Annotated in this window: 47 protein-coding genes, 1 tRNA gene and 1 pseudogene (2 of these 49 running past the window's edge); 26 read left to right on the forward strand and 23 right to left on the reverse strand. The window is 64.1% G+C overall.

The genetic code is table 11. The features are described 5' to 3' along the window. Both LB572_RS11315 and moaA read right to left on the reverse strand, forming a co-directional pair. Window positions 1–383: the 5' portion of a hypothetical protein gene (locus tag LB572_RS11315; protein ID WP_140805828.1), read on the reverse strand. Its footprint begins 112 nt before the window's first position; 383 of the gene's 495 nt are visible here — the first part of the coding sequence; its start codon is at window positions 381–383; the stop codon falls past the left edge of the window. Between the two features lie 55 nt (window positions 384–438). Continuing rightward, window positions 439–1,434 (reverse strand): GTP 3',8-cyclase MoaA, encoded by a 996-nt coding sequence (gene moaA, locus LB572_RS11320; protein WP_140805830.1) that lies wholly within the window; start codon window positions 1,432–1,434, stop codon window positions 439–441. Between the two features lie 197 nt (window positions 1,435–1,631). Between moaA and LB572_RS11325 the strand changes: the two genes are divergently transcribed. Both LB572_RS11325 and LB572_RS11330 read left to right on the forward strand, forming a co-directional pair. After that, window positions 1,632–1,985: a gamma-butyrobetaine hydroxylase-like domain-containing protein gene (locus LB572_RS11325; protein WP_224667779.1), complete on the forward strand. Its 354-nt coding sequence runs from the start codon at window positions 1,632–1,634 to the stop codon at window positions 1,983–1,985. A gap of 93 nt (window positions 1,986–2,078) precedes the next feature. Next, on the forward strand, window positions 2,079–2,690 hold the full coding sequence (locus tag LB572_RS11330; protein ID WP_224667780.1) for a pyridoxamine 5'-phosphate oxidase family protein: 612 nt from the start codon (window positions 2,079–2,081) through the stop codon (window positions 2,688–2,690). Between the two features lie 9 nt (window positions 2,691–2,699). Here LB572_RS11330 and LB572_RS11335 read toward each other — a convergent pair whose 3' ends face one another. Further along, on the reverse strand, window positions 2,700–3,152 hold the full coding sequence (locus LB572_RS11335) for a MarR family winged helix-turn-helix transcriptional regulator (protein ID WP_140805836.1): 453 nt from the start codon (window positions 3,150–3,152) through the stop codon (window positions 2,700–2,702). Between the two features lie 47 nt (window positions 3,153–3,199). On the opposite strand from LB572_RS11335, the gene LB572_RS11340 reads away from it, so the two are divergent. Next, the gene (locus LB572_RS11340) at window positions 3,200–4,108 is read left to right on the forward strand and encodes an alpha/beta hydrolase (RefSeq protein ID WP_140805838.1); all 909 of its coding nucleotides are present in this window, start codon (window positions 3,200–3,202) and stop codon (window positions 4,106–4,108) included. Here the strand turns inward: LB572_RS11340 and plsY are convergent. From plsY to LB572_RS11355, 3 genes are read right to left on the reverse strand one after another with little or no spacing between them, the layout of a single operon-like run. Continuing rightward, window positions 4,105–4,794, reverse strand: coding sequence for a glycerol-3-phosphate 1-O-acyltransferase PlsY (plsY, locus tag LB572_RS11345; RefSeq protein WP_224667781.1), 690 nt, complete (start codon window positions 4,792–4,794; stop codon window positions 4,105–4,107). The two genes, LB572_RS11340 and plsY, sit on opposite strands and share 4 nt — an antisense overlap. A gap of 37 nt (window positions 4,795–4,831) precedes the next feature. Continuing rightward, window positions 4,832–5,233, reverse strand: a complete 402-nt coding sequence (locus LB572_RS11350; RefSeq protein WP_140805842.1) for a rhodanese-like domain-containing protein — start codon at window positions 5,231–5,233, stop codon at window positions 4,832–4,834. A 45-nt stretch (window positions 5,234–5,278) separates the two neighbouring features. Beyond that, window positions 5,279–5,911, reverse strand: coding sequence for a TetR/AcrR family transcriptional regulator (locus LB572_RS11355; protein WP_224667782.1), 633 nt, complete (start codon window positions 5,909–5,911; stop codon window positions 5,279–5,281). Window positions 5,912–6,015: 104 nt separating this feature from the next. Here LB572_RS11355 and LB572_RS11360 point away from each other — a divergent pair. Together LB572_RS11360 and LB572_RS11365 are read left to right on the forward strand one after the other, a co-directional pair. Continuing rightward, window positions 6,016–6,761 (forward strand): annotated as a pseudogene (locus LB572_RS11360) (3-oxoacyl-ACP reductase family protein). Between the two features lie 221 nt (window positions 6,762–6,982). Then, the gene (locus tag LB572_RS11365) at window positions 6,983–8,869 is read left to right on the forward strand and encodes a L,D-transpeptidase family protein (protein WP_140805848.1); all 1,887 of its coding nucleotides are present in this window, start codon (window positions 6,983–6,985) and stop codon (window positions 8,867–8,869) included. Between the two features lie 64 nt (window positions 8,870–8,933). Here the strand turns inward: LB572_RS11365 and LB572_RS11370 are convergent, their stop codons facing one another. The 3 genes from LB572_RS11370 to LB572_RS11380 all read right to left on the reverse strand — a co-directional run bounded on the left by LB572_RS11370 (window position 8,934) and on the right by LB572_RS11380 (window position 10,592). Further along, window positions 8,934–9,413 (reverse strand): hypothetical protein, encoded by a 480-nt coding sequence (locus LB572_RS11370; RefSeq protein ID WP_412033555.1) that lies wholly within the window; start codon window positions 9,411–9,413, stop codon window positions 8,934–8,936. A 105-nt stretch (window positions 9,414–9,518) separates the two neighbouring features. Further along, window positions 9,519–10,247, reverse strand: coding sequence for a lysozyme inhibitor LprI family protein (locus LB572_RS11375; protein ID WP_224667783.1), 729 nt, complete (start codon window positions 10,245–10,247; stop codon window positions 9,519–9,521). Between the two features lie 87 nt (window positions 10,248–10,334). Beyond that, on the reverse strand, window positions 10,335–10,592 hold the full coding sequence (locus LB572_RS11380; RefSeq protein ID WP_140805853.1) for a PepSY domain-containing protein: 258 nt from the start codon (window positions 10,590–10,592) through the stop codon (window positions 10,335–10,337). A 420-nt stretch (window positions 10,593–11,012) separates the two neighbouring features. Between LB572_RS11380 and LB572_RS11385 the strand changes: the two genes are divergently transcribed. Together LB572_RS11385 and LB572_RS11390 are read left to right on the forward strand one after the other, a co-directional pair. Further along, complete coding sequence (locus LB572_RS11385) at window positions 11,013–12,794, forward strand: adenylate/guanylate cyclase domain-containing protein (protein WP_224667784.1); 1,782 nt, start codon at window positions 11,013–11,015, stop codon at window positions 12,792–12,794. Between the two features lie 118 nt (window positions 12,795–12,912). Next, a complete protein-coding gene (locus LB572_RS11390; RefSeq protein ID WP_224667785.1) occupies window positions 12,913–17,139 on the forward strand; it encodes a cytochrome P450 in 4,227 nt (1,408 codons plus the stop codon). Between the two features lie 81 nt (window positions 17,140–17,220). Here the strand turns inward: LB572_RS11390 and LB572_RS11395 are convergent, their stop codons facing one another. Next, window positions 17,221–17,904, reverse strand: a complete 684-nt coding sequence (locus LB572_RS11395; protein WP_140805869.1) for a Crp/Fnr family transcriptional regulator — start codon at window positions 17,902–17,904, stop codon at window positions 17,221–17,223. Window positions 17,905–18,498: 594 nt separating this feature from the next. On the opposite strand from LB572_RS11395, the gene LB572_RS11400 reads away from it, so the two are divergent. The 3 genes from LB572_RS11400 (at window position 18,499) to LB572_RS11410 (ending at window position 23,965) form a co-directional block, all read left to right on the forward strand. Beyond that, window positions 18,499–22,179, forward strand: coding sequence for a S8 family serine peptidase (locus LB572_RS11400; protein WP_224667786.1), 3,681 nt, complete (start codon window positions 18,499–18,501; stop codon window positions 22,177–22,179). After that, window positions 22,172–23,695, forward strand: coding sequence for an MBL fold metallo-hydrolase (locus tag LB572_RS11405; RefSeq protein WP_224667787.1), 1,524 nt, complete (start codon window positions 22,172–22,174; stop codon window positions 23,693–23,695). The genes LB572_RS11400 and LB572_RS11405 overlap by 8 nt, the downstream gene beginning before the upstream one ends. 99 nt (window positions 23,696–23,794) lie before the next feature. After that, window positions 23,795–23,965 (forward strand): hypothetical protein, encoded by a 171-nt coding sequence (locus LB572_RS11410; RefSeq protein WP_181179958.1) that lies wholly within the window; start codon window positions 23,795–23,797, stop codon window positions 23,963–23,965. A 35-nt stretch (window positions 23,966–24,000) separates the two neighbouring features. Here the strand turns inward: LB572_RS11410 and LB572_RS11415 are convergent, their stop codons facing one another. The 3 genes from LB572_RS11415 to LB572_RS11425 form a co-directional block, all read right to left on the reverse strand. Further along, window positions 24,001–24,321: a VOC family protein gene (locus LB572_RS11415; RefSeq protein WP_224667788.1), complete on the reverse strand. Its 321-nt coding sequence runs from the start codon at window positions 24,319–24,321 to the stop codon at window positions 24,001–24,003. A gap of 266 nt (window positions 24,322–24,587) precedes the next feature. After that, window positions 24,588–24,662, reverse strand: a tRNA-Val gene (locus tag LB572_RS11420). 110 nt (window positions 24,663–24,772) lie between these two features. After that, a complete protein-coding gene (locus LB572_RS11425; protein WP_224667789.1) occupies window positions 24,773–25,453 on the reverse strand; it encodes a phosphoglycolate phosphatase in 681 nt (226 codons plus the stop codon). Between the two features lie 160 nt (window positions 25,454–25,613). Here LB572_RS11425 and rpiA point away from each other — a divergent pair, with 160 nt between their 5' ends. The 4 genes from rpiA to LB572_RS11445 all read left to right on the forward strand — a co-directional run bounded on the left by rpiA (window position 25,614) and on the right by LB572_RS11445 (window position 29,642). Further along, the gene (gene rpiA, locus LB572_RS11430; RefSeq protein ID WP_224667790.1) at window positions 25,614–26,309 is read left to right on the forward strand and encodes a ribose-5-phosphate isomerase RpiA; all 696 of its coding nucleotides are present in this window, start codon (window positions 25,614–25,616) and stop codon (window positions 26,307–26,309) included. 21 nt (window positions 26,310–26,330) lie between these two features. After that, the gene (locus LB572_RS11435; protein WP_224667791.1) at window positions 26,331–26,948 is read left to right on the forward strand and encodes a DUF2059 domain-containing protein; all 618 of its coding nucleotides are present in this window, start codon (window positions 26,331–26,333) and stop codon (window positions 26,946–26,948) included. Between the two features lie 118 nt (window positions 26,949–27,066). Next, on the forward strand, window positions 27,067–28,455 hold the full coding sequence (gene gor / locus LB572_RS11440; protein ID WP_224667792.1) for a glutathione-disulfide reductase: 1,389 nt from the start codon (window positions 27,067–27,069) through the stop codon (window positions 28,453–28,455). A gap of 26 nt (window positions 28,456–28,481) precedes the next feature. Further along, the gene (locus tag LB572_RS11445) at window positions 28,482–29,642 is read left to right on the forward strand and encodes a serine hydrolase domain-containing protein (protein WP_224667793.1); all 1,161 of its coding nucleotides are present in this window, start codon (window positions 28,482–28,484) and stop codon (window positions 29,640–29,642) included. A 48-nt stretch (window positions 29,643–29,690) separates the two neighbouring features. On the opposite strand, the gene mgtE is transcribed toward LB572_RS11445, so the two are convergent. The 3 genes from mgtE to LB572_RS11460 all read right to left on the reverse strand — a co-directional run bounded on the left by mgtE (window position 29,691) and on the right by LB572_RS11460 (window position 33,985). Further along, on the reverse strand, window positions 29,691–31,055 hold the full coding sequence (gene mgtE, locus LB572_RS11450) for a magnesium transporter (RefSeq protein WP_140809882.1): 1,365 nt from the start codon (window positions 31,053–31,055) through the stop codon (window positions 29,691–29,693). Window positions 31,056–31,334: 279 nt separating this feature from the next. Continuing rightward, the gene (locus LB572_RS11455) at window positions 31,335–33,227 is read right to left on the reverse strand and encodes an ABC transporter ATP-binding protein/permease (RefSeq protein ID WP_224667794.1); all 1,893 of its coding nucleotides are present in this window, start codon (window positions 33,225–33,227) and stop codon (window positions 31,335–31,337) included. A 356-nt stretch (window positions 33,228–33,583) separates the two neighbouring features. Continuing rightward, window positions 33,584–33,985, reverse strand: a complete 402-nt coding sequence (locus LB572_RS11460) for a DUF6252 family protein (protein WP_263497944.1) — start codon at window positions 33,983–33,985, stop codon at window positions 33,584–33,586. Window positions 33,986–34,237: 252 nt separating this feature from the next. On the opposite strand from LB572_RS11460, the gene LB572_RS11465 reads away from it, so the two are divergent. Beyond that, a complete protein-coding gene (locus LB572_RS11465) occupies window positions 34,238–34,672 on the forward strand; it encodes a hypothetical protein (RefSeq protein WP_224667796.1) in 435 nt (144 codons plus the stop codon). Between the two features lie 68 nt (window positions 34,673–34,740). On the opposite strand, the gene LB572_RS11470 is transcribed toward LB572_RS11465, so the two are convergent. Together LB572_RS11470 and LB572_RS11475 are read right to left on the reverse strand one after the other, a co-directional pair. After that, entirely contained in the window at window positions 34,741–35,421 is a 681-nt protein-coding gene (locus tag LB572_RS11470; protein ID WP_224667797.1) for a DsbA family oxidoreductase, read from the reverse strand. Window positions 35,422–35,456: 35 nt separating this feature from the next. Then, window positions 35,457–37,277, reverse strand: coding sequence for an extracellular solute-binding protein (locus LB572_RS11475; protein WP_224667798.1), 1,821 nt, complete (start codon window positions 37,275–37,277; stop codon window positions 35,457–35,459). 295 nt (window positions 37,278–37,572) lie between these two features. Here LB572_RS11475 and LB572_RS11480 point away from each other — a divergent pair, with 295 nt between their 5' ends. After that, window positions 37,573–38,193, forward strand: a complete 621-nt coding sequence (locus LB572_RS11480) for an invasion associated locus B family protein (RefSeq protein WP_095765425.1) — start codon at window positions 37,573–37,575, stop codon at window positions 38,191–38,193. 94 nt (window positions 38,194–38,287) lie between these two features. On the opposite strand, the gene hspQ is transcribed toward LB572_RS11480, so the two are convergent. Next, complete coding sequence (gene hspQ / locus LB572_RS11485) at window positions 38,288–38,611, reverse strand: heat shock protein HspQ (protein ID WP_181179818.1); 324 nt, start codon at window positions 38,609–38,611, stop codon at window positions 38,288–38,290. Window positions 38,612–38,823: 212 nt separating this feature from the next. Between hspQ and LB572_RS11490 the strand changes: the two genes are divergently transcribed. Beyond that, complete coding sequence (locus LB572_RS11490) at window positions 38,824–39,786, forward strand: AEC family transporter (protein ID WP_224667799.1); 963 nt, start codon at window positions 38,824–38,826, stop codon at window positions 39,784–39,786. Here the strand turns inward: LB572_RS11490 and LB572_RS11495 are convergent. Beyond that, the gene (locus tag LB572_RS11495) at window positions 39,763–40,974 is read right to left on the reverse strand and encodes a UbiH/UbiF family hydroxylase (RefSeq protein ID WP_224667800.1); all 1,212 of its coding nucleotides are present in this window, start codon (window positions 40,972–40,974) and stop codon (window positions 39,763–39,765) included. The two genes, LB572_RS11490 and LB572_RS11495, sit on opposite strands and share 24 nt — an antisense overlap. A gap of 102 nt (window positions 40,975–41,076) precedes the next feature. Here LB572_RS11495 and LB572_RS11500 point away from each other — a divergent pair, with 102 nt between their 5' ends. The 8 genes from LB572_RS11500 to LB572_RS11535 all read left to right on the forward strand — a co-directional run bounded on the left by LB572_RS11500 (window position 41,077) and on the right by LB572_RS11535 (window position 49,508). After that, complete coding sequence (locus tag LB572_RS11500; protein ID WP_224667801.1) at window positions 41,077–41,958, forward strand: DUF2182 domain-containing protein; 882 nt, start codon at window positions 41,077–41,079, stop codon at window positions 41,956–41,958. A gap of 12 nt (window positions 41,959–41,970) precedes the next feature. Then, window positions 41,971–42,585 (forward strand): DUF1326 domain-containing protein, encoded by a 615-nt coding sequence (locus LB572_RS11505; protein WP_140808633.1) that lies wholly within the window; start codon window positions 41,971–41,973, stop codon window positions 42,583–42,585. Beyond that, a complete protein-coding gene (pcsA, locus tag LB572_RS11510) occupies window positions 42,582–43,400 on the forward strand; it encodes a phosphatidylcholine synthase (protein WP_318014033.1) in 819 nt (272 codons plus the stop codon). The genes LB572_RS11505 and pcsA overlap by 4 nt, the downstream gene beginning before the upstream one ends. A 135-nt stretch (window positions 43,401–43,535) precedes the next feature. Continuing rightward, complete coding sequence (locus LB572_RS11515) at window positions 43,536–44,513, forward strand: quinone oxidoreductase family protein (protein ID WP_224667802.1); 978 nt, start codon at window positions 43,536–43,538, stop codon at window positions 44,511–44,513. Between the two features lie 251 nt (window positions 44,514–44,764). Further along, complete coding sequence (locus tag LB572_RS11520; protein ID WP_224667803.1) at window positions 44,765–46,342, forward strand: ABC transporter ATP-binding protein; 1,578 nt, start codon at window positions 44,765–44,767, stop codon at window positions 46,340–46,342. Then, entirely contained in the window at window positions 46,339–47,469 is a 1,131-nt protein-coding gene (locus LB572_RS11525) for an ABC transporter permease (protein ID WP_224667804.1), read from the forward strand. The genes LB572_RS11520 and LB572_RS11525 overlap by 4 nt, the downstream gene beginning before the upstream one ends. Continuing rightward, a complete protein-coding gene (locus LB572_RS11530; RefSeq protein WP_140808641.1) occupies window positions 47,469–48,389 on the forward strand; it encodes an ABC transporter permease in 921 nt (306 codons plus the stop codon). Before LB572_RS11525 ends, LB572_RS11530 begins: the two co-directional genes overlap by 1 nt. A 51-nt stretch (window positions 48,390–48,440) precedes the next feature. Beyond that, the gene (locus LB572_RS11535) at window positions 48,441–49,508 is read left to right on the forward strand and encodes a BMP family ABC transporter substrate-binding protein (protein WP_224667805.1); all 1,068 of its coding nucleotides are present in this window, start codon (window positions 48,441–48,443) and stop codon (window positions 49,506–49,508) included. An 83-nt stretch (window positions 49,509–49,591) separates the two neighbouring features. On the opposite strand, the gene rimO is transcribed toward LB572_RS11535, so the two are convergent. From rimO to LB572_RS11550, 3 genes are all read right to left on the reverse strand, one after another. Continuing rightward, window positions 49,592–50,905, reverse strand: a complete 1,314-nt coding sequence (gene rimO, locus LB572_RS11540) for a 30S ribosomal protein S12 methylthiotransferase RimO (RefSeq protein WP_224667806.1) — start codon at window positions 50,903–50,905, stop codon at window positions 49,592–49,594. Window positions 50,906–51,163: 258 nt separating this feature from the next. Further along, window positions 51,164–51,850 (reverse strand): TerC family protein, encoded by a 687-nt coding sequence (locus LB572_RS11545; protein WP_140808647.1) that lies wholly within the window; start codon window positions 51,848–51,850, stop codon window positions 51,164–51,166. A 169-nt stretch (window positions 51,851–52,019) separates the two neighbouring features. Continuing rightward, complete coding sequence (locus LB572_RS11550) at window positions 52,020–52,427, reverse strand: DUF930 domain-containing protein (protein WP_181179824.1); 408 nt, start codon at window positions 52,425–52,427, stop codon at window positions 52,020–52,022. 749 nt (window positions 52,428–53,176) lie between these two features. On the opposite strand from LB572_RS11550, the gene LB572_RS34390 reads away from it, so the two are divergent. After that, window positions 53,177–57,314: the 5' portion of a hypothetical protein gene (locus tag LB572_RS34390; protein WP_263497946.1), read on the forward strand. The gene runs 2,693 nt beyond the window's last position; 4,138 of the gene's 6,831 nt are visible here — the first part of the coding sequence; the start codon lies at window positions 53,177–53,179; the stop codon falls past the right edge of the window.

The raw sequence follows: 57,314 nt of genomic DNA on the forward strand, positions 1-57,314 counted from the left end.
AGGCGACGCTCATAAAAAATCTTGCCATCCTTGGTGCCTGACAGCACGGCCCAGTTCTTGCCACTCTTGGAGTAGGTGACCTTGTAGCCGGACTCGGTGCTGGCTTTTTCATCATCGACGAAACTGCGCGGCGTTTCATTGTCCACGTTGTTGATGCCGGAGCAGGTCAGCTCGGCGCCGTCGGCGCTAAGCCATTGTTGTCCATCGCCATTTTCTGGCTCTGGCAGAGGGTTGTTGAAGATTTCGTCGGGAAACGTGCATGACTGGCCGAACCGGGCATTCACGTAAGTGAACGGCTTGGCGGTCGCCGTCGTCGTCATGATTGTCGACAGGGACAAGATGACCGCCACTGACGGCCAGCCGATGCGCTGCGGGCGTTGCATGATCCCCCCTTCGGTCGATGACCAGAAGCGATCATGCACCAATCGGCGGGAAAAATCAGCCGCCGGTGACGCTCATATGCCGCGAAACCGATGGACGGCTGGTGCGGCGGTCGATGATGAAATCATGACCCTTGGGCTTGCGGCCGATGGCTTCGTCGATCGCAGCGTCGAGCAGCTCGTTGCCTTCGGAGGCGCGCAGCGGTGCTCGCAGATCGGCGGCATCCTCCTGGCCAAGGCACATATAGAGCGTGCCGGTGCAGGTCAGCCGCACGCGGTTGCAGCTCTCGCAGAAATTATGCGTCATCGGCGTGATGAAGCCTAGCCGGCCGCCGGTCTCGGTGACATGGACATAGCGGGCAGGGCCGCCGGTCTTGTAAGGAATGTCGGCGAGCGTGAACTGGCGCTCCAGTGAGGCGCGCAGCATCGACAGCGGTAAATACTGGTCGGTGCGGTCGGCCTCGATCTCGCCCATCGGCATCGTCTCGATGAGGGTTAGGTCCATGCCGCGGCCATGCGCCCAGCGCATCAGCTCGGGGATCTCGGCATCGTTGAAGTCGCGCAGCGCAACCGCGTTGAGCTTGATCTTCAACCCGGCCTTCTGCGCGGCATCGATACCTTCCATGACCTTGCCGAGATTGCCCCAGCGCGTGATCTGGTGGAATTTTTCGGCATCGAGCGTGTCGAGCGAGACGTTGATGCGCTTGACGCCGCAATCGGCGAGCTCGGCGGCAAAGCGCGAAAGCTGCGAGCCATTGGTGGTCAGCGTCAGCTCTTCCAGGGCGCCACTCGCGAGATGTCGCGACAGCTGGCGCACCAGATGCATGATGTTCTTGCGCACCAGCGGCTCGCCGCCGGTCAGCCGCAACTTCTTCACGCCCTTCTCGATGAAAACGGTGCAGAGCCGGTCAAGCTCTTCCAACGACAGCAGATCCTTCTTCGGCAGGAAGGTCATGTCCTCGGCCATGCAATAGGTGCAGCGGAAATCGCAACGGTCGGTGACCGACACGCGCAGGTAGCTGATCGTGCGACCGAAGGGGTCGATCATGTCCATCTTGAAGCGTTTCCGTGGCCGTTGGCGGCGTCGTTATATACAGCTATGTGATACGATCCAATGCCGCATTCAAGATAGAACGTCTTGATCTTTGGTAACATTCCCCGACCGACATCGCATGTCGGCTGCTTCCTAATGATGCTTTCCGGATCGAGCGAAGCGGCGTAGGGAAGGGCGCAACCCAGACAGGACCAGTCATGACCGCGCCAAAGGAACTCAGGGTCTCGAAGGACCGCCAGCTCTTGACCGTGACCTTTCCGGGTCATCAGCCGTTCGAGCTGCCGGCGGAACTCCTGCGCGTGGCCTCGCCATCGGCGGAAGTTCAGGGCCATTCGCCGGAGCAGCGGGTGACGGTCCCCGGCAAGCGCAATGTCGCGATCCTCAAGATCGAGCCGGTCGGCAATTATGCGGTGCGCATCACCTTCGACGATTTCCACGACACCGGCATCTTCACCTGGAACTATCTGCATACGCTCGGCCACGAAAAGGACGAGCGGTGGAACGCCTATCTTGCCGAGTTGGCTGAGAAGGGGCTGAGCCGGGACCGTTAGCGCGGCGCGTGGCAGTCCCATGTCGGCAGCCGACTGTCGTCAAGGCGTCATGGACATGGCGTAGCGCCGGCAAAAGATCAGGAGGCGAAGAAGATGTCGCGCATCACATCCGTCGAACAGCTCGAGGCGCTTTACGGCCTGCCGGGCGAGGCCTCGATAGTCAAGGAACTCGACCATGTGATTCCCGAATATGCCGCGTTCATCGAGGCCTCGCCCTTCGTGGCGCTGGCGACCAGCGGGCCGGAGGGGCTCGACTGCTCGCCGCGTGGCGATCTCGCCGGCTTCGTGCGTATCGTCGATGACAGGACGCTGATGATGCCGGACAGGCGCGGCAACAACCGCGCCGATTCGCTGAGGAACATCATTCGCGATCCCCGCGTCGGGCTGCTGTTTCTCGTGCCGGGCTCGGGCACGACACTGCGCATCAACGGCCGCGCGCATATCACCACCGATACCGAGCCTTGCGCGTCCTTCATGGTCGACGGCAAGCCGGCCCGCTCGGTTACCGTCATCGAGGTCGACACGGTCTATTTCCAGTGCGCCCGCGCCATCGTGCGCTCGGAACTCTGGAACCCGGCCAGGCATGTCGATCCGAGGTCGCTGCCGACGCCTGGCCAGATTCTCGAGGTCACCAGCCGCAAGAACATCGACGGCGAGACCTACGACAAGGAATGGCCTGAGCGGGCGAAAAAGACGATGTGGTAAGCCTAAAAGTCAGGCTTCCTTCAACACGTCATAGATTTTGCGCATCTGCTCGCCGATCATGTCGCACTGCTCCGGCGTCGATTGGCTCATGGCTTTTTCGATCAGCGCCATATGCACCTTCAGCGCCTGCATCAGCAGGGCCTCGCCGGCCTCGGTGAGGTTGAGCCGCAGCACCCGCTTGTCCTTCTCGTCGCTTTCGCGACGCAGCAGGCCACGGGTTTCCAACTGCGGCAACAGCATGGTGATGTTGGAGCGACCGACCAGGAGCTTGCGGGCAAGGTCGTGCTGCGACATGCCGGGGTGGCGGTAAAGGTTCATCAGCACGTCGAGCTGCGCCGGCTTGAGGTCGAGCGGGGCGAGCTTCACCGCCAGCGTGCGCTCCAGCACATGGCAGGCGCGCGCCACCGCAACCCAGTTGCGAAAGCGAGGATTGTCCCAGGGCAGCTCTTGTTTAATGTTCATGTTTGAACTATTATGTTCATGCTTGAACGAATGGATGGATCGCCAATATGGCATCATTTGGATTGAAGGTCATCCGCGGCGTCTTTGGCGCGGCCGAGCATGTCATGCCGCGTCTCAGCGGCCGCGCCGCGTTCGAATTGTTTTGCCGTACACCGAGTGTCAAGGCCTTGAGCGACGGCGAACGCCGGGCCGTCGAACGCGCCTCAGCCTTCATGGCCGAAGCGCGGCATCATCGGCTGAAGAGCAGGAGGGACTGCGTCGCGGTGCATGAGTTCCGGCCGGAGTCGGGCACGGAGCCCCGTGGGACGGTGCTCGTCATTCATGGCTGGCGCTCGCGCACCGAATACATGCGCGCCCTGATCGAAGGGTTTCGCGGGGCGGGCTACAAGGTCGTATCGCTCGACCTGCCCGGGCACGGCCATTCGCTCGGCCGTCATCTCAACATGGTGAATGCCGTGGACGCGGCGCGGGTTGCGGGCGAATGGTTCGGTCCCTTTGCCGCCGTCGTCGGCCACTCCTTCGGCGGCGCGATTGCCGCCAATGCCGTCGCGGCATCGGTCAAGGGCATGCCGCCGCTGAAGGCGCAGAAGCTGGTGCTGATTGCCGCGCCGAGCTCCCTGCCTGCGATCTTCGACGATTTCAGCGACATGATGAATGTCGGTCCGCGCTCCCGCGTCGCCATGGCGGACAGGGTGAAACACCTTTCCGGGCGGCCGCTCAGCGAATTCACCGGCGATCGCCAGCTTGCGGAGGCGCCGGTGCCGACGCTGATCATCCACGCGCCGGACGATCGCGAAGTCCATTCCGACCATGCAAAGCGCTATGCGGGCGCCGGCGAGCATGTCCATCTGCACTGGGCCGACGGGCTCGGCCATCGGCGTATCCTCGCCGACAAGGATGTCGTCGCGCGCGCGGTCGGTTTCGTGACCGGGCAGCGCGAAACGACCCTGCACTAGGAAATTCGCGGGCCTGCGTTCGGCCCCGGGCCGCTGTCGCCAAGGCGCGGCTCCGTTCCGGCCAGCAACCGCTGGATGTTGGCGCGGTGGCACAGGATCACATAGAGGCTGCCCGCGATCACCAGCAAGCGATAGGCCAAGGGCTGCTCCAAGCCGCAGACAAGCGCGACCGCGGTCAGGGCCGCCAGCATCGAGCTTAAGGAAACGATCCGGAAAAGAGCGAGCGTGACGGCAAATGCCGTCGCGGCTCCCAAGCCTACAGGCCATGACATCGGCAACAACACGCCAAGTCCCGTCGCGGCGGATTTTCCACCTGTGAAATTCAGCCAGACAGACCGGCCGTGCCCCAGCAGCACTGCAAGTCCGGCCAGACAAACGACCCAAGGCAACAAGCCCTGCAATTCAAGCGCCGTCGGCGGCGTGGCGGACGATATCGCGTAGAACCACGGATAAAACCAGCGAACAAAGACGATCGCCGCCACGCCTTTCAGGATATCGACCACCAGCACCGCCAGCGCGGGCCATTTGCCCAAGGTCCTGAGCACGTTCGTCGCGCCGGTGGATTTGGAGCCGTGCTCGCGTATGTCGATGCTCTTCAGCAGCCTGCCGGCCAGATAGCCGGTGGGCGTGGAACCGAGCAGATAGGCGACCGCCAATCCAACCGCGCTCGCCATCCAGAAAACCATTGGGCCGATCGACTCCAGGCGTTGCGGAAAACTGCGATCAGTCGGCCTTTTTCTTCTGGCCGGGCTCGACCGGCAGGCCGGCCGCCTTCCAGGCGGTGTAGCCGCCGAGGATGTGCTTGACCGGCGTCAGGCCCATGTCCTGCGCCGTCTTGGTGGCTAAAGCTGAGCGCCAGCCGCCGGCGCAGAAAAAGACGAAGGTCTTGCCGCTGGCGAAGAAGGGCTTGTGATACGGGCTTTCGGGATCGATCCAGAATTCCAGCATGCCGCGCGTCACATGCCTGGCGCCGGGGATCTTGCCGTCGCGCTCCACCTCGCGAGGGTCGCGCAGGTCGACGAATATCGTGTCGTCATCCTCCAGCAGCCCCGCTGCCTCCTCCGGCGACACAACCTCGATCTCGGCATTCGCCTCGTCGAGAAGCTGGCGATAACCTTTCTTCACGGCAAACCCTCCCGGTCACGCTTGTCGCGGCCGCCGGAATTTCGATCACAAAGCCTTGCGTTTGTCACGGGGTCGGACGCCGGCCATCGTCGTCCACGCCGCCATGGCGCCGGAGGCGGTTGCCATCAGGGCGGCATGGGTTGCGCCGTCGCGCGCCTGGATCGACATGCCATGCTGTACGGTGGCGAAGAAGGTGGCCGCGGCCTGGCAATCGAAGTCGGCAGGCAACTCGCCTTCAGCCACGGCCCGCCCCAGGCGTCTTTCAAGAGCCGTCTGATTTTCGGCGCGGCGGCGGCGCAGATCCTGGCAGATCAGCCCTTGCGTCGAATCCTGATGCAAGGCTCCGAGCGCGATGAGGCAACCTTGCGGCCGGTCGATCTGTGAATAGGCCTTGGCGGTCTCAGTCAAAAATCCCTCGATCGCCAGCCGCGCGGTCGAGGCTTGCTCCAGCGTCGACCAGATATCGGTGCCTTCGCTGCGCGTGTAGAGGTCGGTCGCCTCGAGGAAGAGCGCCTCCTTGCTGCCGAAGGCCGCGTAGAGGCTGGGCGAATTGATGCCCATGGCCGTGGTCAGCTCGCTCAGCGTCGCGCCCTCATAGCCCTTGGCCCAGAAAACCTCCATCGCCCGGCGCAAGGCGGCGGCTCGATCAAAGCTGCGTGGGCGGCCTCTCTCCGACATGGCGTCCTTCTGCTTTCTGTGTTGATCGATACATAATTCACTTGACGGTGTCGGGCAAGCTTGGCAGGTATTTATGTATCGATCGTTATATAAAGGAGAATTCGATGTCTTCCAACCAACTGCACGGCAAGGCCGCGTTCGTCACCGGCGGCAGCCGCGGCATCGGCGCGGCAATCGCGAAGAGACTGGCGCGCGAGGGCGCGAGCGTCGCGCTGACCTATGTGAATGGCGAGGCGCAGGCGCAGGCTGTCGCCGACGAGATCAAGGCGGCCGGCGGGCAGGTGATCGCCATCAAGGCCGACGGGCGCGATGCCCAGGCGATCGAGAGCGCCGTCGACCAGGCGGTGGACGCGTTTGGGCGGCTCGACATCCTGGTCAACAGTGCCGGCATATGGCGCGCCGCGCCGATCGACGCCCTGTCGCTCGCCGATTTCGACGAGAGCATGGAGGTCAATCTCAGAGCGCCTTTCGTCGCTTCCAAGGCCGCCGCCCGGCATATGGCGGATGGCGGCAGGATCATCTCGATCGGCAGCAATCTGGCCGAGCGCGTGACGGATACCGGGCTCAGCGCCTATTCGACCAGCAAGGCGGCGCTGATCGGGCTGACGAAGGCGCTTGCGCGCGACCTCGGCCCGCGTGGCATCACCGCCAACATCGTCCATCCGGGCTCGACCGACACCGACATGAACCCAGCCGATGGACCGCATGCGGAGCACCAGCGCCGGAAGATGGCGACGCCGCGCTTCGGCGAGGCCGAGGAGATCGCTGGAATGGTCGCCTGGCTGGCGAGCCCCGAAGGCCGCTTCGTCACGGAGCCTCGTTGACCATCGACGGCGGCGCCAACGCCTGATTGTTTTTCGGCGCCTTGGCGAGCACGTGAGGCCCGGGGCAAATCGCTGCCTCGGGTCTCACAATGATGTGAAACTGTTCTGCAACACGGCCGCGAAAATTTATGGAAGCTTAACGAAATCGGTATGAATCGGTATAGTCACGTCATACATCCGCCATGCGGAGGGCGGGACCGTCCAGCGGCGCGGAACGGGAACCGGCTACAACCGGTGCGGGTGAAGCATGAAAATCCTCGGGAACAAGAAAACCGTCCTGCCGATCGCCATCGCGGCGACACTGGCCTTCGGACAGCAGCCGGCAAGCGCGCAAGGCCTGTTCGACATGCTGTTCGGCGGCGGCATCCGGCATAACCCGCAAGGTGAATTTCCGCCGCCCCCGAAGCCGCGCAAGGTGCGGCCGGCAGCGCCCGCCGGAGAGGGCGGTGGCAGCGTCAGGATCAGCAGCCCGACCTACAACACGTACAGGGCCGACAAGCTCGTGCGGGTCGATTTCAAGTCGCTGCTGCCGGCGCCGCAGCCGGCGACCGCGCAGGATGCCGCCTTTGTCCCGTCGGTGACGGGCAACAGCTTCCGCGATGCCGTCGCAGGCTTGAGCGATTACGAGCTGTTCGCCGAGCCCGACATCGCCAAGGCGCTCGTTGCTTATTATTCGGCCAATCCGGATTTCATCTGGGTGAGCGACAACGCCCCCAACAGCCGGGCGCAGGATGCGGTGCGCGTCCTGGGCGAGGCTGCGAGCTACGGCCTGGCGCCGGCGGATTATTCCGTCGATGTTCCGGCAACCGCGACGTCCGCTACGCCGGAAGAGCGGACCAAGGAGATGGTCCGCTTCGAGATGGCGCTGTCGGCGCGCGTGCTGCGCTATGCGCAAGACGCCCAGAGCGGCCGCGTCGACCCCAACCGGATGACCGGCTACTACGATTTCCCGGCCAAGCCGTTCGACCTGGAAGGCGCGCTGAAGACGCTGGCGCATACCCAGGAGGTCCGCACCTATCTCGAATCGCGCCACCCGCAGAATCCAGAATACCAGGCGCTGCGCGTCGAGCTGGAAGCGCTCGAGGCCAGCGAGGAAAACGAAATCGTCGTCGATCCCAAGCTCTTGCTCAAGCCCGGCGAGAGCAGCCCGGAACTGCCGAAGTTGCTGACGCTTATTTCCCGCAATCTCGACGATGAGATGGGCGGCAACTATGGCGAGGTGCTTGCCCGGCTGGGCAAGAGCGAGCTCTACGATCCCGAATTGGTGCCGGTGATCAAGGCCGTGCAGCAGCGTGCCGGCATGAAGGGCGACGGCGTCATCGGTCCGCGCACCGTGGCTTCGCTGGCCGGCGCCTCGAAGGCGGACAAGATCGAGAAGGTCAAGGTGGCGCTTGAGGAACTGCGGTGGATGCCGTCCGATCTCGGCAGCCCGCGCGTCTTCATCAACCAGCCGGCCTTCACCGCCAGCTATATCGACAATGGCGAGGAGAAGCTGAAGACCCGCGCGGTCATCGGTCGGGTCACCAACCAGACCGCCTTCTTCTACAACCAGATCAAGCAGGTCGACTTCCACCCCTATTGGGGCGTGCCGCAGTCGATCATCGTCAACGAGATGCTGCCGAGGCTGCGCAGCGATCCGGGCTATCTCGACCGCGCCGGCTATGAGGTGACGGATTCGCGCGGCAAGCGCATTCCGTCGGCGGCGGTCAATTGGGGTGCCTATGGCGCCAACATCCCCTTCAGCGTGCGGCAACAGCCGAGCGAGGCAAATGCCTTGGGCGAATTGAAGATCCTCTTCCCCAACAAGCACGCCATCTACATGCACGACACGCCGCAGAAGTCATTCTTCGCGCGCGACATGCGCGCGCTCAGCCATGGCTGCGTGCGGTTGCAAGACCCGCGCGGCATGGCCGCCGCGGTGCTCGGCACTACCGTCGACGATATCGCCGAGAAGCTGAAGCACGGGCATTCGACCGAGAATGTCACGCGCGTCATCCCGGTCTACGTCGCCTATTTCACCGCATGGCCGGATATGTCCGGCAAGGTTGAGTATTTCGACGACGTCTATGACCGCGATTCCAAGCTGATGCAGGCGCTCGACGCGACCGAAGCGGTGCGCACGCCCTCAAGCTGAGCGCCGTCTGGTTTCAAGCGATTCCTGACGGAAAGTCACGGCGAAGCCGCCGAAGTTGACCGCTTCATGCGTTTCTTGGAAGTGCCTTGATGAGCGGCCGGCGGAAGCCGGCGTCGCGCCCGGCGATCAGCCAATAGATCAGGCCGGCCACCAGGCCGGCGCCGGCGATGATGCCGATGTCGGCCCAGCGTTCCGGATCATCGGCGGCGTCGGGCCAAATCAGCATGAAGCCGGCAGCGGCCGCAGCGGCGCCGAACAGCATGTGCAGCCAAAAGCTTCGCAACGAAAAGAACTCGGCGATCAGGGCGAAGACCAGCGTCTGCATTCCCGTCAGGATGATCGTCAGGAAGTAGACGAACATGCCGAGCGGCGGCACCACGAGCACGGCGACCGGCGTGAACTCCATAAGGCCGAAATAACTTGGCGCGTTGGGCAGCGAGCTCAATACCGCATAGATCACCACCACGGCGATCAACCCGACAAGCACCGCGACCAGATAGCCGACAAGCACCATCAAGATGCGCTTCAGGACGTAGCCGATCATTGCCATGCACCCCCGTGCCCGCAATCATGGCGGGCAGTCAGCCACCAAAGTTGCGACGATGCAAGGGCGGCCCGTCGCGCCAGGCTCCGCGCGGCGCCAGGACTCTTAGGCGCCACCACACAGATGCTGGGAGTCGGGCAAGGCCCATGTGCCTTTGGCGGCGAGGTCGACGGCGTAGTAAACCCTGCCGCGCAGATCGTCTTTCGGACAGTCGCGCGGGATAGCGATCAGGCACATGACGACCGGGTCGCCGACCTTGGAGCTCGCCAGTCCCGGTTCACGGTCATAGGAGACCGCCGTACCGCCATTGGTAAGTCGCGCCGCGCTGCCGGCTTCCGGGCTGGCGGTTGCCAGCGGGTCGTCGCCCAGCCTTGTCGTCAGCGCCTCGATATGGGTAAAGCCGCATTGTCCGACCGATGCGGGCAGGGGCTGATCGGCCGGCTTCGGCGTCCTCGCCGCAAGGTCGAGCGCCTTCTTGCCGATGAGCGCGATGTTGTAGTCCTGCACCCATAGCGGCGCATTGCCGTAGGTCTGCAGCGCATTGTTCTGCGCGCTGACGATGCAGGCGGCGTCCGTCTTGCAGGCATTCCGATCGGCGACCAGCCCCCTGGCGATCCTGCGCTTGTCGCCGCCGAAGGCTGGTTCAAAACCGGCAAAGGCCTTGGTGACCAAAGCATCGATGGTCGACATTTGCGGGTCGGCGCAGATCGCCTTCTCCGCGGGCAACCGCGCCTTTCGGCAATCGAAGGACGGGCCGTCTGCGCGCGCCGGGCCCGATATCCCAAGCGTCGACGCGACCACAAGCAAGGCGGTCGCGCAGATGTGAAGCTGCATGTCTGTCCTCCGTTCGGACTGCTCGACGATCAAGTCTATGCCGAACGCAAGCGCTGCGGAATGGGAGACAGGCGACCGAACAGGGCCCTATTTGGGTTCGCCGGTCACGGGATCGTAGGTGATTTGGACCTTGGCCTTGTCCGTGGTGTAGTAGGTGATGGTGTAGCCGTCGCTATCCCAATCGACCTCCTTCACATAGCGGAAGTCGGTGCGGTGCTCGACCTTGGCGACGATCTCCGAGAGTTTCTTGGCATTTTGCGGCGGCAGCGCCTGGTCGTCCGCCGCGAAGGCTGGTCCGCCGACAAGGAAGGCCGCGATACCGGCTGCCAAAACAACAATGCGCATGAGAGCCCTCAAATCTTGCGTTGGCGTGGGTGCGGTCAGAAACTCGCACGTGGGCGGGTTGGTTCCGCGGCGTAAAAATAACGCCTCCCGAAGCGTCTCCCTCGGTGCGGCCAATCCAAGTCCGCCGGTCATCAATTCTCCACTGGCTCTCTGGAAAGATCGTTTGATTTCAAAGAGCAGGAGCGTAATCCGAATGTGGCGTCCGACGTAACGAACGACTAACCATGCGCCGGATGGAGAGTTCGTCATATTAGCTGTTCGTGGTAGAGCTTTCGGCAAGACCCTGATAGAATTCTGGTCATAACAGGGTGGCAACGGCGCGCCGTACCTGCCGGGGATACCCATCGGCAGACGGCGACGCGTTTCTTTTGAGCGCAGGTCGCCTGTTCTGGACTGGAAGCGGGGACTGGGGGCTCGATGATGGCTGAACGGAATTATACCCGTCAGCTCGCGACTATCATTTCGATCGACGCCGTAGGGTTCTCGAGGCTTATGGGCATCGACGACGAGTTGGCTGTCTCCGCCTTCGAGGAAAGGCGCGACATCATCGCCGACAGCTGCGGCACATTTGGCGGGCGCACATTCGGCGATGCCGGCGACAGCATCATGGCCGAGTTCGGCAACCCGATCGAAGCCTTGCGGGCGGCCTTCGATTTCCAGGCCCGGATCGTGGCGCTGAATACCGCCGTCGTCGAGGACATGCGCATGCCGTTTCGCGCCGGGATCAATACCGGCGACGTCATCGTCCGTGAGGGCCGCCTCTATGGCGACGACGTCAATATCGCAGCCCGGATTCAGGAATTCGCGCCGCATGACGGCGTCGCCATCTCGGCGACGACCTGGCATCACGTCAAGGACAAGACGGCGGCGGTCTTCACCGATCTCGGCGAGTTCAGCCTGAAGAACATCGCCCTGCCGGTGCAGGTGCTGATCGCCGGCCGCGGCAGCAGCAGTCCCGTCGCGGCGGCTTCCTTCGCTTCCATTCCCGCCGCGCCCGGTCACTACAGGCCGATCGCCAAGGGTCCGCCGGCAATCGCCGTGCTGCCGTTCCAGGGCAACGGAAGCGAACCCGATGTCGGCTACATGGCCGACGGCATCGCCGAGGACATCATCTACGGCCTGTCCAACACGCGCTGGCTTTCAGTCATCGCCAAGGGATCCAGTTTCCAGTTTCGCGACGACAGCCTTGGCACAAGGCTCATCGGCAACGCGCTGGGCGCCCGCTACATCGTCAGCGGCACGTTGGCGCGCTCCGACAGGCAGATCCGCCTCAACACGTCGCTCACCGACACCTCGAACGGACGCCTGGTCTGGTCGCAACGCTTCGACCGCGATCTCGTCGACATTTTCAGCCTGCGCGACCAGATCGGCAGCGAGATCGTTTCCATCCTCGACAAGGAGGTCGATCGCGCCGAGCAGGCGCGCACGTTCCAGGTGCCGTGGGAAAGCCTCGAAACCTGGCAATTGGTTAGGCGCGGCCGTTGGCACATGAACAGGCGCACGCGGCGCGACACCGAAATCGCCCTCGACTTCTTCGACAAGGGCTACCGGGACGATCCGAATTCGAGCGCCGTGCTCAATGAGCTTGCATGGTGGTACTTCTGGCGGGCCTGGCTGCGTTTCGGCGACAGCGACGATCTGGAGAAAGTCGAGACGCTTGCGCGCAAGGCGCTGCTGATGGACAGCCTCGATGCGCGCCCGCATGCCTATCTCGGCGCGGCCGACATCATGCGCGGGCTTCCGGCATTGGCGGCCGAGCATCTTGCCGAAGCGATCCACATCAACCCGAGCTTCGCCTTCGCCCGCTCGGCCATGGGCAGCGCGCACCTTCTGCTTGGCGATGCGACCGGCGCGATACCGTTCTTCCTCGACACCGAGCGGTTGAGCCCGTTCGACCTCTATCGCTTCCACAATCTGGGGGAACTGGCCGCGGCCTATTGCTTCGTCGAGGACTGGCAGGCCGCGATCGCCACCGCCGAGCGCTCGCTCAACCTTTCGCCAAGCTACTTCTACGCCAGGTTCCTGAAGATAGGCGCGCTGATGAGAAGTGGCCAGTGCGACGAGGCGGCCCGCGAGCTAGCCATTTTCATGACCAGGCACCCCGACTTTTCCGAGCAGAGGATACGCTGGATACCGTTCGTCGACCCGGCCAAGAACAATTTCCTGATCGGCAATTTCGATCGGGCCAAGTCAGCCGCATGATCGCCGGGGGCCGACAACAAATGACTGTGAACGAATTCACATACGCCGGACCGATGCAAACCTAGGCCAGACAATGCCGGCATTGCATTGACGTGGACAGCCGGGGGGCTTGAACGCGATGATCACTTTGAAGTACTTCGCCGCCGTCCGCGCCGCTCAGAAGAGCCAGCGTCCAGTCGCCGAAATGCCGCCGTTCGACATCGACCGGCTGCGCTCCAAGGGCGGCATTGCTTCCCGCATCGCCGGCTTTCTTCTTGGCGATCCGCGCTGGCTGCTGGCGCTGCTGCGCCGTTTCTGGCCGAATCTCGGCTTCGGCAATTTCCTGCTCGTCACCAAGGGCGCGGACGTTCGCGACATATTGGAGCGCGGCGACGAGTTCGAGACGCCTTATGGGCCGGAAATGGCCGAACTCGCCCGTGGCTCGAATTTCATTCTCGGCATGCAGGACGGCGCCGCGTACCGGCAGATGAAATCGGCGGTGCTGAGCGCTTTCCCGCCAGCGGAGGTCGAAGCAACTGTAAGGCCGATTGCCGAGCGCCATTCGCGCGACATCATGACCCGCGCCAGCCCCGGCTTCGATGCCATCGCCGGATTGATGAAGATCGTGCCGGTGCGCATCTGCCGCGACTATTTCGGCCTCGAGATCGACGACGAAACCGAGTTCGCCGACTGGTCGATCGCGCTCAGCGCGCTGTTCTTTTCCGACCCGACGGCAAATCCCACCACGCGCCAGCTTGCCGTGGTCGGCGGCGATCGCCTGATCAAGGTCATAGACCGCTCGATCGCGGCGGCAAGGGAAAGAGCGGGCAAGGACGACCGGCCGCTTGCCCGCCTCGTCGCGCTGATGGACCAGGGGCGCCTGTCATTGCCCGACATCCATTCCATCATGCTCGGCATGATCGCCGGCTTCGTGCCGACCAATGTGCTTGCCGGCAGCAATTGCCTGGATGTGATCCTGTCGCGAACCGATGCGCGGCAGGCGGTGGATGAGGCAATCGCGGCCGGCGATACCGGCAAGCTCGACCGGGCGATCATGGAGGCCATGCGGTTCAAGCCGATCTGGATCGGGCCGTGGCGCTATACAAGGCGTGACGCGGTCATCGGCAGGGGCACGCGCCGCGAGCGCCTGGTGAAGGCCGGAACCGTGGTGATGCCGGCGACGCTTTCGGCGATGTTCGATCCCGAGATCGTGCAGCGGCCGAACGAGTTCGACACGTCGCGTCCGCATCGCGACTACATGGTTTTCGGCTACGGCATCCATTTGTGCATCGGCGCCGAGATCGCCCGTATCCAGATCGGTGAATGCATCCGCGCCCTATTCAGCAAACCGAGGCTTGGCCGCGCACCGGGCAGGGCCGGCAAGATGGTCAATGTCGGCGCCTATCCGGCAAGCTTGAAGGTCGATTTCGAGCGTTCGGCGCTTTGCCGTACGGCCGACCAGTCGATGGTGACGGTGGTCTGTCCGATTACCCGCGCCATGCCGCTCGATGCGGTGCGCGGCAAGGTCGCCGATCTCGGCAATCCCGCGATCGGCGAGTTGCGCGCCGCGCTCGACAAGGTCGGCACCATACATTTCAGCAGCCTGGCCGCCGTTCCGACCGGCAAGGATGAGAAAACGGGGATGGAGACCGGCGCGCTGGTGCTCGAGCTCTCCGGCGACGGCAGCACCGACGATGTCATAGCCGCCATCGCGCAATCGATCGGGCATCGGTTGCGGCCGATCTTCAGGGATGTCTGCGGCCTGCCGGACGGCGACTCGCTGGAGGACTTCCTGAAGAGGAACCACATAGAGATATCGCCGTCCTTCGGCAGCGCCGCGGGGCTGGTTTTTTCCGGCACGCCCGGCCATTCCGTGCGCCGCATCCTTGCCGAGGCGCGGCTCGCCGACAGCGTGCGCGAGATCGCCGAAAAGCCGCGCGAGGGCGCCGGCAATGCAATGGATGTGCTTGCCGAGGCGCGTCGGCATGTCCGCTGCCTCGGGCAATTCGGCTGGGCGTTCGAACCCGCCGAAAGCCTTCTGGAAAGACCACCCGGCCACTGGTCGAGCGCGTTGACGACGACGCTTTTGACGCCGAAGATGTTCGCCACCGTCGCGATCGTCGTTCTCGCCTTTTGGCGCATGACCTATGTGCTCGTGTTCGGCAATCCGCATGGCGTCACCTTCGCCAACATCGCGATCGCCGGCGCAGCGCTCCTGCTTACGGTGCTCGGTCTGCTGGCCATTCTCGCGCTGTTCGTGGGCCTTTGCTTCCTGGCGTTGCGGCGGCTCGAGGACAAGGACCGGCCGGCGAATACACCGATCGACATCGGCGCGCTCGAAAAGATCCTCGCCAATGAGGACCACACCGCGCAGAACAACTTGACGGCGATCTCGACGATGAAGGCGGGCATCTTGCGGCGACTGGCGCTCAGGCTCTCCTTCTACCTGATCTCGATATCGGCGCAGAAAGTGTTCAAGCCGGGCTTCCTCGCCACCATCAACACCATTCATTTCGCCCGCTGGGTGCTTTTGCCTGGCACCGACAGGCTGGTGTTCTTCTCCAACTACGGCGGCAGCTGGGAAAGCTATCTCGAGGATTTCATTGCCAAGGCCTCGGCCGGCCTGACGGGTGTGTGGAGCAACACCGACGGCTATCCGCGCACGCGCTGGCTGTTCCTGGACGGCGCCCGCGACGGCGACCGCTTCAAACGCTGGGCGCGGCGCCAGCAGGTGCCGACGCTGTTCTGGTACAGCGCCTATCCGCATCTCAACACCACGCGCATCCGCATCAACTCCCGGATCAGGCGCGGCATCGCTTCGGCCACCGGCAACGAGGCGCGCGACTGGCTGAGCCTGTTCGGTTCCCTGCCGCGGCCGCAAGCACGGCCGGCGGACGCGACCAGCCTGGCCGAACCGGCGACAGCGCCGCTCGAAGAGCTGGAATCCGGGGAAATCCAGTCCATCTTCTTTGGACCTCACGGCGCGCTCGGCCATGCGCATATGCTTGCGATCGAGGTGCCGGACGGCTTGCCGGCAGCCAAGCGCAAGGCGTGGCTCGACTTCGTCATCGACAAGACCAGTTTTGGCGATGGCGTGCCCGCCGGCCGCGCCATGACGGTGGCGTTCGGCCCCAACGGCCTGCGCCGGCTGGGGCTCGAAGGCGGCGTCGACGACCAGCCTTTGGACACGTTTCCCGTTGCTTTCCGCCAAGGCATGGGAACGCCCGAGCGCAGCCGCATCCTCAACGATACCGGCCCTGATGCTCCCGACAAATGGCAGTGGGGTTCACCCAAGAAGCCGGTCGACCTCGTCATCGTCTGCTACGCCGAGACGCCGGCCATGTTGAAGGCCGAGATCGCGGCCATGAAGCGGCAGACGACGGGCGCCGGCATGTCCGTGGCAGCCGAGCTGCCGCTGATGGTGCGGCGCGACGGCAAGCGGGCGGTCGAGCATTTCGGTTTCGTCGACGGCGTCTCGCAGCCGATCGTTCGCGGCACGGCGCGCGCCGCCAAAGGGGCGGCGCCGATGCATCTGCTCGCACCCGGCGAATTCCTGTTCGGCTATCGCGACGAGCACGGCTTTTATCCTGCTTCGCCCTCGGTGGAGGCGGCGCTGGACCGCACCGGCATCCTGTCGCAGGTGCGGCGCAACCGCCAGATACCGGGGCAGCCGCCTCCGCCGCGCGATTTCGGCCGCAACGGCACCTTCCTCGTCGTGCGCCAGTTCGAGCAGCATGTCGAATTGTTCGATGATTATTGCCGGCAGGCCGCCGCTCAGGCCGCCGGCGAGACCGGCGATGCGGCCATCACACCGCATTGGGTGGCGGCAAAGATGCTTGGCCGCTGGCAGGATGGAAGCTCGCTGGTGCGCAATCCGAACGGGCGCCCGGGCCGCGGCGTCGACAATGATTTCACGCTCGGCGCCGAAGACCCGCAAGGGCACGCCTGTCCGCTCGGCTCCCACATACGCCGTTCCAACCCGCGCGATTCGCTCGGCGAGGACCGCGAGACGCAGATCAGGATCGGCAAGCGCCACCGCATCCTGCGCGTCGGCCGCACCTATGAGAAGAAGGACAAGGGCGGAAAGACCGAGAAGGGCCTGCTCTTCATGTGCCTCAACGCCGACATCGAACGCCAATACGAGTTCATCCAGCAGACCTGGGTCTCGTCGAACTCGTTCCAGGGCCTGGTCGGCGAGACGGATCCGACGATCGGTGCGCGAGGCGGCGGCGGCCGCTTCTCGATCCCTTCCTGGGAAAAGGTCACCATGCTGAAGGATGTGCCGCAGTTCGTCACCACCAAGGGCGGCGGCTATTTCTTCATGCCGAGCCGCTCGGCGCTGCGCTATCTGATCTCGCGGCTCTGACCGGGTGCGCTGAAAGCTGTTCGTCGTTCCCGGATGCGACGAACCGGTGGAAACTGCGGCGGAGACGCCGAGCTCGGTTGCTCAGTCGTCGTCCTGCGAATCGGCGATCTGGTTCAGCGCGGCGGCGTTGGTGATGCGCAGGCCGCCACGCTTGATGGCGATCATCTGCCGGCTGCGCCAGTCGTTCAGCGTCTTGTTGACGGATTCGCGCGTCGCGCCGAGGAATTCGCCGAGCTCAGATTGGGAGATCGGAATCCAGCCGGCGGAGTCGGCCATGACGCCGCTCAGGAACACCAGCCGCTTTGCCAGCCGGGCCTCGATGCCGAAGAAGGCCTGGTCGCCCAGCTCGCCGCTGACCCAGCGCAGTCGCGCGCATAGCAATTCGATCATCGCGCGTGCGAGGGGCGGGTTTTTCTCAATGCGATCAAAGAGCTGTGTCCGGCTCAGCGAAACCAGCTCGCAGGCGGTGAGGCAGATGGCGGTCGCCGTGCGCGGGCGCCCATCCAGGGCTCCGATCTCTCCGACCAGGCTGCGCGACAGCTCGATATTGGCCACCAGCTTCTGCCCGCCGGGCGAATAGATCGAAATCTCGACGGTGCCGTTCATCACGCCATAGATGCGGTCGGAAGTGTCTTCTTGGACAAACAAGTGCTGGCCGGCGGCATAGCGCTCCAGCTTGCAGCCGCCGAACAGCAGGTCGAACTGGCGCGGGTCGATGCGCGCCAGGCGCGGCAGGTTTTTGTCGTCCGCGCCGTTTGTAGCCATGATACGATTCCGCCTCTCGTTAGACGGAAATTGTAGGATAAGTGCGTGCTCGATCAAAGCGTCGTCTCCTTCTATGGTGGCTGACCGAATTCGGCAGGCGGCTGACGGAAGTTCCACGTCACGCCCGACACGCCGCAATTGGACAAGCCGGCAAACTGTAAGGAGACCGGGCGCACTGGCGGTTGCGGGCCAATCCTTGGAACGCCGTCCGCGCGCTTGGGTGGGAGGTACCCATGCGCGCAGACAGCAAACCTGAAAATGGCTAGGTGATCGAAATTTTCTCCCCGAGAACCGCATCCATATCGCAATCCGGAAGCAGTCTTCGGACACCGCAGTCAGCTCGGGCCGTCGATGCCGCCGTTGCAGCATCTGAGCGCAAGCCCTGTTCGACGTATGTGAAGGTGCTCACAGATATACGCGTCGGGCGGACCGATTGTCATTTTGGAAGTGTATGGTTCACGCCTCGATCAATCTTAGCCTTGCAACCGGCATGATTGCCTAGTCGGCAAAGAGATCAGTCGAAGTATGGCTGGAACCTTGGCTTGACTGCGGCGGACGGTCGGCGTCATGGTTCGCTTTGGGGAGGGGCACGCCATGGCAGCCGCGAAGGGACTCCTTGTAAAGGTTCGTGGCGACGGCGCGGGACTCTCGGTGCGAGGCGGGCCGCCTCGGATCGGCGGAATCGAAGCAGAACCGATCCTCTCTCTGCCGGCCGACGCAGCAAGCGCCGGCACGGCCGCCGACGCGGATCGCGGCGCCACCTGGTTGCGGTTGGCCACGGATGCCGCCGATACGGAAAATCCCTGGGACCACGTCCACGATCTTGTCGCCCGCAATCCTGCGCTGGCGACCGCAGGCGGCGAGGTGCTCGCGGTCGAGCCCGACATCCTGCAGCAATGGGACTACAAGGACAGCGGCGGCGATCGCGGCCAGGCTGCAAGTGCCGCCCCGACATGCGCTTTCGACGACCAGGACCCGAGCGGCGGACAAGCGACGGTGCAGGGCAGGGTCGCCTGGAACGCCGCGCCGGACTTCAGCCAGTTCCTGGCGGCGCGCAACAAGGTGGGCGCCAAGCAGGCCAACATCACCATCGCCCATCTCGATACCGGGTTCGATCCGGGCCACCAAACCATTCCCGCCGCGCTTCTGACAGCGCAGCAGCGCAATTTCGTCGATGATGGGACCGGTCCGAACAACGCGACCGACCACGCTCCGGCCGGCACGCTGACCAGCAACCGCGGCCATGGAACCGGCACGCTCAGCCTGCTTGCCGGCAACAAGCTCGACGGCACGTCGCCGCACTGGCCGGGCTTCACCGACTTCGTCGGCGGCGCGCCGCTGGCGAAGATCCTGCCGGTGCGCATCGCCGACTGGGTGGTGCGGCTGACCACCGGCACCATGGTGCAGGGCATCGACTATGCGCGCCAGCAGGGCGCGCAGGTGCTGTCGATGAGCATGGGCGGCCTCACCTCGCAGGCTCTGGTCGACGCCGTCAACCTCGCCTACGACCACGGCCTGGTCATGGTCACGGCGGCCGGCAACAATTTCACCATCACGCCACGCAGCATCGTCTATCCCGCGCGCTACAACCGCGTGCTCGCGGCCTGCGGTGTGATGGGCGACGGGCGCGCCTATGCCGGGCTCGCCCTCGGCACCATGCAGGGCAATTACGGGCCGCCTTCGAAGATGGCCACGGCGCTCGGCGCCTACACGCCTAACGTGCCCTGGGCCGAGATCGATTGCCGCAAGGTGGTCGACATGGACGGCAGCGGCACGTCGGCCGCGACGCCGCAGGTTGCTGCCGCGGCCGCACTGTGGCTCGCCGAGCATTGGGACGTGGTGAAGAATTATCCCCAACCGTGGATGCGGATCGAGGCGGTGCGCAAGGCGTTGTTCGCCAAGGCCTTGAAATCGACGGCCAAGATGAATGCGGCGGAGACGAAGCAGAAGATCGGGCAGGGCGTTTTGCGGGCCTTCGACGCGCTGGACTTCCCGCCGCCGTCGGGGACCAGCCTGACGAAGCTCGCGCCCGCCACCTACACATGGAGCTGGCTCGACCTTTTGACCGGCGGCAATTCGCTGGCGCCCCCGCCCGCAACGCTTCGGCAGCGAATGATGTTTGCGCTGGAACTGACGCAGATGGCGCAGGTCACGGCGGCAGTCGAACTGGCGATCGCCGACCCGGATGGCGATCCGGGCAGTATTTCGGCCGCGGCGCGCAACCGCTACCTCGAAGCGGCGCTCGACCAGGGCAATCCGTCGAAGCCGCTGAAGGCCTTTCTGGAAGGTTTGCTCGGGCGGCCGGGCGCCAGCGCAACCGCTCCCGCGTCCGCGCCGGTCGTGGGTCCGGCGCCGGCCATCAGGCGCAAGCCGCGGCCGCTGCCGCCGCCGCAACGGCGCCTTCGCATCTACGCGCTCGATCCCTCGGTGGCCAAGCGGCTGGATTCGGTTTCGGTCTACCAGGCGACGCTTTCGGTGCCGTGGGACGACGAGCCGGCGACGGACAAGCCGCTGCTGCCCGGTCCGATCGGCGAATATCTCGAAGTGGTCGATGTCGATCCCGCGTCCGATCGTGTCTACGACCCGGTCGACCTGAATCACAAGGTGCTTCTGGCGCAGGACGGCCTGCCGCCTTCGGAGGGCAATCCGAAATTCCACCAGCAGATGGTCTACGCCGTCGCCATGACCACGATCGGCCATTTCGAGCGCGCGCTTGGCCGGCGGGCGTTGTGGGCGCCGCACTATGCCGAAGCTCCCGGCCGGGCCGGCGACATGACGGTGAAGGCGCATTACGTGCCGCGCCTGCGCATCTATCCGCACGCGCTGCGCGCCGAGAATGCCTATTACAGCCCCGAAAAGAAGGCGCTGCTGTTCGGCTATTTCCCGGCGACCAGCAATGAGGGCGACGTCACCACGCCCGGAACGACGGTGTTTTCGTGCCTGTCCAGCGACATCGTCGCGCACGAGATGTCGCATGCCTTGCTCGACGGGCTGCATCGCCGCTTCCAGGAAGCGTCCAACCCGGACGTGCCGGCCTTCCACGAGGCTTTCGCCGACGTCGTCGCGCTGTTCCAGCATTTCACCCTGAAGGAACTGGTCAGCTTCGAAATCGGCAAGGCTCGGGGCGAATTGTCGGCCGCCTCGCTGCTTTCGGGCATCGCCAGGCAGTTCGGCGAAGGCAGCGGCAGGGCCGGGCCGTTGCGCGAATATGGCGGCGCCGGCATGGCCGATCTCGACTACGACAAGACCTTCGAGGCGCATAACCGCGGCTCGATCCTGGTCTTCGCCGTCTACCAGGCCTTCCTGGCGATCGCCGACCGGCGGACCGACGATCTGATCCAGCTCGCCACCGGCGGCTCCGGCATCCTGCCGGCGGGAACCTTGCATCCGAGCCTGATCGAGCGCCTGACCGACGAGGTGGCCAAGACCGCGAAGCAGATGCTGACCATGTGCATCCGCGCGCTCGACTATTGCCCTTCCGTCGACATCACCTTCGGCGAATATCTGCGCGCGCTGATCACCGCCGACCGCGACGCCTATCCCGACGACCCGCTTCACTATCGCCTGGCCTTCCTGGAATCGTTCCGCAAATGGAAGCTGTTGCCGCGTGACGTCCGCACCATCTCGGAAGAGACGCTCGCCTGGAGCGCGCCGGAGGACCCGTCGCCGGCCTGGTTGAAGGGGCTGCTCAGCAAGATCGACCTCGGTTGGAACCAGAAATTGAAGCGGGCCGAGATCTTCGCGCTCAACGACAAGAACCGCTATGCGCTGTGGAAGGCGATGCACAAGGCCTTCGCCTCCACCCCGGACCTCTACAAGCAGTTCGGCCTGCTGCCCGATCTGCCGCGCTACAATGAGGACGGCACGGTCATGCATGCGCCGAAGAAGGGTGAAACGACCTTCGACATCTACAGCGTGCGCCCGACGCGCCGCGTCGAGCCGGACGGCTCGTTCCGCGTCGAGGTCGTGGCCGTCATCCAGCAGCGCATTCCGGTCGCGCTCGACGGTACGGCGATGCCGCAAGGCATGACCAAGGGCGACGGCTTCTTCTGGTTCCGCGGCGGCGCCACGATCATCATCGACCCGCGCGAGGGTTCCGAGGAGATCCGCTACTCGATCATCAAGAACACCGGCAGCGCGGACCGGCAGAAACGTCAGGCCGGGACGATGGCCGCCAACTATCTGTCGCCGCTGAGAGCGCTTTATTTCGGCGGCGAGGTGTCGGAGCCCTTTGCCTTGCTGCATGCCAGCGACGGAGACGACGACCATGTCTAGAAAGCCGGCAGCGAGGGCAAGGCCTGCACAAGCGGCTGTCGCGGCCGCGCAGGCAACCGGCGTCACCGTGCGGCATTACTGCCAGGGCATCGGCGATTGCCACCTGCTTACCTTCAAGAAGGCGGACGGCAAGCCGTTCCGCATGCTCATCGATTGCGGCATCCATGTTTCGATCGCGGGCGGCCCGGCGCTGGTCGGCGACATCGTCGCCGACATCAGGAAAGAGACCGGCGGCAAGATCGATATCCTCGTCGTCACGCACGAGCACTGGGACCATGTCTCCGGCTTCCTGACCGCGAAGGACCTTTTCAAGGATTTCGTCGTCGCCGATGTCTGGATGGCGTGGACCGAGAATCCTGCCGACGCCGAGGCCACGGAGCTGGACAAGTTCAAGGGCCAGGCGATCGCCGCGCTGCAGGGCGTGGGCCAGAGGCTCGACGGAATGCAGGGACTGAGCCCTTACATGGCCGGCGTCCGTGACGGGCTGCAGTCCGTGCTGGGCTTCCAGTTCGGCGCCGCCGGCGAGCGGGTGCGCTCGGCCCGCGACGCGGCGGCCAAGCTTTCGCAAAAACCGTCACCGACCTATTTCGAGCCCGGCGGGCCGCCGGTGTCGATCGATGCATTGCCCAACCTTCGCGTCTATGTGCTCGGCCCGCCGCGCGACAAGGCGGCGCTGCGGCTGGAGGAGAAGGCAAGCGAGATGTTCCCGCTGGCCAGCGGCGGCCCGTTCGCGCGGGCGTTGGCGAGCGGCCTCAAGATGAACGAGGCGGCCGATGCCGATTACGTCGACGAGCTCAGTCCGTTCGAACGCAATGTCGGCACGCCGCTCTCAGCGGCGCTGAACGGCGACAAGGGCAGCGACCCGGCCGTCGATATCGGCGCCTTTGTCCGCAAGCATTACTCTGGGCCGGTCTCGGTCGCGGCCGCGATGGAAGACCGCGACCAGTCCTGGCGGCGTATCGACGCCGACTGGATGGGGATCGCCGCCGACCTTGCCCTTCAGCTCGATCGCGGCGTCAACAACACCAGCCTGGTGCTTGTCTTCGAATTCATCGACTCAGGGCACGTGTTGCTGTTCCCGGGTGACGCCCAGATCGGCAACTGGCTGAGCTGGAAGGACCTGAAATGGCCGGTGGGGCAGGGCACCGTCACATCAACCGATCTTCTGGCGCGCACCGTCTATCTCAAGGTCGCCCATCACGGCAGCCAGAACGCCACGCCGGAAAAACAGGGTTTTGATCTGCTGACGAGCAGCGACCTGTCGGCCTTCATCCCCACGAACAAGGTCGACGCAATGAAAGTGCATTGGGGCGAGATGCCCTATGACGGCATCCTGACCGCGCTCGAGACGAAGACCAAGGGCCGCGTTATACGAGCGGACGATCCGTGGCTGGCGGACAAGAACGGCAAGCCGGCCTTTGCCGCGCCATCCGGTTCGATCCAGGCGGTGCGCAGCGCGCCGCGCGATGCGGCACGCGGGCCGGGCGGGCTTTGGGTCGAGGTGGATCTGGCTTGAAAGCTCGCCACCGAGCCGATTGCGAAAAATCGAAAACCGCTCTATGGAGCGATCGGCTGAATGAGGGCGGCCACCAAACACATTGCACAAGGTCGCCCCATGCCCGACGAATTCTCGCGCATCATCGCCTTCCTTGCCGTGGTCATGGCCCTTTTGTTTGCCGGGCTGCATTTCCACCAGGGCCACATCATCGCCACGCTCTATTTCATGACCGGCGCCGTCCTGGTGACGGCCGTGACGCGCATGAATGTGCGACGGGGGCTGATTTGAGCGTTCTTGATCCCGCTGCTGTTGGGTAAATACGCTCAGCCCGCCTTGTCGCCCGCAGGTATTGCGGAAACGTCCATCCACATCGAGCCCACGGCATGACCATCGGGGTCAGCAAGGTCTCGAGTGTACATGAACCCATGATCTTCAACTGGATTGATGTCGGCGGTCCCGCCGTTCGCAGCCGCTGCGGCGGCCATCGCATCGACCGCGTCGCGGCTATCCAGGGACAGTGCCAACATTACCTCACTGGATGTTGATGGCGGTATAGGGCGGGTGGTCATAGTCTGCCATTTTACCCGGCTGAGCAGCATGAAGTTGATGTCGTCACTCCACATCATCCAGGCGGATGTCGACATGCCAGCCCAGCGAGTGGCGCTGCTTGAAGACGGTTGACCGCCCGCAGAACCGACACGGCGTCTCTACTTTTTATAGATTGCCAACGCCCCGCGCTTTGCACTCACGGCCACCGCCCAAAAGGATGCGGGGAAAACCTGGGAACGCCGGCGTTCATACGGTCCAGCCAGGCCGGGCCGCAAAATCGCTACGCGACAGTTACGCACCAATGGCAGTGTTCAAGGATTTCTTTGGAAGCTGAATCATCTAACCATTTTGGGAGGTTAGATGGTGGGCGATGCAGGGATTGAACCTGCGACCCCACCCGTGTGAAGGGTGTGCTCTCCCGCTGAGCTAATCGCCCGCCTGTGGCCCGAAGGCCGAAGCGAGCCGCGATATAAGGGAGGCCGGTGAGCGAAGTCAAGGCGATGTGCCGACGATCTTGGGATTGTATTTTCGGGGCCGGGAGGCCGCTCAGCGCGCCGCAGCGATCAGCCGCTCGGCCAGGTCCGGCGTCAGCGTGTCGAAATGCGAGATCACCAGCGTGGGCTCGAATTCACGCACATGGCGGTCGGTGTAGCCGAAATCGACCGCGACCACCGGAATGCCGGCCGCCTTGGCGGTGTCGATGTCGGTCTGCGAATCGCCGACCATCACGGCGTTGCTCGGATCGCCGCCGGCCAGCCTGATCGTCTCGGTGAGATGGCGCGGATCGGGCTTGCGGAAGGCGAAGGTGTCCTGGCCGCAGATCGCGGCAAAATAGTTCGACAGGCCCAAGGCGCCGATCAGCGCCACGGAATTTGCCTCGTACTTGTTGGTGCAGACCGCCATCAGATAGCCGGCTTTCTGGAAACGATCGAGCGCGGCGATGACACCGGGATAGGGACGGGATTTGCCGGGAATGTTCAGCGTGTAGTGGTCGAGGAACAGTTGCAGCAGCCGGTCGTGCTCTTCGGCCACCAGCGCCTTGTTCTGCGCGGCATGCGCGCGTTCGATCATGACGCGGCCGCCATGGCCGACGAAGCGCCGGAAGCCGGTTTCGTCGACGGCGGCGAGATCGCTTGCCGCAAGGCTGTGGTTGAGGCTGTCGAGCAGGTCCGGTGCCGTGTCGACCAGCGTTCCGTCGAGATCGAACACGATGATCGGGCGAGTCATGGGCTGGTCCTGCGACAATTGCGTTGCCGCAGCCGATACAGGCTGGGCCCGGTTCAAGCAAGAAGCCTCGATCGGTCCACAGCGCGGCCCTTTGACGGCCTTTGACGGGGAAGGCAAAAATGCTAGGAGGCGCGCGAAACCGTAGAAATCGGGGCCTCCCATGGATGCAAGGCAATTGAAGGTCGAAGCCGCGCGGGCAGCGCTCGCCCATGTCGGCAGCGGCATGCGGCTCGGCATCGGCACCGGCACCACGGCGGAAGAATTCGTGCGGCTGCTGGCCGAGAAGGTCGCGACCGGGCTCAAGGTCATCGGCGTGCCGACTTCCGAGCGCACCGCGGCGCTCTGCCGCGAGCTCGGCGTGCCGCTGTCGACGCTGGAAGAGACGCCCGAGCTCGACCTCACGGTCGACGGCGCCGACGAGGTCGATCCGGACCTGACCCTGATCAAGGGCGGCGGCGGCGCGCTGCTGCGCGAGAAGATCGTCGCGGCGGCGTCGGACCGCATGATCGTCATTGCCGACAAGTCCAAGATGGTCGGGACCCTCGGCCGCTTCCCGCTGCCGATCGAGGTCAACAAATTCGGTCTGCGCGCCACCGAGATCGCGATTGGCGCGGCCGCGGCGGAGCTCGGACTTTCCGGCCCGGTTACATTGAGGATGACGGGGGGCCAGCCATTTGTTACAGACGGCGGCCACTTTATCCTCGATGCATCTTTTGGCCGCATTCCGGATACAAGAGCGCTTTCGAATGCTCTCTTCGCCATTCCAGGCGTTGTCGAGCACGGTCTATTCATCGGGCTGGCGTCAACGGCCATCATCGCCGGCGGCGACGGTATCGAAACCGTCCATGCAGCCTGAAACCAGGGAGTTCTACCGACTATGATGTTGCATAAACGAGTTCGCCGCTTTTCGATGCTTCTGGCGGCCTCGGCCGTGCTTGCGCTGTCGTCACCGGCGTTCGCGCAGGATGTCAGCGAATCGCATCTGAAGGCCGCGCGCGCGGCCGTCGCGGCGATCCATGCCACGGACACGTTCGACAACATCTTGCCGCAGGCGGCCGGCGCGCTCGAAGCGCAGCTGATCCAGAAGAACCCCGACATGCAGGAGCTGATCGGCAAGACGGTGGCCGAGAAGGCACTCGGCCTTGCGTCGCGGCGCGCGGATCTCGAAAAGGAAGCAGCGCTCGCCTACGCCAAGGTGTTTTCCGAGCAGGAGCTCAACGACATCGCCACCTTCTACAGCTCGGCGGCCGGCAAGAAGCTGCTCGACAGCGGCCCCGCGGTGACGCGCGACCTCGTGAAGGCCGCCGACATCTGGCAGAACGGCGTTGCCCGCGACCTCGCCCAGCAGGTCGGCGAAACGATCGCAGCCGCCGCCAAGGCCGCGGCGCCGGCGGCACCGGCTCCGGACGCCACCGCGCCCGCCGACAATTCCGCTCCGGCGGACAATTCGGCTCCCGCCGACAATTCGGCCCCGGCGGACGACTCGCAGAACTGATCCGCATCGACCCGGCCGACGGCCGCTGGACTACAAAGCCCGGGTTTGCCCGGGCTTTTCTTTTGCCGCTTTGCAGCCTACCTGTGCCCCGTCTTTCTCATCCGCAGGAGCTCTCGCGATGACCGGTTATGACTATGATCTGTTCGTCATCGGCGGCGGCTCCGGCGGCGTAAGGGCGGCCCGGGTGGCGGCGGCCCTCGGCAAGCGGGTCGCCATCGCGGAGGAATACCGGTTCGGCGGCACCTGCGTCATCCGAGGCTGCGTGCCGAAGAAGCTCTATGTCTATGCGTCGCAATTTCCCGAACATTTCACCGACGCCGCCGGCTATGGCTGGACCGTGCCCGAGGCGAGCTTCGACTGGCAGGCACTGGTCGTCAACAAGGACAAGGAGATCGCGCGGCTCGAGGCGATCTACAAGAGAAATGTCGAAGGCTCAGGCGGCGAGACCTTTCACTCGCGCGCCGTGCTGGTGGACCCGCATTCCGTTTATCTGGTCGCCGAGGACCGCACGGTCAGCGCCGACCAGATCCTGATCGCGACCGGCGGCAGGCCGGCGCCGCATCCGGCGCTGTCGGGCCACGAGTATTGCATCTTCTCCAATGAGGCTTTCGACCTCAAGGAGCTGCCAAAGGCGATCATGATCGAGGGAGGCGGCTACATCGCCGTCGAATTCGCCAACATCTTCCATGGCCTGGGCGTCGACACCACGCTGGTCTATCGCGGTCAGGAGATCCTCAGCCGCTTCGATATGGACCTGCGCCGTTTGCTGCACGAGACCATGGAGAAAAAGGGGATCAAGATCGTTTGCCCCGCGGTTTCGGAATGGGTGCGCAAGACGCCGGAGGGCCGGCTCGACGTGTTGCTGTCTTCCGGCCAAACCTTGACGGTCGACCAGGTGATGCTGGCTATCGGGCGTATTCCCAATACCGAGAATATGGGCCTGGAAGGCGTTGGCATCGAACTCAGCCAGGCGGGCGGGATCGTGGTCGACCAATATTCGCGCACCAACCTCGACAACATCTGGGCGATCGGCGACGTCACCCATCGCGTGCAACTGACGCCGGTCGCCATCCACGAGGCGATGTGCTTCATCGAGACCGCGTTCAAAAACAACCCGACCGCGCCGGACTACGACACCATTCCGACGGCGGTGTTCTCGCAGCCGGAGATCGGCACCGTCGGCCTGTCGGAAGACGACGCGGTCAAGCGCTATCCAGATGTGGAGATCTACCGCGCGTCGTTCCGTCCGATGCGGCACACGCTGTCCGGCCGCGACGAGAAGATGCTGATGAAACTGGTGGTCGACGGCGCGTCCAGGAAGGTGATCGGCGCGCATATACTGGGCCCCGATGCCGGCGAGATGGCCCAGCTTCTCGGCATCCCGCTGAAGGCGGGCCTGACCAAGGACGATTTCGACCGCACCATGGCCGTGCATCCGACCGCGGCCGAGGAACTGGTGACGATGTACAAGCCGACCTATCGCGTGAAGAACGGCGAACGCGTCTGACATTTCAGGATTTCAGGGAGCCTCCGATGTCCGCCAGCGCCGCGCCGCTCGACCGCAACTTTGCCCGGCGCGTCGATCAGGTTGTGGATGGCGCGATCGAAGAGCGCCGTATCGTCGGCGCGGTCATTCTCGTCGCCCGGCGCGGCGAGATCCTCTATGGCCGTGCCGCCGGGTTCGCCGACCGCGAGGCGAACGAACCGATGCGTCAGGACGCGATCTTCCGCCTGGCCTCGGTGACCAAGCCTATCGTCGCCACCGCCGCGCTCGCCCTGGTCGAGGCCGGCGCGATCGATCTTGCCGATCCGGTGACGAAATTCATCCCGGAGTTCCGGCCGAAGCTTGCCGACGGCAGCGAACCCGTCTTGAACATCCGACATTTGCTCACCCACACCGCCGGCCTCGACTACGGCTTTCGCCAGCCCACCGGGGGTCCTTATCAGCGGGCTGGCATCTCGGACGGTCTCGACCAGCCGGGTCTGTCTTCCGCCGAGAACCTCAGGCGCATCGCCTCGGTGCCGCTGTCCTTCGCACCCGGCGCGGGCTGGGGCTATTCGGTGGCCATGGACGTTCTGGGCGAGGCGATGGCGAGAGCCACGGATGAGACCTTGCCGGACCTTGCCGATCGCCTGGTCGCCAGGCCACTCGGCATGAGCGACACGAGTTTTATCGTCCGTGATCAGGCCCGGCTGGTGAGGCCTTACGCGGACGGCCCTGGCGGGGCCGTCGCCATGGGCGAGCATCATCTCGTGCCTTTCGGCGACGGCGCCATCTCGTTCACGCCTGGGCGCGCTTTCGATCCCACTTCCTTCGCATCCGGTGGCACCGGCATGAATGGCACGACCGGCGATGTCCTGAAGCTGCTCGAAGCGCTGCGGCGCGCAGACGGGACCGTTATCCGCCCCGAGACGGCGGCGGCAATGACCAGGGATGCGATCGAAGGCCTGGCGACGACCATGCCCGGCTGGGGCTGGGGTCTGGGATTTGGCGTGTTGCGCGACCCGGTGGTGGCGGCGACGCCGCAGGCTCCGGGGACATGGCGATGGGGCGGGGTCTACGGCCATTCCTGGTTCGTCGACCCGACGCTCGACCTGACGGTGGTGGCGCTCACCAACACGGCGATCGCCGGCATGACGGGCGCCTTCCCGGATGCGCTGCGCGACGCGATCTATGGCCGGCGGGCTGGATGACGAGATACCCGCCGCCGACACGGTCCGGCGGCGGGTTATGCAATGCTTCTACAGCAGCGTGCCGCGCAGGATCACCAACGCCACCGAGAAGTAGATGACGAGCCCGGTGACGTCGACCAGCGTGGCGACGAACGGCGCGGAGGCGCTTGCCGGGTCGAAGCCGATCCGCTTCAGCGCGAAGGGCAGCATCGATCCCGACAGCGAGCCGAAGGTGACGATGCCGACCAGCGCCGCGCCCACCGTTGCCGCGATCAGCATCCAGTGCGGGCCGTAGTCGTAGAAGCCGAAATACTGCCAGAGCGTGATGCGGCAGATGCCGACGATGCCGAGGATCGAGCCGAGCACCATACCGGTCGGCAGCTCGCGCAGGGCTACCCGCCACCAGTCGCGCAGCCCGATCTCGCGCAGCGCCAGCGCGCGGATGACGAGCGACGTCGCCTGTGAGCCGGAGTTGCCGCCCGAGCTCATGATCAGCGGGATGAACAGCGTCAGCACGATCGCCTTCTCCAGCTCGCCCTCGTAGCTCTGCATGGCGTTGGCCGTCAGCATCTCGCTGAGGAACAGCGCGCAGAGCCAGCCGGCGCGCTTCTGGATCATGGCGAGGAAGCTCATCTTCATGTAGGGCTCGTCGAGCGCCTCCATGCCGCCGAAACGATGCACGTCCTCGGTCGTCTCCTCGATCATCGTGTCGATGATGTCGTCGACGGTGACGATGCCGAGGATCCTGCCATGGTCGACCACGGGCAAGGCGAGCAGGTCGTATTTGGAGATGGTCTGCGCCAGGTTCTCGCGATCGGTGAGCGGCGTCACCGTCACCGGCACGCGATCGGGCGCCACCGACAGGATCGAATCCTCAGGGTTGCCGGTGATCAGTCGGCGCAATCCGGTCGAACGCAGCAGGAGCTGCGTCTCCGGGTCGACGATGTAGATGGCGTAGATGGTCTCGCGCGTGCGCTCGACCTTGCGAATGTAGTCGAGCGTGCGGCCGACGGTCCAATCCGAGGGCACGCTGACGAATTCCGTCGTCATGATCGAGGCGGCGCTGCCTTCCGGATATCCCAGGATGGATAGCAGCGTTGCGCGCAGCGGCGGGGCCAAGGCGCCAAGCAGCTCCGAGCGAGCCGGTTCATCCAGCTCGCGCAGGATGTCGGCGGCGCGGTCGACCGACATGGCGGTCAGGAGCTTGCTTGCCTTCGGGCGCGGCAGGGCCTCGGCGAGCTCAGGTGCCGCTTCGAGCTCCGGCTGGTCGAAAATCTCGACCAGCCGCTCGAACGGCACGGCGCAGAGCAGCTCGATGGCTGTCTCGCGGGGCTCGTGGTTGAGGGCTTCGACGACGTCGGCGACGTGATCGTTGGCAAGAACACGGGCGACGGCGACGGCTTCGTCGTCCAATACGGGTGCGAATTCGTTCATGGCTCACTCCTTGCCGTCCGGCAGGACGTGAGCCATCAGGTCACGTCAGGGCGGACGGCGGTTGCGTTCGACTGTGACTGTCGCCAGGCATGGCGGGTTGACCTTTCTGCTCGCGGGGTTCGAGTTTGAATTTGGCGAGCGGGCGCAACATAGGAGCGCCTTTTGCCGAGTCAATTGTCAAAAGCTCGGAAATCGGGTGAGGGGAGGTCGGATCGCGAGACTGTGATCGGCAGCCGCGGCAGCCAAGCCACGGAAGCAGATAAAAGCTTGGCCTGATTGCTATTTCTGCTTCAGCCGGCGGAAGCGCAGCCATTTGTCCTCGGCCGGCCGCGGCGGCTGGGCGAGGATGGTGGTGAGCTCGCGCGGCAGGCTGGGGGCGAGCGGCTTCTTGGTGGCGACGCCGTCGGCGATCGCGACCACGCTGTGGTAGAAATCCTCGCCCGTAAGCGAGCGCGGCGGCACTGCCTCATGCATGACGCTGATGACGGTGACGTTCGCGCAATTGTCCTTGATCGCCTGGTGGAAGGCGATCTTGCCTTCGGGATCGAGCGCGCCGGTCGCCTCGTCGAGGAACAGAAGTCCGGGCTGCCGCAGGATGATGCGAGCGACCACCAGCTTCTGCTTCTGGCCGCCCGAAAGCACCTGGTCCCAGACCTTGCCCTCACGGCTTTCGTCGGCCATGTGCCCGATGAAGTCGCCGAGGCCGGCTTTGTGCAGGGCCGCGGCGACCTGCGTGTCGCTATGGTCGTTCTCGGAACCCGGCAGGCAGACTAGCTGCTTCAGCGAGACCTGCTGCAGCTTGACCTCCTGGGCGGCGTAGAAGCTCGTCACGCCTTCCGGGAAAACGATGGTGCCGCGGCCATATGGCCACAGGCCGTTGATCGCCTTGATAAGCGAAGTCTTGCCGCAGCCGGACTCGCCCTTGAGGAAGGTCCATTCGCCGCGACGGAAACGTAGATTGGCGGCGCTGAGGAAGGGCGTCGCATCCTCGCCCTGATGTGCCAGCTCGAGCTTCTGGATGGTGAGGCCGAACACCGGGTTCTGGGTGGCGTAGCTGAAGTCGGAGCGGCCCGTCTGCTGATAGAATTCCTGTGGGTGCTGGACGTTCTCGATGGCGTTGGCGAGTTCGGTGACGCGCTGGCTGTTGGCCCGCAGCGTGGCAATCGCCGGCATCACATGGATGAACCACGAACACTGGCTGATCAACTGGGCGACCATTTCGGAGCCGGTGATGTAGCCCTTGTAGTCGAGGCGGTTGTGGATGAACGACACGAGGCCCGGGGAGTAGGCGACGATGCGGGCACCGACGAAATTGTAGATCAGCTCGAACGACGTGTAGCTGGTGTTGACGATGTTGAGCCGCCCCCATGTCCTGTCGATATCGACATAGAGCCGGTCATGCATCGACTTCTGCACGCCCTCGCCATGCGAGGCGGCGACGTGGAAGCTGCGGCGCAGGAACGTCGTCAGTTCGCTTCGGTAGCTGCCCTCGGCCTGCTGCATGCGCACATTGAGCCGCTCGAGCAGGCGGCCGAGCTTGACCGCGATCCAGGTGTTCAGCGGCACGTAGACGGCGACGGCAAGGAATGCCAGCACCGCGGTGCCGTAGCTGCCCAGGAATTCCAGGCCTTTGACCTCGACCGAGGACCCAATCAGGTTTTCACCGATGAAGTAGAGCGAAGTCGCGACACCCAGCACGCCCATGGCAAGCCCGATGGCGCCGCCGGTCATGTCCTTGATCGATTCCTGGATACGCTGGTCGATGTTGTCCGGAGCGACGATGCCGCCGGCCGCCGAACCGTGCTGGGCGTGGAAATGGGTATGGTTGCCGTCGAGCAGGGCCTGGTTGAACTGGTTGTTCAGCCAACCCCGCCATTTGCGATGCAAGGTCGTTGAAACGAGATTGCGCACGCCGGTAAAGCCGGCATCCTTCAGCACGACCAGCAGCACCAATATGCCGGCATTGGTCAGGATGGTCTGCAACGGGTGGGTGTTGGCGGCGTCGTGGAGGAAGGCGATCGAATTGCCCAACTCGCCCAACGCCATGGCAAACCAGACGCCAGCCTTGCTGGACAATGCCGTCAGCAGCGCAATGACGACGGTGAGGGTCCAGGCTTCCTTCCAGCGGTCGGAGAACCAGTAGGCTCGCATCAGCCCCCAGAATGTACGCATCGACGATACCGGCGTCAGGGACGAGGCCTTTGCCTCGCTGGATATTTGCTCCGGTACTGTACGCCGCGGTCTACCGACCTCAGTCACGATCCCGCCCAAACCTTTCTAGTTTTGTTACACAGGGTAACACCAATTGATCATTTTCCATTAATTTTCTGCCGGGGAATGTGAACAGGGTTACCCGCCGTGGCGCGATGGCAACAGAAAGGCCGCGCCCAGGGATCGTTAGCTGCTCTGATTTCGCCTTTTATTCCAGTGCGTTAAAGGCGATTGCGCCAGTCGGCGAAAAGCTTCCCTTGGGGAAGCAAAAAACACGGCTTCGTGAACGAAAGAGAGGCGCCGATCAGCCGAAATGATTACTGCGCGGTGACCTGAATGCCCGAAAATTTACCGTCCGCGAGCTCTTCAGGCTTGCCCGATTCGTCTTTTCCCGAGGCACTGAAATGACCGGAAATGGTCTTTGCGGCTGCATCGTATTTGTCGATGACGATCTCGCCGCTGGCGAAACGGACATGGCCGACCATCGCGCCGGAATCGAGAATGTTGAAGTTGGCGCTGTTCGCGCCGGATCCGGTCTTGAGCTTGTAGCTGCCGGCAAGGTCGTTCGGATCCTTGAGCGCCAGCATCGAATTGAAGGTCTTGGTCGGAGAGCCCTGCTCGGTCCCCGACAGGTTCAGCATAGGCTTGCCGCCCATCTGCATCGTCTGGGCAAGGGTAAAGGACGCTGTCCAGGGTTTGCCTTCAAAGGTCGCCGACATGACGGCCTCCTCGGCGGATACGCGCTGCAATGTCAGCGGAAGGCCGAAGGCGAAAGGCAAGCACAGCAGCAACAATGCGCGACGCCTGACCGCCATTCGGTGCCCCTCAAATCAGTTAAACCCTCGGCCATCGTAGCCCAGCGCGGCGTGCAAGGCGATTCACCAGATCGTGTCTGGCGGCGGAAGAGGATTTGACAACGCGGTTCCCCGGGCCGAACTTGCCAAGCGATGGTTTATGTCGAGGGGGATGACATGCCTGCACGGACAGTCGCTGCCGCGCTGCTCAGCATTTTCACCTGGACGTCCGCGGCGCACGCCGCCAGCCAGACCATTCCGGCAAGCGCCGAGGGCCAGGTCGAGTTCAACACGCCATCCGGCAATATCGGCTGCATCTATACGCCGAAGGGCGGCACCAGCACCTACCAGCCGCAGGATGGCGGGCCGGAGCTCTCCTGCTCGCGGGTCAAGCCGAGCTATGTGACCGTAATCCTGGGGCCGAAAGGGCCGGCGACGCTGATCAAGAATCCCGGCGAGCAGGGCTGTTGCAGCGACGTGAACAAGCTTGGCTACGGCAACAGCTGGAGCAAGGGGCCGTTTTCCTGCCAGTCGTCGACGAAGGGATTAAGCTGCACGGGCAGCAATGGCCACGGCTTCTTCTTGAGCAAGGCCAAAGCGACCGCGAAGTAGGAGCACAATCCCAGGAAAAGCGCGCGGCGGTCAGGTTCGGCGCCGTGGGCCTTCCGCCAATGGAACATTCAGTTGGCGGTTTCCAGCTCGCCGCGCGCCTTGGCCTGCGCCACCTGGCGGATCGCGTCGGCAAGCGTGTCGGCATCCTGCGCGCCCATCACCGCGTATTTGCCTTCGAGCAGGAAGCAGGGCACGCCGGTGATGCCCATGCGCGAAGCGGTGGCGATCTCGTTGCGGACCGCCTCGACGTCAGCATCGGTCGGCAGCAGCGTCTCGACCACGGAGGCATCCATGCCGGCTTCGCCGGCCGCCTTTACCAGCACGGCATGATCGCCAATGTTCACGCCTTCCTCGAAATTCAGCTGGAAGAGGCGGCGCACCAACCGGTTCTGCACATCTTCCCCCGCGGCTCCCGCCCAGCGGATGACGCGGTGAGCATCCAGCGTGTTGGCGGCGACCTTGATGGCAGCAAATGCAAAATGGATGCCCTCGGCCTCGCCGAGCGGCTCGATGCGGGCGTGGATCTCGCGGATGCGTTCCTCGCTGCCGAATTTGCCGAGCATGTATTGGCGGCGATCCATACCCTGAGGCGGGATGGTCGGATCGAGCTGGAACGGCCGCCAGCGGACATGCACGTCGACGTCACCTACAGAAGCAATGGCCTTGCCCAGCCGCTTCTGGCCGATGAAACACCAGGGGCAGACGACATCGGACACGACATCGACGGTGATGGAGTTCTCGGCGCTCATGCTCGTCTCCTGTTCGGTTCCGATTGGGTTTTGCGTCAGTTGGGCTTTCGCCACCAGGTCGGCAGCTGATAGCCGAATATGGGGGTCTTTTGCGGATGTTCCAGATAGCTCCAGTAAGCGAGCCATTGCTGGGTGTTGTATTGCATCGGCACGATGTAGTTGCCTGAGATCAGCAGCCGGTCGAGCGCGCGCACCGCCGCGACATAGTCCTCCTTGGCGCGCGCGTTCAGCATGGCGTCGATCGCGGCGTCGATCGCCGGATCGGCGACGCCGGCGAGATTGAACGATCCATCCGTCTTCGCGGCGACCGATCCCCAGCGGCCGAGCTGCTCGCTGCCGGGCGACAGCGAATTGCTGAAGCCGCTGGTGCCGATCAGCACCTCGAAGTCATAGCGTTGCTTGCGCGACTGGATCTGGTCGCCGTCGAGGGTGCGGATGCCGACATCTATGCCGATCTTCTCCAGCGTGCGCTGGTAGACGGCAGCCAGCCGCTCCTCGTCCTGCGACGAGGTCAGGATCTCGAAGCTGAAGGGATTTCCCTGCGGGTCGAGCATCTTGCCGTCCTGCACGTGGAAGCCGGCGCTCTTCAGCAACTCGAAGGCGGCTTTGAGCACTTTGCGATCCTGGCCCGAACCGTCCGTCACCGGCGGGCGCCAGGTGCCGTCCATCACCTCTGGCGGCACGCGGCCGGGATAGGGGGCAAGCAGCGCCTTTTCGCGGTCGTCGGCTGGATGGCCGAGCGCGGACAGCTCGGAATTCTGCCAATAGCTCATGGTGCGGTTGAACTTGCCGCCGAACAGGTTCTTGTTCGCCCACTCGAAGTCGTAGAGCATGCCGAGCGCGCGGCGCACGACCGGGTTGGCGAACTTCGGCAGCCTGGTGTTGAACAGGAAGCCGGTGACCACCGGGGGGATGCCGGTATTGAAATATTCTTCCTTCACATCGCCCCGGCGGAAGGCCGGAAAGTCGATGTCGCGCTCACGCTTGACCGGATCGGTCTCGTCATCGAGGGCACAGATTCCTTTCTTGAACGCTTCTGTCTTGGCGTTGGCGTTGAGAAAATATTCGATGGTGATCTGGTCGAAATTGTCGAAGCCGCGTTTCGACGGAATGTCCTTGCCCCAATAGTCCGGGTTGCGCTTGAAGACGATGCGCTGCCCGGGCAGCACCTTGTCCACGGTGTAGGGTCCGCTGCCGATCAATGGCTTCAGCGTGGTCCTGTCGAACGTGTCCTTGTCGAAGGCGTGCTTCGGGACGATCGGCGTCAGCGCGACGATCAGCGGGAATTCGCGGTTGGCCTTGTCGTTGAAAGTGAATTTCACGCTGTGGTCGCCGGTCTTCTCCAGCTTGGCGATCATGCTCATGCGGTCGCTGTAGGGCGGGCGGCCCTTGGCGGCGAAGACGTCATAGGTAAACAGCACGTCTTCCGGCGTCACCGGCTGGCCGTCGGACCATTTTGCGTTGGGGTTGAGATGGAACTCGATGCTCTTGCGCTCCGGATCCATGTCGGCGCTGTCGGCAAGCAGCCCATAGAGGCTGAAAGGCTCGTCATAGCTGCGCTGCATCAGCGGCTCGAAGACGAGATTGCCGTAAACGATATCGATCATGCCGCGCGCCGTGGTGCGCAGGCTTTTCAGGATGAAGGGGTTGAGGTTGTCGAAGGAGCCGACGACGCAATAGGTGACGCTTCCACCTTTCGGCGCGTCCGGATTGACGTAGTCGAAATGCTGGTAGTCGGGCGGCAGCGCCGGCTCGCCCTGCATGGCAATGCCGTGCTTCGGCTCCGACTGTGCCGGAAGGAGCGAAAGAGCCAAAAACGAGGTCGCGGCGATCAGCCGAACGAGAACGCGGTCCATGACCGTCTCCTTGCCGGGCGGCTTTGTGATTCGCCATGCACCCTAGAGCATTTCCTTACCTGATTGAATCGGTGCCCGATTGGGAATCGGGTTCAGCCGTTCCAGCGCCGATCGATGCTTGCCCCTGGGACATCAAACCGCGAAGAAATCACGGAAACCGGGCTGGATTCGACGCCGCTGGCAGTGTAACACGCGCTCCGAAGTCATCCTGTTGCCTCATTTGGGCAACAGGTAGCTGGACCACACGGCACGAAGAAGCCGGTCCCCGGGATCATTTGAGAGGAAAGTGCACCATATGACGATCAACGCGTACCGCCTTTCGGTGCTGGCCGCAGGCGTGGTCGGCGTTCTGGGCGCCGGGCTTTTCACCGCCTCGGCCCAACAGCAGCCGCAGATTCCTCAGGGCTGGTTCAAGGCCTGCACCAAGCAGGAAGACGTCGACATCTGCAACGTGCAGAACATCGTCACCGCCGGCAACGGCCAGCTCGTCACCGGCGTCAGCCTGATCGAGCTCAAGGGCAAGGTGAACCGCAAGGTCTTCCAGGTCACGGTCCCGACCGGCCGCCTCGTGCCTCCGGGCATTGCGCTCCAGATCGATGCCGGCAAGGCACAGAAGCTCGACTATGTGATCTGCTTCCCGGATCGTTGCGTGGCGGAAGTGCCGCTGAGCGACCAGCTCGTCGCTTCCTTCAAGAAGGGGCAGGGGATCACGCTCACTTCGATCAACTTCCAGAACCAGCCGAACCCGATCAAGATCGCGCTCACCGGCTTCAGCGGCGCCTATGACGGCCCGCCGCTGCAGCAGTCGGACATCGAGGACCGGCAGAAGAAGCTGCAGGACTTCGTCGCCAAGAACAACCAGGACTTCGCCAAGAAGCTCAAGGACGAGCAGGACAAGGCCAAGACCGCGAACTGATCGCCAGACGCGTTTCTCGGAAAACAAAGCGGGGCATTTGCCCCGCTTTTTTGTTGTCGCCGCGCGCCGCGCTTTGGGCGGCAGCCACTACACTTCAATGCTTCGAATGACGCTTCGGCTCGTAGCGGCCATCCGGCAGCTTATGGAACATCTCGCCGATCTGCGGATGCCGCACCGGCTCGCCCGACCGGTCCTCGAGCAGGTTCTGCTCGGACACATAGGCGATGTACTCGGTCTCCGAATTTTCCGCCAGAAGATGGTAGAAAGGCTGGTCCTTGCGCGGACGCACGTCGGCGGGGATGGCTTCGTACCATTCCTCAGTGTTGGCGAATTCCGGATCGACGTCGAAGATCACGCCGCGGAACGGAAACAGCCTATGGCGAACCACTTGCCCGATCGAGAATTTGGCCGTTTTCATCACGTTCACCACTTAGGGTCCGAGGCGCCTGTCGTGGCTGCGCGCAAGGCGCCTAAGGCCTTGAATTTACACATCACCCGGCCAAAAATCGACCCCGACTTTCGGCTGGTGCCTATTTGGCGCAGACGCGGACGCAATTCAATAGCCAAGTCCTTGACCTTGGCCGAAGCAACGGGTTAGCCCGCGCGGGAGTTTTCCCGCCCGAGCGAAAAATGTCTGACGTCATCGGTCTCGTTCTTCCATTCTTCGGCATGATCTTCGTCGGCTTCGTTGTGGCGCGCATCACCAGGCAGCCGCTAGAGGCGCTCGGCTGGATGAACATTTTCATCGTCTATGTCGCGCTGCCGGCCCTGTTCTTCCAGTTGCTCGCCAAGACGCCGTTCGAGCAATTGACCGAGTGGAGCTTCATCCTTGGCTCGCTCATCGCCACCTACGCGATCTTCACGCTGATGTTCGCTTGGTCGGTCTTCGTTTCCCGCGGCGGCATCGCGCCGGCGACGATCACGGCCCTCGCAGCGGCTTATGGCAACATCGGCTATATGGGACCGGGCCTCGCTTTGCTGGCGTTTGGCGAGCAGGCGGCGGTGCCGGTGGCGCTGATCTTCTGCTTCGAGAACATCGTGCATTTCACCGTCGCGCCGATGATGATGGCGTTGTCGGGCAAGGAGAAGGCACCGGCGCTCCAACTGGCGTTCGGTGTCTTGAAGAAGATCGCTCTGCATCCCTTCATCATCGCGACGGCGCTTGGCGTAGCCGCCGCCTATGTGGAGTTCCGCCCGCCGCTGCCTGTCGATCGCTTCCTGGACTACCTCGCCCGCGCGGCCGCGCCCTGCGCGCTGTTCGCCATGGGGGTGACGCTGGCGCTCAGGCCGCTCAACCGAGTGCCGCACGAGCTGGCGCTGATCGCGGGGTTGAAGCTGATCGTCCATCCACTGCTTTGCTACGTCGTGCTGAGCTGGATCGGCAATTTCTCGCCGACCTGGGTGTTTTCAGCCATGCTGCTGGCGGCGCTGCCGACGGCGACCAATGTCTTCGTGATCGCGCAGCAATATGACGTGTGGGTGCAGCGGGCTTCGGCCAGCGTGCTGATCACGACATGTTTTTCGGTAGTGACGGTGACCGCGCTGCTCTATGCGATCCGGCACGGAATCCTACCGGCCGACCTCTTTCCTTAAGCCGCCGGCAATCGCACGAAAACCGCTGCCGGGCCGCAGTCCCTCGCGCATGAAGAAGGCGCGCAGCGGCACGAGGCCGCCCAGCGCGTTGAGGCCGGCGCTGCGCGCCAATTGCGCCGGCAGCATGTCGGACAAGAGCGACATGTTGAGCAGGTTCACCGCGCCGCTTCGCGCCCATATGTCGGGCCGGCGCCTGGTGTCATAGGCGGCGAGACTCTTGCGTGACCCGGGATCCATGCTGTTTTCGCTCGCGATTCCAAGCAGATCGTCGATGTCCCTGATGCCGAGGTTGAGGCCTTGGGCGCCGATCGGCGGAAACACATGCGCCGCCTCGCCGACCAACGCCACGCGGTTTTGCGCGAAGCGGCCGGGCGAGGCCGCCGACAAGGGATAGACCTGCCGGCCCGGCTCGACCGAGACCCGGCCAAGCATCGATTGCATCTGCTCCTCGACACGCTCCGACAGGGTTGCCTCGTCGAGCGCGGCAAGCTCCTGCGCGGTCTGCGGCTTCACCACCCAGACCAGGCTCGAGCGTCTGCCGGGCAGCGGCACCTGCGTGAACGGTCCCGTTTCGGTATGGAACTCGGTCGAAATGAAGCCGTGCTCGCTGCGGTGGCCGAAATTGAGCACGAGCGCAGATTGCGGATAGGGCCGCGCGGAGGCGCGAATGCCGGCGGCTTCGCGCGCCGGGGAGAGGCGTCCGTCGGCGGCGACCGCCAGGCATGCCGAGACTTCGCTGCCGTCGGCCAGCCGCGCATGGGCCTGCTCGGCGTCGAGGCTCCAAGACTCGACGGTGGATTTCAGCCAATGAATCCCGTCATGACCTGAAACGGCCCCGGCGAGGATCGGGATAAGAGCCTTGTTCGGCAAATTGAGCCCGAACTGTTCCTCGCCGATCTCGCTGGCGCGGAAGGTCACGGTTGGACTGCGGATCAACCGGCGGGTGGCGTCGACGATGCGCATCACCTTGAGCGGGGCGGCCTGCGGCTTCAGTTCGGCAAGGACGCCCAGCCGTTCAAGGACTTTCAGGGCGGGATTCATAAGGGCTGTGGTGCGGCCGTCAGTGGTGTTGGCCTCTGGGCCGACCAGCGTCACGCCAAAACGGGCCTCGGCAAAGCCGAGCGCGGCGATCAGGCCGGCCGGACCGCTGCCGGCAACCAGGATGCGGGCTTTGTCGTTGTGCTCCACGCCAGGCTTCCACTATGCGAGGCGACCCTGTCGGGCCTTTGTCCGGATATAGGGCAGATCAGCCGGCTTGATCAACGTGGCGATTCAGCCCATTCGATTGCCATGAGCGGTGAGCAGCACGATTTCAGCCATCTCGACCGCGCCGGCCGGGCGACGGCGGGCGTGGCGCGCAGCCCGCGCCTTGCGGTCATGCTCACGATCGGCATCAGCGTCGCGCTTGCGTGGCTCCTTCTCGGCGCGATGGCGATCCGCGGCGCCGAAAGCCGACCTGCCGGCGCCCCCGGCGACACGCTGCTGGAAAGCCTGCCGGGCCTGCCGTTGCCGGATTTCCTGGACCGGTTCTTCGCTCTCTGCCTTGCGCCGGCGCCGCTTGCAGGCCTGCAGGCTCCGGCGCTGGTGCTGATGTGGTTCCTGATGGCCGTGGCGACGATGCTGCCTTCGGCGGCGCCGCTGATCCGCACCTATTGCGAAATCGCCGATACGGCGAGGATCAAGGGCGAACCCGTCGTTCATCCGCTGGTGCTTGTCGGCGGATACCTTGCCACATGGCTTGGTGCATCCGTCGGCTTCACCGCGCTGACGTTCGCGGTCTACGCCTTTGCCAGTTCCGGCCGGATGCTCGACCCAGCCGTCGGGCTTGCCGGTGCTGCAGCCCTGCTCGTCGCCGGTCTCTATCAATTCAGCGGCCTCAAACAGGCATGCCTGGAAAAATGCCGCAACCCGTTCTCGATCCTGTTCGCCAACTGGAGCGCGAAACCGGGCCGCATCTTCCGCTTGGGACTGGAGCAGGGGGTCTGGTGCCTCGGTTGCTGCTGGGCGCTGATGCTGGTGATGTTTGCCGTCGGGGCGATGAACGTCTTCTGGATGGCACTGATCAGCCTGTTCACCCTGATCGAAAAACAGACCAGCGGCAGGGTGGCCAGCAGGGTTGCCGGTACGATACTGCTTGTGTGGGCGGCTGCCCTGCTATTAGTTTCGGCGTGAGGGGAGAATTCGATGACCGACCAAAGCTGGGCAATGAAAGGGGAGCTGGTACTCTCCTGCAATTGCACGGTTTTCTGTCCCTGCGTGCTGTCGCTCGGCAGCCATCCGCCGACAGAAGGCTACTGCCAGACCTGGGCGGGTTTTCGCATCGATGCAGGCCATTTCGGCGAAGTCGACCTTTCGGGCCTCAATCTCGGCCTGATCATGGAAATCCCCGGCTATATGAGCCGCGGCAACTGGACGGCCGGCCTGTTCATCGACAAGCGCGCCTCGGTCTATGCAGCGAAGGCGCTGACCAAGATATTCACCGGCAAGGCCGGCGGCACGACATCGCTGCTGTCGATCCTCGTCGGAAAATTCCTCGGCGTCGAGCAGGTGCCGATCACCTATGAGACGCGCGACAAGACGCGCGTCTTCCAGATACCGCGGATTATCGACGGAGCGGTGACGCCAATTCCCGGCAAGGACCGCGAGAAGGATACGGTGATCACCAATTCCGAATATTGGATCGCGCCGGAGATCATCGTGGCGAAGTCCGACAAGAGCAAGATGCGCGCTTTCGGCCGCAACTGGAATTTCGCCGGCCGCTCGGCCGAAATCTGCAAGCTGGACTGGCGGGGACCGTGAGCAAGAGCACAGCGGCCAGGAAAGCGGCAAAGAAGATCGCGGAGCGGATCCCGCTGCCGAAGAAGAAGGTGACGTGGCCGCAGGCGCGCGCGTTCTCCGTCCACCTGCTCACCGCTTCAGGATCGTTCCTCGCCTTCCTCTCGCTGGTGGCGGCGAGCGAGGAACGCTGGACGGCGATGTTCTGGTGGCTGGGGCTGGCGCTGTTCGTCGACGGCATCGACGGCCCGATCGCCAGGAAGCTCGAGGTGAAGGAAATCCTGCCGACATGGTCGGGAGAGCTCCTCGACAACATCATCGATTACGTCACTTACGTGCTCATTCCGGCCTTCGCGCTCTATCAGCGCGGCTTCATGGGCGAGAACCTGTCCTTCCTGTCGGCGGCCATCATCGTGGTCTCCAGCGCGATCTACTATGCCGACACCGGCATGAAAACGAAGGAGAACTTCTTCAAAGGGTTCCCCGTCGTCTGGAACATGGTGGTGTTCACGCTCTTCGTCATCGAGCCTGGGCAATGGGTGTCTTTCGCCGTGGTGGTGGTAGCCGGCATTTTGACTTTCGTGCCGATCAATTTCATCCATCCGGTGCGCGTGGTGCGGTTGCGGCCGGTCAATCTCGGCATGACGCTTTTGTGGTGCGCCTTCGGCGCGCTGGCGCTGGCGCAGGCCGCACTCGCCGCCTTCTACGACAAGATCGGCGTGCTGGGAGAGCAGGTCAGCGACTTCACCAAGATCGGCATCACCATCACCGGCCTCTATCTCGCCTGCATCGGTGGCATCATGCAGATGTTTCCCAATCTGGGCGCCAAGAAGTCCTGATCCTGGATCAGGATAATTTTGGTCGAATGGTCATCCTGACATGGCTGTCCATCGGCGCATGACCTTCCGAAAATCGGTTGTCCCTTTCGGGATCCATGTTCCAGATCGTGTCCGTACCCTTCAGAGAGTTGAGCGATGTCCAAGGCAATCCGTATCCACGCCAATGGCGGCCCCGAAGTCCTGACCTATGAAGACGCCGATCCGGGCCAGCCGGGAGAAGGCCAGATCCTGATCCGGCACACGGCGATCGGCCTCAACTTCATCGACGTCTACTACCGCTCCGGGCTTTATCCGCCGCCCGGCGGCTTTCCGCTGATCCCGGGCGGCGAGGCGGCAGGCGTCGTGCTGGCGCTCGGCACTGGCGTCGACTGGCTGAAGCCCGGCGACCGCATCGCCTATGCCGTCAATGTCGGCGCCTATTGCGAGAAGCGGGTGGTCGCCGCCGACCGTGTGGTCAAAGTGCCGGACGGCATCAGCGACGAGCAGGCGGCCGCGATGATGCTGAAGGGCATGACGGCCGAGTACCTCTTGCGCCGTACCTTCCCGGTCAAGGCCGGCGACACGATCCTCTATCACGCGGCCGCAGGCGGCGTCGGCCTGATCCTCGGCCAATGGGCCAAGCATCTTGGCGCGACGGTGATCGGCACCGCCAGCTCCGCCGACAAGATCGAGCTCGCCCGGGCGCATGGCTTCGATCACGTCATCAACTACAAGGAGCAGGACTTCGTTGCCGGCGTTGCGGCGCTCACCGGCGGCAAGAAATGCGATGTTGTTTATGATTCCGTCGGCACTGACACCTTTCCGGCATCGCTCGATTGTCTGCGGCCGCTCGGCATGTTCGTCAGCTTCGGCCAGTCGTCAGGGCCGATCCCGCCTTTCTCGATGTCGCTGCTGGCACAGAAGGGCTCCATCTATGCAACCCGGCCGACGCTGTTCGTCTACAACGCCAGGCGCGAAGACCTTGTGAAGTCGGCGGAAGCGCTTTTCGACGTGGTCAAGAGCGGCGCCGTCGAGATCAAGATCAACCAGCGCTATGCGCTGAAGGACGCGGCAAAGGCGCAAGCTGATCTCGAAGCGCGCAAGACGACGGGAACGACGGTCCTCATTCCCTAGAGCTTTCACCGCTTCACACTTTTCGGCACATATCCTGGCCGACTGCCTTATTTTTCAGCGACTTGCCGTGCCCGAAGGCACGGCTCGCCTGAAAAGCGCTGCGGATTTGCCGTCGTTCCCAAGAGGTCTATCTTAGCCCTTGAGTTTCCGCTGAAATTCTTGAAGCTCTTTCAAGTTGGGTGCTGCTTTCCGATGGGAGCCGGCCGCGCATACCATGCTTTCGGGAACACAGAACATATCCGGGAAACTGGATGGGAGGCACTGTGAGTGCAAATCATGACAGGGCGAACCTGCTCGAGGTTCGTGGCCTAACCAAGATTTTTGGCATGCTGACCGCGTGCGATCACATCGATCTCAATATCGCCAAAGGCGAGATCCACGCGCTGCTCGGCGAGAACGGCGCCGGCAAGTCGACGCTGGTCAAGATGCTGTTCGGATCGCTCGAACCGAATTCGGGCGAGATCTTCTGGGATGGCAGCCCGGTCAAGATCACCAGCCCGGGCGTGGCCAAGAAGCTCGGCATCGGCATGGTGTTCCAGCACTTCTCGCTGTTCGAGGCGCTGACGGCGGCCGAAAACATCGCGCTTTCGCTCAATGACGGTTCGCCGATCAGCACGATTGCCGCCAAAGCGAGGGCGCTGTCCTTCAGCTATGGCCTGCCGCTCGATCCGGACTCGCTGGTCGGAGACCTCTCGGTCGGCGAACGCCAGCGCATCGAGATCATCCGCTGCCTCTTGCAGACGCCGCAGCTCATCATCCTCGACGAGCCGACCTCGGTGCTGACGCCGCAGGAGGCCGACAAGCTGTTCGAGACGCTGGAGCGCCTGCGCTCGGAAGGCAAGTCGATCCTCTACATCTCGCACCGGCTGGAAGAGGTCAAACGCATCTGCGACCGCGCCACGGTGCTCCGCCACGGCAAGGTTGTCGGCCACTGCAACCCGCGTGAGGAGACCGCCGCATCGCTTGCCCGCATGATGGTCGGCAGCGAAGTGAAGGCCGTGGTGCGCGCGCCGGCAGACGGCATCGAAACCGCGCCGGCACTCTTGGAAATCCGTAGCCTCAGCCGCAAGCCGGCGACGCCCTTCGCCATCCCGCTCAAGAACATCAACCTCACCGTGCGCGCCGGCGAAGTGATCGGCATCGCCGGTGTCGCCGGCAACGGCCAGGGCGAATTCTTCGAATCCGTCTCCGGCGAAGTGCTGCAGCAGGATGCCGGTTCCGTGCGCATTCGCGGCAAGGACGCCGGGGGTCTTTCGATCACCGGCCGCCGGCTGATGGGAGCCGCCTTCGTGCCGGAAGAGCGCCTCGGCCACGGCGCGGCGCCGCGCATGAAGCTTTCGGAGAACCTGCTTCTGTCCCGCCACGCCACCGACGGCAAGGCTTTCGTCGGCTCGGGCGGCATGGTCAAGAACGGTGCCGTCTACAGCGCCGCCCAGCGCATCATCACCGCCATGGACGTGCGCAAGAGCGCGCCCGATCCCGAAGCGGCCGCGCTTTCGGGTGGCAATCTGCAGAAATTCATCGTCGGCCGCGAACTCGACCGCAAGCCGAGCGTCATGATCGTCAACCAGCCGACCTGGGGCGTCGACGCCGGTGCGGCCGCCCACATCCGCCAGGCCTTGATCGAGCTTGCCCGCAGCGGCTCGGCGGTCCTGGTCATCAGTCAGGACCTCGACGAATTGTTCGAGCTGTCGGATGCGATTGGCGTCATGCACAACGGAGAATTGTCGAAGCCGCTGCCGATCGCCGAGGCGACTTTCGAGAAGATCGGCCTGTTGATGGGCGGCGCCGAGCCCGGCCACGCCGAACACGCAATGGAGGTGGCATGATGCGCATCGAACTCGTCAAACGCCCGCAGCGCTCGGCGCTGTTCTCCATGCTGTCGCCCTTCATCGCCTTCGCGCTGACGATCATTGCCGGGGCCATCATGTTCGCATTGCTCGGCGTCAATCCGCTCAATGCCTTCGAGGTCTATTTCGTCGAGCCGATCAGCCAGGTCTGGCAGTTGCATGAGCTGGCGATCAAGGCAGCACCGCTGATCCTGATCGCGGTCGGCCTGTCGGTCTGCTACAAGGCCAACATCTGGAACATCGGCGCCGAAGGCCAGTTCATATTCGGCGCGATCTTCGGCTCGATCATCCCGGTGCTGTTCCCGCAGTTCGAAGGTCCGCTGGTGATCCCGCTGATGCTTCTGCTCGGCATGGTCGGCGGCGCGTTCTACGCCTCCATCCCTGCGTTGTTGAAGACCCGCTTCAGCACCAACGAGATCCTGACCAGCCTGATGCTGGTCTATGTCGCGCAGCTCTTCCTCGACTGGCTGGTGCGCGGTCCATGGCGCGATCCGCAGGGCCATGGCTTTCCGCAGACCATCCAGTTCGGCGACTCGGCGGTGCTGCCCGAGCTGATGCCCGATGCCGGCCGCGCCAATTGGGGCTTCGTCTTCGCCCTGGTCGCCGCCGTGCTGGTCTGGCTGATGATGAGCCGGATGCTGAAAGGTTTCGAGGTGCGCGTGCTGGGCTCCAGCCCAAGGGCAGGGCGCTTTGCCGGCTTCGGCTTCAACCGGATGGTGTTCTTCACCTTCCTTCTGTCCGGCGCGCTGGCCGGTCTGGCGGGTATCTCGGAAGTGTCCGGCGCCATCGGCCAATTGCAGCCGGTGATCTCGCCCGGTTATGGCTTCACCGCCATCATCGTCGCCTTCCTCGGCAGGCTCAATCCGCTTGGCATCGTCGCCGCGGGCCTTGTGCTGGCGCTGACCTATCTCGGCGGCGAGGCGGTTCAAAGCGCCCTCGGCATTTCCGACAAGGTGGCGCGCGTTTTCCAGGGCATGCTTTTGTTCTTCGTGCTCGGCTGCGACACGCTCATCCATTACCGCATTCGCCTGATCGGCATGGCGCTGACGAAGCCGAACGGCGCGGCGCAACTCGAAGCGGCGCCCAAGCTCGAGGAGGCCCGCTGATGGACATCACCGTCAACATCCTTTTGACCATCGCGACCGCGGCGACGCCGCTTCTGATCGCGGCGATCGGCGAACTGGTGGTCGAACGCTCCGGCGTGCTCAATCTCGGCGTCGAGGGCATGATGATCATGGGCGCCGTCGGCGGCTTCGGCGCCGGCTACCTCACCGGATCGCCATGGATCGGCCTGCTTGCCGCAATCATCGTCGGCGCGCTGTTCTCGCTGCTGTTCGCTGTCATGACGTTGTCGCTCGCGACCAACCAGGTGGCGACCGGCCTGTCGCTGACGCTGCTCGGCCTCGGCCTGTCGGGCATGATCGGCACCAGCTTCGTCGGTCAGCCAGGCGTCAGATTGCCCAATCTCGATATCCCGGTGATCAGCTCGATCCCGGTGGTGGGCAGGCTGATCTTCGGCCAGGATCCGGTCTTCTACATCTCGATCGCTCTGACCGCAGCGGTGATGTGGTTCCTGTTCAGGACGCGCACCGGCCTGACGCTCCGCTCGATCGGCGACAGCCATACGTCGGCGCATGCGCTTGGCATCAAGGTCATCCGCTACCGCTATCTCGCCGTGATGTTCGGCGGCGCCTGCGCTGGCCTTGCTGGCGGGCATCTGTCGCTGGTCTACACGCCGCAATGGGTGGAGAACATGAGCGCGGGCCGCGGCTGGATCGCGCTGGCGCTGGTGGTGTTCGCTTCCTGGCGCCCGTGGCGGGTGCTGGCCGGCGCCTATATCTTCGGCGCAGTGTGGATCGGCCAGCTTCATGCACAGGCTTTTGGCATTCCTGTGCCTTCGCAGTTTCTTTCTTCGCTGCCCTATCTGGCAACCATCGTGGTTCTCGTTCTAATCTCCCGCAACAAGCGGCTGACGATGATGAACACGCCGGCTTCGTTGGGGCAGCCATTCGTTCCGGATCGTTGACGATAACAAAAAGACGGGAAGCTCCAAGGCTTAACTCAGAGAGGTAACACAATGAAAAAACTGCTTATTGCGTTGATGACCACGGCGGCGGCCCTGTCGCTGGCGGTAACCGCCGAGGCCGCCGACAAGCTGAAGGCGTGCTGGGTCTACACGGGTCCGATCGGCGACTTCGGCTACTCCTACCAGCACGACCAGGGCCGCCTCGAGGTCGAAAAGGCGCTGGGCGACAAGGTCGAGACCGCCTATCTCGAAAACGTGTCGGAAGGCCCCGACGCCGATCGCGCTTTCGAGCGCCTGGCGCGCGAGAACTGCAAGATCATCTTCGGCACCTCCTTCGGCTTCATGGATGCCGAAGTGAAGGTCGCCAAGAAGTTCCCGAAGGTGATGTTCGAGCATGCCACCGGCTTCAAGACCGGCGACAATCTCGGCATCTATAATGCCCGCTTCTATGAAGGTCGCTATGTGCTCGGCCAGATCGCGGCCAAGGAATCGAAGAAGGGCCTCGCCGGCTACATCGTCTCCTTCCCGATCCCGGAAGTGGTGATGGGCATCAACTCCTTCATCCTCGGCGCCCAGTCGATCAATCCCGACTTCAAGGTGAAGATCGTGTGGGTGAACTCCTGGTTCGACCCTGGCAAGGAAGCCGACGCCGCCAAGGCGCTGTTCGACCAGGGCGCCGACATCATCGTCCAGCATACCGACTCGACCGCCGCGCTGCAGGTCGCCGAGGAGCGCAAGCTGCACGGCTTCGGCCAATCGTCCGACATGATCAAGTTTGCGCCGAACGCGCAGCTGACCTCGCTGACCGACGAATGGGGCCCGTACTATATCAGCCGCGTCCAGGCCGCGCTCGACGGAACCTGGAAGCCGGACAATGTCTGGCTCGGCATCAAGGACGGCGCGGTCAAGCTCGCGCCCTACACCAATATGCCTGACGACGTGAAGGCGATGGCACAGGCAACCGAGAAGAAGATTGCCGGCGGCTGGAACCCCTTCACCGGACCTGTCTCCAAGCAGGATGGATCCGCCTGGTTGAAGGACGGCGAGGTCGCCGACGACGGCACGCTGCTCGGCATGAATTTCTACGTCAAGGGCATCGACGACAAGCTGCCCCAGTAGGCGGCAAGTCGCGGAACCGAAACGGAAAAGGGCGCCCGGGGCGCCCTTTTTCTTTGAAGCTGCGCGTGGGTTCGCGCAGGCTGTCAGACCGCCGAGCCATAAAGGTCATACGCATCCGCGCGGTCGATCTTCACCGTGACGATTTCGCCGGCGCGCAGCGGCCGCCGCGACTGGATGTGCACCGAGCCGTCGATCTCTGGCGCGTCGTATTTGGTGCGGCCTTTGCCGGATATGCCATGCGCCTCATCGATCAGCACCGGCAGGCGCTTGCCGACCTTTTTGGCCAACTGCGCAGCCGAGATCTTCTGCTGGCGCTGCATGAAGCGGTGCCAGCGCGCTTCCTTGATGTCCTGCGGCACCTGCTCCAGTCCGAGGTCGTTGGAGCGCGCGCCCCTGACCGGTTCGTATTTGAAGCAACCGGCGCGATCGATCTTGGCCTCGTCCAGCCAGTCGAGCAGCATCTGAAAATCGTCTTCGGTCTCGCCGGGGAAGCCGACGATGAACGTCGAACGGATGGCGAGGTCGGGGCAGACCTCGCGCCAGCCGCGGATGCGGTCCAGCGTCTTTTCGCCATGCGCGGGCCGGCGCATGTTCTTCAGCACCTGTGGCGAGGCATGCTGGAAGGGGATGTCGAGATAGGGAAGGATCTTTCCCTCCGCCATCAGCGGAATGACGTCGGCGACATGCGGGTAGGGATACACGTAATGCATGCGCACCCAGATGCCGAGCTTGCCTAATTCCTCGGCGAGGTCGAGGAATTTAGCCCGCACCTCACGGTCGCCGAACATCGACGTTTGGTACTTGATGTCGATGCCGTAGGCGCTGGTGTCCTGCGAGATGACGAGGATTTCCTTGACGCCGGCCTTGGCGAGCTTTTCGGCTTCGCGCAGCACGTCCGCGGCAGGGCGCGAGACGAGATCGCCGCGCAGTGCGGGAATGATGCAGAAGGTGCAGCGGTTGTTGCAGCCCTCGGAAATCTTCAGGTAGGCATAGTGGCGCGGCGTCAGCTTCACGCCTTGCGGCGGCAGCAGATCGATGTAGGGATCGTGGCTGGGCGGCGCCGCCTCGTGCACCGCCGCCATCACGCTCTCATAGGCCTGCGGGCCGGTGATCGCCAGCACGTTGGGATGCTTCTCGCGGATCACGTCCGGCTCGGCGCCGAGACAGCCGGTGACGATGACGCGGCCGTTTTCGGAAAGGGCGGAGCCGATGGCGTTGAGCGACTCGTCGCGCGCGGAATCGAGGAAGCCGCAGGTGTTGACGACGACAAGGTCGGCGCCGTCATGCTTGCGCGCGATCTCATAGCCCTCGGCGCGCAGCCGCGTGATGATGCGCTCGGAATCGACGAGCGCCTTCGGGCATCCAAGACTGACGAAACTGACGCGTGGGGCGGACATAGATTTGTTTCCAAGAGATGAGGGCGAGATCGAGAATTGAGCCTTTGGCTCTGAAGATCGATCTAGGGCGTTTCCACCGTTTCACGGAAACGGCGAAACGCTCTATCCCTTTGTTTTAACGCAATTCCGGACGGAAAACCGCTCACACTTATCCTGGAATTGCTCTAGGTGCGCGGCTTTGAGCCGTTTTCGCGCGGCGCAATAGCACGCTTCGCCTGAGAAGCAAACTGCCTGTCGACCGACCGCTGCTCGCTTGCCTCAGTGGCTGTCCGGCCCGAACAATGGCGCCAGGAAGGCAAAATGGTCTGGAAACTGCTGCACGGCGCCTCCGAGAAGCATGTTCACCGCGACGTAAAGAATGATCAGCAGGCCGATATAGGCGATCCAGCGATACCTGTGCAGCAGGCGCGCGACAAAGGATGCGGCAAAGCCCATCAGCGCGATCGAAAGGGCCAGCCCGATTATCAGTACGGTGGGATGCTTCATGGCGGCGCCGGCCACGGCGAGTACGTTGTCGAGCGACATCGAGACGTCGGCGATGACGATCTGCCAGGCGGCCTGCGAGAAGGTCTTGCGCGCTCCCTTGCCCGCGACGGAACCGTCCTTGTTGTAATCGCTGTTCGACAGCGCTTCGGTCGCGTCGCGCTCGTCGTCATGGCTGACGCGCAGTTCACGCCACATCTTCCAGCACACCCACAGAAGCAGAAGCCCGCCGGCGATAAGCAGCATCGGGCCGATGCTCAGCAGCCATTGCGTGATCAGGGCAAAGATGATGCGCAGGACGGTGGCTGCCGCGATGCCGACCAGGATCGCGCGCTTGCGCTGGTCCGCGGGAAGGCCGGCCGCCGCGAGGCCGATCACAATCGCGTTGTCGCCGGCGAGCGCGAGATCGATTGCCACGACCTGGAGGAGGGCTGAAAGGCCTGCGGCAGTGAATATTTCCATCGACTAGAAATCCTTGCCTGAAATGAACATAGCCCTTTATCCCGACGGGCCTAAAGGCATGGTCCACCGGCGTCAAGGCGCAGGTTTGGACATCGCCGGAAAACAACGCCGCCGGCGCAAGCACTCAAGGATTTGGGGTGGTCGCCGGCAAGGCGGGCAGGCCGAAAAACTAATCGTAGAGATTGTATTTGGCCCAGTCGGCTTCCGGGATTTCGTCGCCGATCTTGTAGCGGAACTGCAGCACCTGCATGTGGTCAGGCGCGGTCTGGCATTTGAACTTCAGCCGGTACCATTGGCCCTTGCTGCGGAAGGCGGCGCCAGAGCTCTTGATGGCGTCGGCGCTCATCTGTGGGGTGGCGAAGGCGTAGGCCACGACGCGGTCGGCCTTGTAGTTGCGATCGTCGTGACTGATCCGGTCGAGCACCTCTGCGTCACACCGCTGTTCGAGGCGGGTCTGCGGGTCGAGTTTCATCAGGCCGGCGCGCAACGCATTGTCCATCGCCTTGGCCGGCAAGACCAGCGTCAGAGACGCCAGAACCATCAGGCAGAGCTTCTTCATGGGCGCGAGAAGCAGCATATTTTGTCCGAGAAATCAAATGAACGCTGCTTCACCAAGCGTTGACCACCACGCGACGCGCCGGGGGAGCTTCGGTTCCGACAAATGCACCCATCATGCAACCGCTGGTCGCTGCCATCCGCAGAATCGCTAATAGGCGGGGAATGTCTAGGTGACACAGGGTGCGTCGCGTCGTGCTTTTCCTGCATTCAGGCCATGATATGCCCAGAAAAAGTCACCCCTGAAAACCGCTCCTGGATAGCCATCCGCGGAGCGCCTTTCGGCCGAATGGCATATCGGTCGCCTCTTCATTGTCGGAGGGCGTGCGGCAGGAAAAGCTAGAAAATCCAAATGGTTCAATACTTTCCGCGGCGATAGATCGCGAGTCGGATTACTTGATCCTGATAACAAATCCGTGATCTCAACCGCCGGCTTGCAATTGAAGCGAAGTTGACAAGGCGCTTCCCCTGGGTCACGCCATGGCCGGACGGGGACGGGTTGGTCGACCCGGGGGGACTGCGGCAATGGCGAAGATCGAGACGGCCAAGGGGTCGAAGTTCGGCCTGGGACGTGTTTTGCCTAGCCCTCACGCCGGTCCAACAGCAATCGCTGCGCAGTCCCTGTTGATTGCCCCAAAGTCAGCGCTGGCCGGCGTCGATAGGCCTTGGGTCTCAACCGCGGCAATGATGATTGTCACTTTGCCTGCTGTCGGCCTGAAGGCTCTGCGACGGTCCGCCCGATCGAGTGTGTTCGGGATGCTCACGGGCACAATGCTGCTTCTGCCTATGGGCAGCGCGTTCGCCGTGGCGGTCAACGACCTAGTGTACAATACCGGCACCCAGCAATTCGAGAAGGTCGTCCAGATCCCGTCGCCGTCCAATGGCTGGGTGGTGACCCAGGGCGCCCCTGACCAAGACGGCAAGCCCACCTTCAACGCCGTCATTGTTTCGCCGCCCGCCGTCGGAAGCTCTTACGTCTCCGGCGGAATAACCTACACGGTCGCGTCCTACACCAAGACGAACGTGAACGGCACCGACTACTACACCGGCATCGTGCTCACGAACGACAAGGACTCCACGACAACCACGCTCACCACCTATCGGGACAACGTTAAGATAGATGGCGGTGGCGCTGGCGCGTCCGGCACCGGCGGCACGGTGACCTCGGGCAACGACGTGCGCTTCGTCGACCGCCAGACCGGCTCCAACGGTTCCGGAGGCTCGAACGCCTATGGCATTGTCATCGATTTCGGCATCCTCGGCAGCCTGACTATTGGCGTGAGCGGCTCGGACGGCCAGCCGGGCGGCAACGGGCCGATGATCAACGACACGCTGGGTTTCGACAAGAGCTACAGTTCCAGCCAGGACGGCAAAGCCGCGGTCGAAATCGTCAGCATTGGTGGCGACGGCGGCAACGGCGGCGACTCCTACGGCAACCAGAAGGCCCGCCAGGGCGGCGCTGCCGGCCAGGGCGGCGACATCACGCTGAACTCGGCGGCGACGATCACCACCGATGCGGTCGGAGCCGACGGCATCTTCGTGATGAGCAAGGGCGGCCAGGGCGGCGCCGGCGGCAATGGCTACATCCTGAGCGAGGGCGGCGCCGGCGGTCCGCCGACGAAAGGCGGCACGGTCATTGTCACCAACAGCGGCCAGATCACCACCAACCAGGACAAGTCCGTCGGCATTTTTGCGCAATCGATCGGCGGCGGCGGCGGCTCGGGCGGCGACAGCTTCGGCATCGTCGGCCAGCCCGGCTCCGCCTCGGCCGGCGGCAATGGCGGCACCGTCACCGTCACCAACACCGGCGTCATCGAGACCAAGGGCGCTCGGTCCTACGGCATCTGGGCGCAGTCGCTCGGCGGCAGCGGCGGCAATGCCGGCGATTCCGGCGGCATCGTCGCGCTTGGCAACAAGCTCGGCGCCGGCGGCGGCACCGGCGACACCGTGACCGTCAACAACAATGGCGGCGGCAACATCACGACCTACGGCGTCGGCGCCTTCGGTATCCTGGCGCAGTCGATCGGCGGTGGCGGCGGCGATGCGGGCGGCGCCGGCGGCCTCGTAGCCATCGGTGGCGATGCCGGCTCCGGCGGCGACGGCAAGACCGTCATCGTCACCAACCACGGGAACGTCACGACATATGGCGGCACGGACACGAGCGTCACGGATCTCGGTCCAACCATCAAGGATGTCGGCGCCGACGCGATCGTGGCGCAATCGATCGGCGGCGGCGGCGGCAACGGCTCGGGCAGCGGCGGCCTAGTCGCCATCGGGGGCGAAGGCGATGCGGGCGGCATGGGCGGATCGGTGACCGTCACCAATGACGGCACGCTCATCACCACCGGACCGAAGGCGCGCGGCATCTATGCCCAGTCTATCGGCGGCGGCGGCGGCAATGGCGGCGATTCTGGCGGCCTCGTCGCCATCGGCGGCAAAGGCTCCTCCACCAGCAATGGCGGCACGGTCACCGTCAACAACACCGGCATCATCAACACGGCGGGCACCGCCATCCAGGCGGAATCGATCGGCGGCGGCGGCGGCGATGGCGGTTCCAGCGGCGGCCTCTTCTCCATCGGCGGCTCCGGGGGCGGAGGCGGCGACGGCCAGAACGTCATCGTCAATTCCTCAAACCACTTGACGACAAGCGGCGACAATTCGGTCGGTATCCTCGCCCAGTCGCTGGGCGGCGGCGGCGGCAATGGCGGCGGCTCCTATACAGTCGGCGAAGCCGTGGCGATCGCCATTGGCGGTTCCGGCGACAAGGGCGGCAACGGCGGATCGGTCGAGGTCAATCACGTGGCCACGCCGGGCAATCTCAGCGGCCTCGTCGCTTCCGACATCAGCACCGGCACGCGCACGACCAACATTCTGGGCCAAACCGTCGTAACGGGCGCCAAGGCCTATGGCGTCTTCGCGCAATCGGTCGGCGGTGGCGGTGGCAGGGGAGGCCTTGCAGTCGCGGTCTCGAGCGCCACCTCAGGCGCCGGCGCCAGCTTCGCGCTTGGCGGCAAGGGCGGCCCTGGCGGCGACGGCAAGGACGTGACCGTCAACTACAAGGGCGACATCACCACCCAGGGCGACGGCGCCTATGGCATCTTCGCGCAGTCGGTTGGCGGCGGCGGTGGCGATGGCGGCGGCGCCGTCGCGGTGAGCGGCGGCGGCGCGTTCAATTTCGGCCTCGCCATGGGCGGCGCGGCCGATGTCGGAGGCAGCGGCGACATCGTCACCGTCAACACCACGGGCGGCACGATCGAGACCTTCGGCCTCCAGGCTCACGGCATCTTCGCGCAGTCGGTCGGCGGCGGCGGCGGCAATGGCGGCTTTGCCGGCGGCGGCACGATCGGCGCGGTCGCGCTGACCGTCACCCTCGGCGGCAAGGGAGCCGCGGGTGGTATCGCCAAGGCCGTCACCGTCAACAATGGCTCCTCGATCATCACCCATGCGGACGGTTCGATCGGCATCAACGCGCAGAGCCTTGGCGGCGGCGGCGGCAATGGCGGCTTCTCCATTGCCGGCGCGCTCGCGGTCGGCGCGATATCGGCCGCCATCGGCGGCGATGCCGGCGACGGCAGCAGCGGCGGCACCGTCACGGTCAGCAATCAGGGTAACATCACCACTTCGGGCATCAAGGCCTACGGCATCTTCGCGCAGTCGGTCGGCGGCGGCGGCGGCAATGGCGGCGGGGCCATCGCCTTCTCGGTGGCGGTTTCTCCCGATCCCTCGGAAATCCCGGCGGTCGCCGTTTCGGTCGCGGTCGGCGGTAGCGGCGGCGATGGCAGCATCGGCGACACGGTGCATGTCGTCAATGGCGGCAACATCACCACCTCAGGCACCGGGGCCCACGGCATCTGGGCGCAATCGGTCGGCGGCGGCGGCGGCACTGGCGGTTACGCCGGGTCGGGCTCCGGCTCAATGGGGCCGGGCGCTAACATATCGGTCGCCGTCGGCGGCACCGGCGGCACAGGCGGTAACGGCGGCGCCGTTACCGTCGATGCGGGCAAGAATGCGCTCGACCAGGTCGTTCCCGGCTCGACCATCACCACCTGGGGCCTTGGCGCCGACGGCGTCCGGGCGCAATCGATCGGCGGCGGCGGCGGCGACGGCGGCTTCGCGATCGGTGTCAACCTCGGCATCAACAACAGCAACCTGCCGCTTGCGTCCATCGGCGTCACCGTGGGCGGCCAGGGCGCGCTCGGCGGCGACGGCTCGACCGCGACGGTCAACAACTGGGCGGCCATCCGCACCTATGGCGACAACTCGGCCGGCATCTACGCGCAGAGCGCGGGCGGCGGTGGCGGCGACGGCGGCAACGCGATCACGGCGGTCGGAAGCTGGGCCAACGCGACCAGCTCGAGCGCGCAGAACACCAACATCTCGGTGGCCATCGGCGGCAATGGCGCGCTCGCCGGCAACGGCGAGGAGGTCACCGTCAACAACCATGGCAACATCGAGACCGGCCTCATCACCACCGACAAGGACGTCGCCGGCGACACGGTGACCACCGGCAACAGCGCCTATGGCATCTTCGCGCAGTCGATCGGCGGCGGCGGCGGCATCGGCGGGCGCGCCAATTCGATCAATGTGCTGGTCGGCAAGGGCGAGGCTCCTCCAGATGCGCTCATAAACGTCGCCATGTCGGTCGCGGTCGGCGGCCAGGGCGGCGCGGCTGGCGACGGCGGGCACGTGACCGTCACCAACGATGGCAGCATCACGACCAACGGTTCGCTTGCCGACGGCATCTATGCGCAGAGCGTGGGCGGCGGCGGTGGCGCCGGCGGCAATGGCCTCCTCGGTACCGGCGAACTGATCCCGATCCCGGCGGCGCTGATCGCCAACGTGCTATTGGGCAAGACCAAGATCTACAGCAATCTCGGCGTCGCGGTTGGCGGCAATGGCGGCGCGTCAG

The organism is Mesorhizobium sp. BH1-1-5 (assembly GCF_020165615.1).
Lineage (GTDB): Bacteria > Pseudomonadota > Alphaproteobacteria > Rhizobiales > Rhizobiaceae > Mesorhizobium.

Excerpts from the sequence above, each read along its gene's own strand:
- LB572_RS11500 (WP_224667801.1), top strand. The coding sequence starts at position 41,077 with ATGAGCGGTGAGCAGCACGATTTCAGCCATCTCGACCGCGCCGGCCGG.
- LB572_RS11445 (WP_224667793.1), top strand. The coding sequence starts at position 28,482 with ATGTCCGCCAGCGCCGCGCCGCTCGACCGCAACTTTGCCCGGCGCGTC.
- LB572_RS11370 (WP_412033555.1), bottom strand. The coding sequence starts at position 9,413 with ATGATCGGCTACGTCCTGAAGCGCATCTTGATGGTGCTTGTCGGCTAT.
- LB572_RS11365 (WP_140805848.1), top strand. The coding sequence starts at position 6,983 with ATGAAAATCCTCGGGAACAAGAAAACCGTCCTGCCGATCGCCATCGCG.
- plsY (WP_224667781.1), bottom strand. The coding sequence starts at position 4,794 with ATGGTTTTCTGGATGGCGAGCGCGGTTGGATTGGCGGTCGCCTATCTG.
- LB572_RS11415 (WP_224667788.1), bottom strand. The coding sequence starts at position 24,321 with ATGTCGACATCCGCCTGGATGATGTGGAGTGACGACATCAACTTCATG.
- LB572_RS11410 (WP_181179958.1), top strand. The coding sequence starts at position 23,795 with ATGCCCGACGAATTCTCGCGCATCATCGCCTTCCTTGCCGTGGTCATG.
- LB572_RS11460 (WP_263497944.1), bottom strand. The coding sequence starts at position 33,985 with ATGTCGGCGACCTTTGAAGGCAAACCCTGGACAGCGTCCTTTACCCTT.
- LB572_RS11335 (WP_140805836.1), bottom strand. The coding sequence starts at position 3,152 with ATGAACATTAAACAAGAGCTGCCCTGGGACAATCCTCGCTTTCGCAAC.
- LB572_RS11355 (WP_224667782.1), bottom strand. The coding sequence starts at position 5,911 with ATGTCGGAGAGAGGCCGCCCACGCAGCTTTGATCGAGCCGCCGCCTTG.
- LB572_RS11520 (WP_224667803.1), top strand. The coding sequence starts at position 44,765 with ATGGGAGGCACTGTGAGTGCAAATCATGACAGGGCGAACCTGCTCGAG.
- LB572_RS11550 (WP_181179824.1), bottom strand. The coding sequence starts at position 52,427 with ATGCTGCTTCTCGCGCCCATGAAGAAGCTCTGCCTGATGGTTCTGGCG.
- LB572_RS11470 (WP_224667797.1), bottom strand. The coding sequence starts at position 35,421 with ATGAGCGCCGAGAACTCCATCACCGTCGATGTCGTGTCCGATGTCGTC.
- moaA (WP_140805830.1), bottom strand. The coding sequence starts at position 1,434 with ATGGACATGATCGACCCCTTCGGTCGCACGATCAGCTACCTGCGCGTG.
- LB572_RS11535 (WP_224667805.1), top strand. The coding sequence starts at position 48,441 with ATGAAAAAACTGCTTATTGCGTTGATGACCACGGCGGCGGCCCTGTCG.
- LB572_RS11475 (WP_224667798.1), bottom strand. The coding sequence starts at position 37,277 with ATGGACCGCGTTCTCGTTCGGCTGATCGCCGCGACCTCGTTTTTGGCT.
- LB572_RS11515 (WP_224667802.1), top strand. The coding sequence starts at position 43,536 with ATGTCCAAGGCAATCCGTATCCACGCCAATGGCGGCCCCGAAGTCCTG.
- rimO (WP_224667806.1), bottom strand. The coding sequence starts at position 50,905 with ATGTCCGCCCCACGCGTCAGTTTCGTCAGTCTTGGATGCCCGAAGGCG.
- gor (WP_224667792.1), top strand. The coding sequence starts at position 27,067 with ATGACCGGTTATGACTATGATCTGTTCGTCATCGGCGGCGGCTCCGGC.
- LB572_RS11385 (WP_224667784.1), top strand. The coding sequence starts at position 11,013 with ATGGCTGAACGGAATTATACCCGTCAGCTCGCGACTATCATTTCGATC.
- LB572_RS11435 (WP_224667791.1), top strand. The coding sequence starts at position 26,331 with ATGATGTTGCATAAACGAGTTCGCCGCTTTTCGATGCTTCTGGCGGCC.
- LB572_RS11375 (WP_224667783.1), bottom strand. The coding sequence starts at position 10,247 with ATGCAGCTTCACATCTGCGCGACCGCCTTGCTTGTGGTCGCGTCGACG.
- hspQ (WP_181179818.1), bottom strand. The coding sequence starts at position 38,611 with ATGAAAACGGCCAAATTCTCGATCGGGCAAGTGGTTCGCCATAGGCTG.
- LB572_RS11400 (WP_224667786.1), top strand. The coding sequence starts at position 18,499 with ATGGCAGCCGCGAAGGGACTCCTTGTAAAGGTTCGTGGCGACGGCGCG.
- LB572_RS11530 (WP_140808641.1), top strand. The coding sequence starts at position 47,469 with ATGGACATCACCGTCAACATCCTTTTGACCATCGCGACCGCGGCGACG.
- LB572_RS11325 (WP_224667779.1), top strand. The coding sequence starts at position 1,632 with ATGACCGCGCCAAAGGAACTCAGGGTCTCGAAGGACCGCCAGCTCTTG.
- LB572_RS11425 (WP_224667789.1), bottom strand. The coding sequence starts at position 25,453 with ATGACTCGCCCGATCATCGTGTTCGATCTCGACGGAACGCTGGTCGAC.
- rpiA (WP_224667790.1), top strand. The coding sequence starts at position 25,614 with ATGGATGCAAGGCAATTGAAGGTCGAAGCCGCGCGGGCAGCGCTCGCC.
- mgtE (WP_140809882.1), bottom strand. The coding sequence starts at position 31,055 with ATGAACGAATTCGCACCCGTATTGGACGACGAAGCCGTCGCCGTCGCC.
- LB572_RS11390 (WP_224667785.1), top strand. The coding sequence starts at position 12,913 with ATGATCACTTTGAAGTACTTCGCCGCCGTCCGCGCCGCTCAGAAGAGC.
- LB572_RS11340 (WP_140805838.1), top strand. The coding sequence starts at position 3,200 with ATGGCATCATTTGGATTGAAGGTCATCCGCGGCGTCTTTGGCGCGGCC.
- LB572_RS11455 (WP_224667794.1), bottom strand. The coding sequence starts at position 33,227 with ATGCGTACATTCTGGGGGCTGATGCGAGCCTACTGGTTCTCCGACCGC.
- LB572_RS11505 (WP_140808633.1), top strand. The coding sequence starts at position 41,971 with ATGACCGACCAAAGCTGGGCAATGAAAGGGGAGCTGGTACTCTCCTGC.
- LB572_RS11395 (WP_140805869.1), bottom strand. The coding sequence starts at position 17,904 with ATGGCTACAAACGGCGCGGACGACAAAAACCTGCCGCGCCTGGCGCGC.
- LB572_RS11525 (WP_224667804.1), top strand. The coding sequence starts at position 46,339 with ATGATGCGCATCGAACTCGTCAAACGCCCGCAGCGCTCGGCGCTGTTC.
- LB572_RS11330 (WP_224667780.1), top strand. The coding sequence starts at position 2,079 with ATGTCGCGCATCACATCCGTCGAACAGCTCGAGGCGCTTTACGGCCTG.
- LB572_RS11405 (WP_224667787.1), top strand. The coding sequence starts at position 22,172 with ATGTCTAGAAAGCCGGCAGCGAGGGCAAGGCCTGCACAAGCGGCTGTC.
- LB572_RS11545 (WP_140808647.1), bottom strand. The coding sequence starts at position 51,850 with ATGGAAATATTCACTGCCGCAGGCCTTTCAGCCCTCCTCCAGGTCGTG.
- LB572_RS11465 (WP_224667796.1), top strand. The coding sequence starts at position 34,238 with ATGCCTGCACGGACAGTCGCTGCCGCGCTGCTCAGCATTTTCACCTGG.
- LB572_RS11490 (WP_224667799.1), top strand. The coding sequence starts at position 38,824 with ATGTCTGACGTCATCGGTCTCGTTCTTCCATTCTTCGGCATGATCTTC.
- LB572_RS11380 (WP_140805853.1), bottom strand. The coding sequence starts at position 10,592 with ATGCGCATTGTTGTTTTGGCAGCCGGTATCGCGGCCTTCCTTGTCGGC.
- LB572_RS11480 (WP_095765425.1), top strand. The coding sequence starts at position 37,573 with ATGACGATCAACGCGTACCGCCTTTCGGTGCTGGCCGCAGGCGTGGTC.